54 protein-coding genes and 1 riboswitch (1 of these 55 cut by a window edge) are annotated in these 56,518 nt (G+C 72.3%); of the genes, 30 read left to right on the top strand and 24 right to left on the bottom strand.

The features are described 5' to 3' along the window. The 3 genes from J7E93_RS10195 to J7E93_RS10185 all read left to right on the top strand — a co-directional run. Nucleotides 1–825: the 3' portion of a C40 family peptidase gene (locus J7E93_RS10195; RefSeq protein ID WP_215067601.1), read on the top strand. Its footprint begins 207 nt before the window's first position; 825 of the gene's 1,032 nt are visible here — the last part of the coding sequence; its start codon lies beyond the left edge, outside the window; it ends in the stop codon at nt 823–825. A gap of 234 nt (nt 826–1,059) precedes the next feature. Next, nucleotides 1,060–2,076 (top strand): NlpC/P60 family protein, encoded by a 1,017-nt coding sequence (locus J7E93_RS10190; RefSeq protein WP_215067599.1) that lies wholly within the window; start codon nt 1,060–1,062, stop codon nt 2,074–2,076. 39 nt (nt 2,077–2,115) lie between these two features. After that, a complete protein-coding gene (locus J7E93_RS10185; protein ID WP_374105367.1) occupies nt 2,116–3,339 on the top strand; it encodes a hypothetical protein in 1,224 nt (407 codons plus the stop codon). Between the two features lie 42 nt (nt 3,340–3,381). Here the strand turns inward: J7E93_RS10185 and J7E93_RS10180 are convergent, their stop codons facing one another. Beyond that, the gene (locus J7E93_RS10180) at nt 3,382–3,927 is read right to left on the bottom strand and encodes a PadR family transcriptional regulator (protein WP_215067597.1); all 546 of its coding nucleotides are present in this window, start codon (nt 3,925–3,927) and stop codon (nt 3,382–3,384) included. A gap of 95 nt (nt 3,928–4,022) precedes the next feature. Here J7E93_RS10180 and J7E93_RS10175 point away from each other — a divergent pair, with 95 nt between their 5' ends. Then, the gene (locus J7E93_RS10175) at nt 4,023–5,342 is read left to right on the top strand and encodes an MATE family efflux transporter (protein WP_215067595.1); all 1,320 of its coding nucleotides are present in this window, start codon (nt 4,023–4,025) and stop codon (nt 5,340–5,342) included. Here J7E93_RS10175 and J7E93_RS10170 read toward each other — a convergent pair. Continuing rightward, entirely contained in the window at nt 5,306–6,568 is a 1,263-nt protein-coding gene (locus J7E93_RS10170; RefSeq protein ID WP_215067642.1) for a glycosyltransferase 87 family protein, read from the bottom strand. The genes J7E93_RS10175 and J7E93_RS10170 overlap by 37 nt on opposite strands. A 94-nt stretch (nt 6,569–6,662) precedes the next feature. Between J7E93_RS10170 and J7E93_RS10165 the strand changes: the two genes are divergently transcribed. Further along, nucleotides 6,663–7,805 carry a glycosyltransferase family 4 protein gene (locus J7E93_RS10165; RefSeq protein ID WP_215067594.1) on the top strand — a complete coding sequence of 381 codons (1,143 nt, stop codon included), beginning with the start codon at nt 6,663–6,665 and terminating at the stop codon, nt 7,803–7,805. Nucleotides 7,806–7,884: 79 nt separating this feature from the next. Here J7E93_RS10165 and J7E93_RS10160 read toward each other — a convergent pair whose 3' ends face one another. Then, complete coding sequence (locus J7E93_RS10160; protein ID WP_215067592.1) at nt 7,885–9,681, bottom strand: long-chain fatty acid--CoA ligase; 1,797 nt, start codon at nt 9,679–9,681, stop codon at nt 7,885–7,887. A gap of 268 nt (nt 9,682–9,949) precedes the next feature. On the opposite strand from J7E93_RS10160, the gene J7E93_RS10155 reads away from it, so the two are divergent. From J7E93_RS10155 to J7E93_RS10130, 6 genes are all read left to right on the top strand, one after another. Next, complete coding sequence (locus tag J7E93_RS10155) at nt 9,950–10,705, top strand: metallophosphoesterase (RefSeq protein ID WP_215067640.1); 756 nt, start codon at nt 9,950–9,952, stop codon at nt 10,703–10,705. Nucleotides 10,706–10,802: 97 nt separating this feature from the next. Continuing rightward, the gene (locus tag J7E93_RS10150; RefSeq protein ID WP_215067590.1) at nt 10,803–11,243 is read left to right on the top strand and encodes an SRPBCC family protein; all 441 of its coding nucleotides are present in this window, start codon (nt 10,803–10,805) and stop codon (nt 11,241–11,243) included. Between the two features lie 70 nt (nt 11,244–11,313). Beyond that, a complete protein-coding gene (locus J7E93_RS10145) occupies nt 11,314–12,462 on the top strand; it encodes an ArsA family ATPase (protein ID WP_215067588.1) in 1,149 nt (382 codons plus the stop codon). 41 nt (nt 12,463–12,503) lie between these two features. After that, the gene (locus J7E93_RS10140; protein WP_215067586.1) at nt 12,504–13,025 is read left to right on the top strand and encodes a DUF5304 domain-containing protein; all 522 of its coding nucleotides are present in this window, start codon (nt 12,504–12,506) and stop codon (nt 13,023–13,025) included. A gap of 66 nt (nt 13,026–13,091) precedes the next feature. Beyond that, nucleotides 13,092–14,033 carry an ROK family glucokinase gene (locus tag J7E93_RS10135; protein ID WP_215067584.1) on the top strand — a complete coding sequence of 314 codons (942 nt, stop codon included), beginning with the start codon at nt 13,092–13,094 and terminating at the stop codon, nt 14,031–14,033. A gap of 79 nt (nt 14,034–14,112) precedes the next feature. After that, nucleotides 14,113–14,856 carry an endonuclease/exonuclease/phosphatase family protein gene (locus J7E93_RS10130; RefSeq protein ID WP_215067582.1) on the top strand — a complete coding sequence of 248 codons (744 nt, stop codon included), beginning with the start codon at nt 14,113–14,115 and terminating at the stop codon, nt 14,854–14,856. A 137-nt stretch (nt 14,857–14,993) separates the two neighbouring features. Here the strand turns inward: J7E93_RS10130 and J7E93_RS10125 are convergent, their stop codons facing one another. Further along, nucleotides 14,994–15,698: a hypothetical protein gene (locus J7E93_RS10125; RefSeq protein WP_251066322.1), complete on the bottom strand. Its 705-nt coding sequence runs from the start codon at nt 15,696–15,698 to the stop codon at nt 14,994–14,996. Beyond that, the gene (locus tag J7E93_RS10120; protein WP_215067578.1) at nt 15,607–16,389 is read right to left on the bottom strand and encodes a carboxylesterase; all 783 of its coding nucleotides are present in this window, start codon (nt 16,387–16,389) and stop codon (nt 15,607–15,609) included. Before J7E93_RS10120 ends, J7E93_RS10125 begins: the two co-directional genes overlap by 92 nt. A 232-nt stretch (nt 16,390–16,621) precedes the next feature. Here J7E93_RS10120 and J7E93_RS10115 point away from each other — a divergent pair, with 232 nt between their 5' ends. The 5 genes from J7E93_RS10115 to J7E93_RS10095 all read left to right on the top strand — a co-directional run bounded on the left by J7E93_RS10115 (nt 16,622) and on the right by J7E93_RS10095 (nt 21,592). Continuing rightward, nucleotides 16,622–17,353 (top strand): 1-acyl-sn-glycerol-3-phosphate acyltransferase, encoded by a 732-nt coding sequence (locus J7E93_RS10115; RefSeq protein WP_215067638.1) that lies wholly within the window; start codon nt 16,622–16,624, stop codon nt 17,351–17,353. Between the two features lie 32 nt (nt 17,354–17,385). Continuing rightward, nucleotides 17,386–18,609, top strand: coding sequence for a MacS family sensor histidine kinase (gene macS / locus J7E93_RS10110; protein WP_215067576.1), 1,224 nt, complete (start codon nt 17,386–17,388; stop codon nt 18,607–18,609). An 8-nt stretch (nt 18,610–18,617) separates the two neighbouring features. Further along, nucleotides 18,618–19,340 carry a response regulator gene (locus J7E93_RS10105; protein ID WP_374105366.1) on the top strand — a complete coding sequence of 241 codons (723 nt, stop codon included), beginning with the start codon at nt 18,618–18,620 and terminating at the stop codon, nt 19,338–19,340. 108 nt (nt 19,341–19,448) lie between these two features. After that, nucleotides 19,449–20,477 (top strand): 6-phosphofructokinase, encoded by a 1,029-nt coding sequence (locus J7E93_RS10100; RefSeq protein WP_215067574.1) that lies wholly within the window; start codon nt 19,449–19,451, stop codon nt 20,475–20,477. A gap of 98 nt (nt 20,478–20,575) precedes the next feature. Further along, nucleotides 20,576–21,592, top strand: coding sequence for a 2-hydroxyacid dehydrogenase (locus tag J7E93_RS10095; protein WP_215067573.1), 1,017 nt, complete (start codon nt 20,576–20,578; stop codon nt 21,590–21,592). Nucleotides 21,593–21,688: 96 nt separating this feature from the next. On the opposite strand, the gene J7E93_RS10090 is transcribed toward J7E93_RS10095, so the two are convergent. From J7E93_RS10090 to J7E93_RS10080, 3 genes are all read right to left on the bottom strand, one after another. Further along, nucleotides 21,689–23,587, bottom strand: coding sequence for an anthranilate synthase family protein (locus J7E93_RS10090; RefSeq protein WP_215067572.1), 1,899 nt, complete (start codon nt 23,585–23,587; stop codon nt 21,689–21,691). Between the two features lie 96 nt (nt 23,588–23,683). Beyond that, nucleotides 23,684–23,752, bottom strand: coding sequence for a trp operon leader peptide (locus tag J7E93_RS38310; protein WP_215067634.1), 69 nt, complete (start codon nt 23,750–23,752; stop codon nt 23,684–23,686). A gap of 97 nt (nt 23,753–23,849) precedes the next feature. Beyond that, nucleotides 23,850–26,648 (bottom strand): N-acetylmuramoyl-L-alanine amidase, encoded by a 2,799-nt coding sequence (locus J7E93_RS10080; RefSeq protein WP_215067571.1) that lies wholly within the window; start codon nt 26,646–26,648, stop codon nt 23,850–23,852. 162 nt (nt 26,649–26,810) lie between these two features. Here J7E93_RS10080 and J7E93_RS10075 point away from each other — a divergent pair, with 162 nt between their 5' ends. Together J7E93_RS10075 and J7E93_RS10070 are read left to right on the top strand one after the other, a co-directional pair. Next, on the top strand, nt 26,811–28,160 hold the full coding sequence (locus J7E93_RS10075; RefSeq protein WP_158986554.1) for a class II 3-deoxy-7-phosphoheptulonate synthase: 1,350 nt from the start codon (nt 26,811–26,813) through the stop codon (nt 28,158–28,160). A 137-nt stretch (nt 28,161–28,297) separates the two neighbouring features. Then, on the top strand, nt 28,298–28,552 hold the full coding sequence (locus tag J7E93_RS10070; RefSeq protein WP_215067570.1) for a bacterioferritin-associated ferredoxin: 255 nt from the start codon (nt 28,298–28,300) through the stop codon (nt 28,550–28,552). A gap of 20 nt (nt 28,553–28,572) precedes the next feature. Here J7E93_RS10070 and bfr read toward each other — a convergent pair whose 3' ends face one another. Beyond that, nucleotides 28,573–29,049: a bacterioferritin gene (bfr, locus tag J7E93_RS10065; protein WP_215067569.1), complete on the bottom strand. Its 477-nt coding sequence runs from the start codon at nt 29,047–29,049 to the stop codon at nt 28,573–28,575. A 174-nt stretch (nt 29,050–29,223) separates the two neighbouring features. Here bfr and J7E93_RS10060 point away from each other — a divergent pair, with 174 nt between their 5' ends. Further along, on the top strand, nt 29,224–29,856 hold the full coding sequence (locus tag J7E93_RS10060) for a sulfite oxidase-like oxidoreductase (protein ID WP_215067568.1): 633 nt from the start codon (nt 29,224–29,226) through the stop codon (nt 29,854–29,856). A 47-nt stretch (nt 29,857–29,903) separates the two neighbouring features. Here the strand turns inward: J7E93_RS10060 and J7E93_RS10055 are convergent, their stop codons facing one another. The 6 genes from J7E93_RS10055 to thiO form a co-directional block, all read right to left on the bottom strand. After that, nucleotides 29,904–30,458, bottom strand: a complete 555-nt coding sequence (locus J7E93_RS10055) for a DUF4396 domain-containing protein (RefSeq protein ID WP_215067567.1) — start codon at nt 30,456–30,458, stop codon at nt 29,904–29,906. Nucleotides 30,459–30,531: 73 nt separating this feature from the next. Beyond that, on the bottom strand, nt 30,532–31,383 hold the full coding sequence (locus J7E93_RS10050; RefSeq protein WP_215067566.1) for a deoxyribonuclease IV: 852 nt from the start codon (nt 31,381–31,383) through the stop codon (nt 30,532–30,534). Nucleotides 31,384–31,388: 5 nt separating this feature from the next. Continuing rightward, on the bottom strand, nt 31,389–33,302 hold the full coding sequence (gene pknB, locus J7E93_RS10045) for a Stk1 family PASTA domain-containing Ser/Thr kinase (protein WP_215067565.1): 1,914 nt from the start codon (nt 33,300–33,302) through the stop codon (nt 31,389–31,391). 90 nt (nt 33,303–33,392) lie between these two features. After that, nucleotides 33,393–34,187, bottom strand: coding sequence for a thiazole synthase (locus J7E93_RS10040; RefSeq protein WP_215067563.1), 795 nt, complete (start codon nt 34,185–34,187; stop codon nt 33,393–33,395). Between the two features lie 5 nt (nt 34,188–34,192). Continuing rightward, complete coding sequence (gene thiS, locus J7E93_RS10035) at nt 34,193–34,393, bottom strand: sulfur carrier protein ThiS (RefSeq protein ID WP_215067561.1); 201 nt, start codon at nt 34,391–34,393, stop codon at nt 34,193–34,195. Further along, a complete protein-coding gene (gene thiO / locus J7E93_RS10030; protein WP_215067559.1) occupies nt 34,390–35,562 on the bottom strand; it encodes a glycine oxidase ThiO in 1,173 nt (390 codons plus the stop codon). The genes thiS and thiO overlap by 4 nt, the downstream gene beginning before the upstream one ends. Further along, nucleotides 35,560–35,672: riboswitch (TPP riboswitch) on the bottom strand. It overlaps the preceding gene by 3 nt. Nucleotides 35,673–35,726: 54 nt before the next feature. Between thiO and J7E93_RS10025 the strand changes: the two genes are divergently transcribed. From J7E93_RS10025 to J7E93_RS10000, 6 genes are all read left to right on the top strand, one after another. Beyond that, nucleotides 35,727–36,068: a hypothetical protein gene (locus J7E93_RS10025; protein WP_215067557.1), complete on the top strand. Its 342-nt coding sequence runs from the start codon at nt 35,727–35,729 to the stop codon at nt 36,066–36,068. Nucleotides 36,069–36,096: 28 nt separating this feature from the next. After that, on the top strand, nt 36,097–37,311 hold the full coding sequence (locus J7E93_RS10020; RefSeq protein ID WP_215067555.1) for an FAD-dependent oxidoreductase: 1,215 nt from the start codon (nt 36,097–36,099) through the stop codon (nt 37,309–37,311). A gap of 44 nt (nt 37,312–37,355) precedes the next feature. Beyond that, the gene (locus J7E93_RS10015; protein WP_137989908.1) at nt 37,356–37,721 is read left to right on the top strand and encodes an Rv2175c family DNA-binding protein; all 366 of its coding nucleotides are present in this window, start codon (nt 37,356–37,358) and stop codon (nt 37,719–37,721) included. A gap of 93 nt (nt 37,722–37,814) precedes the next feature. Then, entirely contained in the window at nt 37,815–38,477 is a 663-nt protein-coding gene (gene thiE / locus J7E93_RS10010) for a thiamine phosphate synthase (RefSeq protein ID WP_215067553.1), read from the top strand. A 126-nt stretch (nt 38,478–38,603) separates the two neighbouring features. Then, nucleotides 38,604–39,521 (top strand): methylenetetrahydrofolate reductase [NAD(P)H], encoded by a 918-nt coding sequence (gene metF / locus J7E93_RS10005; protein ID WP_215067551.1) that lies wholly within the window; start codon nt 38,604–38,606, stop codon nt 39,519–39,521. Nucleotides 39,522–39,572: 51 nt separating this feature from the next. After that, nucleotides 39,573–40,373, top strand: a complete 801-nt coding sequence (locus tag J7E93_RS10000; RefSeq protein WP_215067549.1) for a hypothetical protein — start codon at nt 39,573–39,575, stop codon at nt 40,371–40,373. A gap of 7 nt (nt 40,374–40,380) precedes the next feature. On the opposite strand, the gene J7E93_RS09995 is transcribed toward J7E93_RS10000, so the two are convergent. The 5 genes from J7E93_RS09995 to J7E93_RS09975 all read right to left on the bottom strand — a co-directional run bounded on the left by J7E93_RS09995 (nt 40,381) and on the right by J7E93_RS09975 (nt 46,381). Continuing rightward, the gene (locus J7E93_RS09995) at nt 40,381–41,793 is read right to left on the bottom strand and encodes an NAD(P)/FAD-dependent oxidoreductase (RefSeq protein WP_215067547.1); all 1,413 of its coding nucleotides are present in this window, start codon (nt 41,791–41,793) and stop codon (nt 40,381–40,383) included. A 10-nt stretch (nt 41,794–41,803) separates the two neighbouring features. Continuing rightward, on the bottom strand, nt 41,804–42,433 hold the full coding sequence (locus J7E93_RS09990) for a DUF4126 domain-containing protein (protein ID WP_215067545.1): 630 nt from the start codon (nt 42,431–42,433) through the stop codon (nt 41,804–41,806). A 336-nt stretch (nt 42,434–42,769) separates the two neighbouring features. Continuing rightward, entirely contained in the window at nt 42,770–43,378 is a 609-nt protein-coding gene (locus J7E93_RS09985; RefSeq protein ID WP_215067543.1) for a TetR/AcrR family transcriptional regulator, read from the bottom strand. 68 nt (nt 43,379–43,446) lie between these two features. Beyond that, nucleotides 43,447–45,534, bottom strand: coding sequence for a YhgE/Pip domain-containing protein (locus J7E93_RS09980; RefSeq protein ID WP_215067541.1), 2,088 nt, complete (start codon nt 45,532–45,534; stop codon nt 43,447–43,449). Beyond that, nucleotides 45,506–46,381, bottom strand: coding sequence for an ATP-binding cassette domain-containing protein (locus tag J7E93_RS09975; RefSeq protein ID WP_215067539.1), 876 nt, complete (start codon nt 46,379–46,381; stop codon nt 45,506–45,508). The genes J7E93_RS09980 and J7E93_RS09975 overlap by 29 nt, the downstream gene beginning before the upstream one ends. Nucleotides 46,382–46,548: 167 nt before the next feature. On the opposite strand from J7E93_RS09975, the gene J7E93_RS09970 reads away from it, so the two are divergent. The 3 genes from J7E93_RS09970 to J7E93_RS09960 all read left to right on the top strand — a co-directional run bounded on the left by J7E93_RS09970 (nt 46,549) and on the right by J7E93_RS09960 (nt 48,678). Continuing rightward, nucleotides 46,549–47,103: an SAV_6107 family HEPN domain-containing protein gene (locus tag J7E93_RS09970; RefSeq protein WP_215067537.1), complete on the top strand. Its 555-nt coding sequence runs from the start codon at nt 46,549–46,551 to the stop codon at nt 47,101–47,103. 76 nt (nt 47,104–47,179) lie between these two features. Next, nucleotides 47,180–47,968 carry a methyltransferase gene (locus J7E93_RS09965; RefSeq protein ID WP_215067535.1) on the top strand — a complete coding sequence of 263 codons (789 nt, stop codon included), beginning with the start codon at nt 47,180–47,182 and terminating at the stop codon, nt 47,966–47,968. A 305-nt stretch (nt 47,969–48,273) separates the two neighbouring features. Then, nucleotides 48,274–48,678: a DUF3040 domain-containing protein gene (locus J7E93_RS09960; protein ID WP_215067533.1), complete on the top strand. Its 405-nt coding sequence runs from the start codon at nt 48,274–48,276 to the stop codon at nt 48,676–48,678. 199 nt (nt 48,679–48,877) lie between these two features. Here the strand turns inward: J7E93_RS09960 and J7E93_RS09955 are convergent, their stop codons facing one another. The 4 genes from J7E93_RS09955 to J7E93_RS09940 form a co-directional block, all read right to left on the bottom strand. Next, the gene (locus J7E93_RS09955) at nt 48,878–51,301 is read right to left on the bottom strand and encodes a DUF3488 and transglutaminase-like domain-containing protein (RefSeq protein WP_215067531.1); all 2,424 of its coding nucleotides are present in this window, start codon (nt 51,299–51,301) and stop codon (nt 48,878–48,880) included. Continuing rightward, nucleotides 51,298–52,674, bottom strand: a complete 1,377-nt coding sequence (locus J7E93_RS09950) for a DUF58 domain-containing protein (RefSeq protein WP_215067529.1) — start codon at nt 52,672–52,674, stop codon at nt 51,298–51,300. Before J7E93_RS09950 ends, J7E93_RS09955 begins: the two co-directional genes overlap by 4 nt. Beyond that, on the bottom strand, nt 52,674–53,693 hold the full coding sequence (locus J7E93_RS09945; RefSeq protein ID WP_215067527.1) for a MoxR family ATPase: 1,020 nt from the start codon (nt 53,691–53,693) through the stop codon (nt 52,674–52,676). Before J7E93_RS09945 ends, J7E93_RS09950 begins: the two co-directional genes overlap by 1 nt. A 145-nt stretch (nt 53,694–53,838) precedes the next feature. After that, nucleotides 53,839–54,387: a carbonic anhydrase gene (locus tag J7E93_RS09940; RefSeq protein ID WP_215067525.1), complete on the bottom strand. Its 549-nt coding sequence runs from the start codon at nt 54,385–54,387 to the stop codon at nt 53,839–53,841. 401 nt (nt 54,388–54,788) lie between these two features. Here J7E93_RS09940 and rsmH point away from each other — a divergent pair, with 401 nt between their 5' ends. Both rsmH and J7E93_RS09930 read left to right on the top strand, forming a co-directional pair. Next, nucleotides 54,789–55,748: a 16S rRNA (cytosine(1402)-N(4))-methyltransferase RsmH gene (gene rsmH / locus J7E93_RS09935; RefSeq protein ID WP_215067523.1), complete on the top strand. Its 960-nt coding sequence runs from the start codon at nt 54,789–54,791 to the stop codon at nt 55,746–55,748. 151 nt (nt 55,749–55,899) lie between these two features. Beyond that, nucleotides 55,900–56,424 carry a septum formation initiator family protein gene (locus J7E93_RS09930; protein WP_215067632.1) on the top strand — a complete coding sequence of 175 codons (525 nt, stop codon included), beginning with the start codon at nt 55,900–55,902 and terminating at the stop codon, nt 56,422–56,424. Nucleotides 56,425–56,518 lie beyond the last annotated feature (94 nt).

Raw genomic sequence — 56,518 nt, 5'->3', positions numbered from 1 at the left:
CGCGGCAAGCTGCAGAAGGAGATCGGCGCCCTTCAGGACAAGGTCGCCCGCGGTCAGCAGGAGCTCAACACCCTGCGGGACAACATCGGTTCGGTCGCCAGCGCGCAGTACCGCTCCGGTGGCATCGACCCGGCGATCCAGCTCTTCCTCTCCTCCGACCCGGACACCTACCTCGACAAGGCGTCCGCGATCGACCAGCTCGGCGCCAAGCAGGCCGACGTGCTCCAGTCGATCCAGTCCAAGCAGCGCACCCTCGCCCAGCAGCGCGCCGAGGCGACGACGAAGCTCGCCGACCTCGAGGACGTCCGCAGGACCCTCGGCGAGAAGAAGAAGAAGTTCCAGGGCAAGCTCGCCGAGGCGCAGAAGCTGCTCAACACCCTCACCGCCGCCGAGCGCGCCAAGATGCAGCAGGAAGAGGCGCAGCGCGCCAGCCGGGCCGCGGGCGAACGCTTCGACCTCGGCAACGAGGTCCCGGCCTCGCAGCGTGGCGGCGCCGCCCTCAGCGCCGCCGCCACCCAGATCGGCAAGCCGTACGTCTCCGGCGCCGAGGGCCCCAACTCCTACGACTGCTCCGGCCTCACGCAGTGGGCCTACCGCCAGGCCGGCGTCGGCATCTCGCGCACCACGTACACCCAGCAGAACGACGGCGTGAAGATCGGCCGCAGCCAGCTCAAGCCGGGCGACCTGGTCTTCTTCAACGGCCTGTCCCACGTGGGTCTGTACGCGGGCAACGGCACGATCCTGCACGCCCCCAAGCCGGGCGCCTCGGTCCGCTACGAGTCCATGAGCTACATGGGCACCTTCCAGTTCGGTGTGCGCATCTGACGCCTCCGACGCCCGGGGAGCCTCGGACGCCCCCCGCGGTCTGACGCCCAATCGGGTGGTTTGTCGCATCCTTCGCTGACGTGACGCCCCGCCGGTGACCTGTGGTCTCCGGCGGGGCGTCACTTTGTGTGCCCGGCGCCCTCGTTGGTCGGCGGGTGATCACCGGCTACTGTCTGCCGCTGTCCGCCGAGCCAGTCCGCGGAGAGCCGAGCAGAGCTGAACGGAGCGCGATACGTGGCGTCCCACCGTCGACCCGCGAGGGTCACCGTCCTGACCGCCGCCGCGGCCACCGCGGCCACGGCCTTCGGTGCCGTCCCCGCGAGCGCCGACCCGGCCGGCACGCCCGCCGTCACCCGGGCCACGGTCGACCGGCTCTTCGAGGAGGCCGAACGGGCCACCGAGGGCTACAACAAGGCCGACGAGCGGGCGGACGTACTGCGCAGGTCGGTTTCCCAGGCGCAGGACAGCGTGGCGCGCGGCCAGGAGCGCATCAACCGCATGAGGGGCGCGCTCGGTTCGGTGGCCGGGGCCCAGTACCGCTCCGGGGGCATCGACCCGGCCCTCGCCCTGCTGCTCTCCTCCGACCCCGACTCCTACCTCGACCGGGCCTCGGTCCTCGACCGGGTCGCCACCCGGCAGGGCGTGGAGCTGAGCCGACTCCGGCAGGAGCAGCGGCGGTTGAGCCAGGAGCGGAGCGAGGCCGGCGAACTCCTCGCCGAACTGGAGCGCAGCCGCACGCAGGTCGCCCGGCACAAGCGGACGGTCGAGCGGAAGCTCGCCGAGGCCCGCCGGCTGCTGCAGTCCCTGACCGAGGAGGAGCGGGCGGGCTTCGACCGGGACGCCCGGGCCTCCCGGTCGGGCCGCGACGAGGCCCTGCCGCCGCTCGCCGACCTCGGCCCGGCCTCCTCCCGGGCGGCCGCCGCGGTGATCGCGGCCCGCAGCGCGGTCGGCCGGCCCTACGTCTGGGGCGCGACGGGCCCCTCCGCCTTCGACTGCTCGGGCCTGATGGTCTGGTCGTACCGGCAGGCCGGGGTCAGCCTGCCGCGGACCTCCTCGGCGCAGCGGTACGCGGGACGCCGGGTGCCGCTCTCCCAGGCGCAGCCCGGTGATCTCGTGACGTACCGCAGCGACGCCAGCCATGTCGGGATCTACGCGGGCAACGGGCAGGTGATCCACGCCCCCTACCCCGGGGCGCGGGTGCGCTACGACCCGGTCGGGATGATGTCCCACGTGACGGTGACGCGGGTCTGACCGTAGGGCCGCCCGCACACCTGCCCGTACGATCGGAGCGTGGCGGGTCAGGGGCGGGAAGCGGCGGGGATGCTCCCCAGGGCGGCGGTCTGCCTGCTCACCGGCCTGCTGCTCCTCGTCGGATGCGCGTCCCCCGAGCCCTCGGATCCGGCTCCTCGGCAGATCCAGACGCTGCTCGACCGGCACGCGAGGGCGGTCCTGGCCCGGGACCCGGCGGCGTACGCGGTCGACCTCGACCCCGCGCTCGCCCCGGCCGCGCTGCGGGAGTTCGAGCATCTGGCCGAGGTGCCGCTCGGTGCGTGGGGCTACCGGCTGAAGGACGTCGACCGGTCCGGCGAGGGCCGGGCCACGGCCCGCGCGGAGCTGAGCTACGAGATCCGCGGCTACGACTCCGCTCCCGTCACGACGGAGCGCGTCCTGGAGCTGACCGAGCGGGACGGCCGGTGGTACGTGACCGCCGACCGGCCCGCCGAGGGCGCCGCACAGCAGCTGTGGCAGCAGGGCGACGTGGAAGCGGTACGGGGGGAGCGCAGCCTCGTCCTCGGCGTCGGGCAGTCGCCGGAGCGGCTCAAGGGGATCGCGGCGGCGGCCGACCGGGCGGTGCCCGCGGTCTCGGCCGCCTGGCCGGAGAAGTGGACGGGCCGGGTGGTGGTGCTGGTGCCCGCGTCGCTGGACGCCATGGGCGGACTGCTGGGGGCGCCCGCGGCCTCGTACCGGGGCATCGCCGCCGTCACGACCGGCGAGGTGCGCGGCGGGCCGGACGCGCCCGCGGACCGCGTGATCGTCAACCCCGAGGCCTACGGGGTGCTCGGCGACTTCGGTCAGCAGGTCGTCCTCACCCATGAGACGACCCATGTGGCCACCCGCGCCGACACCTCCCCGGCCACTCCGGTCTGGCTCTCCGAGGGCTTCGCCGACTGGGTCGCGTACCGGGGCAGCGGCCGCACGGCCGCTCAGGCGGCCCCGGAACTGCGCCGGGCGGTGCGCGCGGGCGACCTGCCGGCCGGGCTCCCCGGCGACGAGGCCTTCGCCTTCGGCGGGGACGCGGACGCCCTGGCGCGGGCGTACGAGGGCGGCTGGCTGGCCTGCGAGCTGATCGCGCAGCGCTGGGGCGAGGCGAAGCTGATCGCCTTCTACCGCGCGGTGGGGGCCCACCCGGGGCGGGCGGGCGCGGTGGAGAAGGCCCTGCACGAGGTGCTCGACACGACGCCGGAGGACTTCACCACGCGATGGCGCGCCTACCTCGGCGAGCGCCTGACCTGAGCCGCCGCCGCCGAGCCGCAGCCGCCGCCCCGGGGGTGACGCTCAGGCGGGGCCCGGGGGTGCGTCGCTCTCCAGCTCGCGCAGGGCCTCCGTCAGCCACTGCTTCTCCGCCGTGCCCGTCGCCCGGGCGATCCGGAGCATGCCCCGGCGGAAGAGGTCCGGTTCGTCCTCCGCGCGGACCGGAGCGCCGTTCTCGTAGAAGAAGCTGGCCGGCGTGTTCAGGAAGGCCTGCCGTCGGCGCAGGACCGCCGCCTGCTCCGCGCGGTCCGGGAGGAGCCCCAGGAAGGCGAGCAGGACGAAGAAGCGCTGGCCGTCGGTGATCTCCGCGTCCTTCGGGTCGCGGAGGCGGGCGAGCAGCTCCGCGCGGCCGTCGGCGGTCAGCGAGAGCGTCCGCCGGGGAGCCGCGCTGGTCCCCGGTTCGGTACGGCGTTCCAGCAGGCCCGCCTTCACCATGCGGGTGATCGCCGGGTAGAGCGCCCCGTCGCTGACCGGGCGGACATGGCCGCTCAGCCCCTGGATGCGGTCCTTCAACTCGTAGCCGTGCAGCGGCCTTTCGTGGAGAAAGCCGAGGATCGTCAGCTCCAGCACGCTGCCCCCTCTCTCTCGCTTGTCCCGGACCCGCTCGACATGCTACCTCTTTTCGAGGTGCCTCGAATCGAGGTATCTCGTTCGAGGGGGCTGCCATGACACACCGACGACCACTGATCCGGCTCGCGTACCCGGTCTACTGCGAACTGCTCGCCTCGGTCGCCGCCGGGATCATCAACATGATCTGGGTCGGGCGCCTCGGCGGGGCCGCCGTCGCCGCCGTCGCCGTCGCCACCAACGTCGAGAACCTGCTCCTCGGCATCGTCCTCATGGCCGCCTCCGGAACCACCGTCCTCGTCGCCCGCGCCCGCGGCGCCGAGGACCCCGGCGCCGTACGCGCGGCCGTCCGCGGCGGCCGGGCGCTCTGCGCCCTGCTCGTCCCGCCCGTCGCGATCGGCGGCTACCTGCTGCGCGAACCCCTCGCCCGGCTCGTGCTCGGCGCCGCGGACACCCCCGCCGTCGCCCTCGCCACCGCCTACTTCGCGATCTCGCTCCCGGGCACGGCCGTCTTCTTCGCCACCACCGTCGTCGACGGCGTCCTCAAGGGGGCGGGCGACACCCGCACCCCCATGCGCCTCGCCTTCCTCGCCAACGGCCTGATCCTGGTCCTGGACCCGCTGCTCATCCACGCCCGGGGGGTGGAGGGCGCCGCCCTCGCCACCGTCGTCGGCCGTACCGTCGCCCTCGCCGCCGGACTGCTCGCGCTGCGCCGCGATCCGCTGCTCCGGGCCGCCCGCACCGCGCGTCCCGCCGAGGGGACGCTCACCGCCCTGCGCCGCACCGCGGCCACCGGACTGCCCATGTCCGTCGACTTCGTCGTCCGGATGGCCGGGGCCCTCGCCCTCGTCGCCGTGGTGGCCCGGCTCGGCGTGACCCAGGTCGCCGCCTACGGCATCGCCACCAAGGCCATGTACGTCGCGACCATGGCGTTCTACGCCGTGCGCCAGGCCGCCGCCATCCACACCGCCCATCTGCTCGGGGCGGGCCACGACGAACGCCGGGCCGTCGGCCGGCAGGCGCTGCTCCTCGGGGGAGCCCTCGGCGCGGTCGCCGCCGGCCTGCTGCTGTGCACCGCCGACCTCGTCATGCGCGGCTTCGGCGCGGCCCCGGACGTGGCCGCCGCCGGAGCCCTCTACCTGCGCTGCCTGGGGCCCTATCTGGTGCTGATGGCCGGATTCATCGCCCTCGCCGGGGTGTTCGAGGGCAGCGGCGGCAGCCCGCGGCTCGCCAGGATCACCGTCGTCGGCGTCCTGGCCCAGCTCCCGCTCGCCCACGCCTTCTCCGGCCTGGGACTGCCCGGGATCTGCCTGGCCATGGGCCTCGCCATGGCGGGGCAGTGCGCGGCCCTGGGCCTGCTGCACCGCCGCACGCCCGGCGCTCAGACGACCGGCAGACTCCTCGCACGCTCCGGCTGAACCGGCACCACCGCGGCCGCCGCCGACCGCGGCTCCGTCACCGTCCGCTGCCACAGGGCACGGCAGGCGGAGATCGAAGCGGCCACCAGCAGACCGTTCCTGACGAGCAGCAGCGCGATGCCGAGCGGATCGCTGTCCGTCACATGCGAGAACCACACCGGGAACTCGAACTGCGTCACCGCCGTCGCCCACACCACGAGGTGGGCCGGCCGGCGCATCGGGCTCGCCCGGTAGGCGAGACACACGGCGGCCAGACCGACCAGCCAGATCATGTACTGGGGGCTGATCACCCGGCTCGTGGTGGTGAACAGCAGCACCGCCACGAACGCCGCGTCCGCCGGCGTCGTCTTCGAGAAGACGCGGGCCCGGATCCGCCACAGCAGCAGCCAGCCGAAGGCGGCCAGGGTCAGAGCCATCGCCGCGGTGGACACGGTGGAGACGTACGGGCCGAGGAACTCGATCGACCCGTAGTTCATCCGCACCTCGCCCTGCCAGCCGAAGTGCCGGGCCACATGGAAGACCAGCGCGCCCAGCGACTCGACCTCGGTGCCCCGGTCGCGCTGGAAGCCGAGGAAGGCCAGTGCCCCCGGCGCCGCGATCGTGCACAGCAGGAGCAGCCCGGCGGCCGCGCCGGCCGCCGTCGACCAGGAGCGGAAGGTGGCGCGCCCGCGCGCCGTGCCCGCGAGCAGCAGCACCGGCCAGACCTTCAGCATCGCGCCGAACCCGGCCAGGGCGCCGAGCGCGCGCGGGCGGCTCAGACCGGCCAGCAGGGCGGCCACGGCGACCGCGGTGACCATCAGGTCGTACCGGGCGTACGCGGTCGGCCCCAGCAGCGGCACACCCGCGATCCAGATCCAGGCACCGCGAGACGAACGCCCCGGGCGCTTGCCCGCGTACCGCAGCAGCCCGAAGACGAGCGCGTCGCACAGGAAGGAGAGGACGAAGAAGGCCGCGGAGTAACCGAGGAACGGCAGCAGGGCCGGGGCGAGGACCGCCAGCGCGGCGACCGGCGGGTACTGCCAGGTCACGTCGTCCAGCGGATACGTGCCGGTCTTCAGGACCTCGAACCAGCCCTGGTAGATCTGCTCGATGTCACTCGTGACATCGGGGCCGGGGATGGTGACGACCTTGAAGACACACAGCAGGAGCACGATCCGGGTGAGGCCCCACAGAAGGAGCGGATTTCGCCTCGCGTGCTCGGCAGCCGTACCCAGTACGCCCGTCATTCCTACCTCGTCCATCTCTGTCGGTCCGTCGGCCCGTCGTCCGCGGAGGGTGGTGTTGCCGGGCGGGGGGTGCGGTCACGTAGATTCGGCGACGATGCACAAGACCCTGATCGTAACCAACGACTTCCCGCCACGTCCCGGCGGAATCCAGGCGTTCCTGCACAACATGGCGCTGCGCCTGGACCCCGACCGGATCGTCGTCTACGCCTCCACCTGGAAGCGCGGCCGGGAGGGGATCGAGGCGACCGCCGCGTTCGACGCGGAGCAGCCCTTCGCGGTCGTGCGCGACCGCACGACCATGCTGCTGCCGACTCCTCGGGTCACCGCGCGGGCGGCCGGGCTGCTCCGCGAGCACGGCTGCGAGTCGGTCTGGTTCGGGGCGGCGGCGCCACTCGGCCTGATGGCGCCCGCACTGCGCGCGGCCGGGGCGCGGCGCCTGGTGGCGACCACGCACGGCCATGAGGCGGGCTGGGCGCAACTGCCCGCCTCCCGGCAGCTGTTGCGGCGGATCGGCGAGGGTACGGACACCCTCACGTACCTCGGCGAGTACACGCGCTCGCGGATCGCGGCCGCGCTGACACCGGCCGCGGCGGGGCGGATGACACAGCTCCCGCCGGGCGTGGACGAGAAGACCTTCCACCCGGGATCGGGCGGCGAGGCGGTACGCGAACGGCTCGGGCTGAGCGACCGGCCCGTGGTCGTGTGCGTCTCCCGGCTCGTCCCCCGCAAGGGCCAGGACACCCTGATCCGCGCCATGCCGGCGATCCTGCGGCGGGTCCCGGACGCGGTGCTGCTGATCGTCGGGGGCGGCCCCTACGAGAAGGACCTGCGGCGCCTGGCGGCGACGACCGGAGTGGCCGAATCCGTACGTTTCACGGGCGCGGTGCCGTGGGAGGAACTGCCGGCCCACTACGGCGCCGGAGACGTCTTCGCCATGCCCTGCCGCACGCGCCGGGGCGGCCTCGACGTCGAGGGCCTCGGCATCGTCTACCTGGAGGCCTCGGCCACCGGGCTCCCGGTCGTCGCCGGCGACTCGGGCGGCGCACCGGACGCGGTCCTGGACGGCGAGACGGGCTGGGTCGTGCGCGGCGGAGTCCCCGAGGACTCGGCGGACCGGATCGCGACCCTGCTCCTCGACCCCGAGCTCCGCCGACGCATGGGCGAGCGGGGCCGGGCCTGGGTCGAGGAGCGCTGGCGCTGGGACCTGCTCGCCGAGCGCCTCAGGGAACTCCTGTAGCCCGCATGGAGCCCGCACGCAGGACGCCCCCCGGTCCCACCCCGTCATGGGGTGGGCCGGGGGGCGTCCCGCGTTCGGGTCAGCCCCGGTAGATCGCCTCGATCTCGTCCGCGAAGTCCTTCGCCACCACATTGCGCTTGAGCTTCAGCGAGGGCGTGATGTGGCCGGCCTCCTCGGTGAACTGGGAGTTCAGGATCCGGAACTTCCGTACCGACTCCGCCTTGGACACCGCCGCGTTGCCGTCGTCCACCGCCCGCTGCACCTCGGCGAGCAGCTCCGAGTCCTCGCGCAGCGACGCCGCCGTCGAGCCCGCCGGCTTGCCGTGCTCCGCGGCCCAGCGGCCCAGGAACTCCTCGTCCAGGGTGACCAGCGCGCCGACGAACGGCCGACCGTCGCCCACCACCATGCACTCCGCGACCAGCGCGTGCGCCCGGATCCGGTCCTCGATGACCGCCGGGGCGACGTTCTTGCCGCCGGCCGTCACCAGGATCTCCTTCTTCCGGCCGGTGATCGCGAGGTAGCCGTCCTCGTCCAGCGTGCCGATGTCACCGGTGTGGAACCAGCCGTCGGCCAGCGCCTCCGCCGTCGCGGTCTCGTTCTTCCAGTAACCGGTGAAGATGTGCTCGCCGTGCAGCAGTACCTCGCCGTCGTCGGCGATCCGCACCACCGAGCCCGGCAGCGGCTGCCCGACCGTGCCGATCTTCTGCCGGTCCCACGGGTTGAACGCCGTCGCCGCGCAGGACTCCGTCAGGCCGTACCCCTCGAGCACCGTGAAGCCGATGCCGCGGAAGAAGTGGCCCAGTCGCTCGCCCAGCGGCGCGCCGCCCGAGATCGCGTACTCGCCGCGCCCGCCCAGGACCGCGCGCAGCTTGGAGAAGACCAGCTTGTCGAAGACCTTGTGCTTGATCCTCAGCCCCAGGGACGGGCCCTGCGGGCTGCCGATCGCCCGGCTGTACGCGATCGCCGTGTGCGCCGCCTTGTCGAAGATCTTGCCCTTGCCGTCCGCCTGCGCCTTCGCCCGCGCCGAGTTGTAGACCTTCTCGAAGACGCGCGGCACACCGAGGATCAGCGTCGGCCGGAAAGAGGCCAGCTCATCGGTGAGGTTCTTGATGTCCGGCACACAGCCGAGCTTGATCGGCGCCATCACGGAGGCGACCTCGACCAGCCGGCCGAAGACATGGGCGGCGGGCAGGAAGAGCAGGACCGAGCACTCGCCCGTACGGAACAGCGGCTTGAGGCGTTCCACGACGTTGCCGCACTCGGCGAAGAACGCCCGGTGCGTCAGCACACAGCCCTTGGGGCGGCCGGTGGTGCCGGAGGTGTAGACGATCGTCGCCGGGTCGTCCGCGTGCGCCGACGACATCCGCTCGTCCAGCAGCTCGTCGGAGACGTCCGCGCCGGTCGCGGTCAGCCGGGCGACCGCGTCGGCCTCGATCTGCCAGACGCCCTTGAGCTCCGGCAGGTTCGCCCGGACCGACTCCACCGACTCCTGGTGCGCCGCCGACTCGACGAGGACGAGCGAGGCGCCCGAGTCGCCGAGGATCCACTGGATCTGCTCCGGCGAGCTCGTCTCGTACACCGGCACGGTGACCGCGCCCGCGCTCCAGATCGCGAAGTCGAGGAGCACCCACTCGTAACGGGTCCGCGACAGCAGCGCCACCCGGTCTCCCGGCTCGACACCGGCGGCGATCAGCCCCTTCGCGACCCCGCGGACCTCGGCGAGGAACTGCTGGGCGGTGACGTCCGTCCAGACGCCGGCCACCTTGCGCCCCATCACGGCGACATCTGGGTGCTGAGACGCGTTACGGCGGATGAGATCCGTCAGATTGCCGTCCGTGGGGACCTCGTACAGGGCCGGAAGGCTGAACTCGCGCAAGACTGCTGCTCCTCATCGGGCGCCGGCGCCACGGCTCTGTGTGATGCACCGGTGCGGTCCAAGATCGGGCAGGTGCTCAGTGGGGGTGAGCACGACTGGACTGCCCGGACGTTACCCACCAGTACTCGGTTCCCGATAGGGGGTCCTGGTCAGATGTTCGGTGCGTCACACACGCATGGCGGTGCTTCGCGCACAGTAATCCACAGCTTCACGGACTCGGAAGTAACCGCAGGTCCGACGCCCTAGGCTGAGCCGCATGAGGATCAACGTGGTCAGCGACGTGCACGGCAACACCGGCGCCCTCGCCAAGGCGGGGCAAGGTGCGGACGCCCTCATCTGCCTGGGTGACCTGGTGCTCTTCCTCGACTACGCCGACCACAGCCGAGGCATCTTCCCCGACCTCTTCGGCGTCGAGAACGCCGACCTCATCGTCGAACTGCGCACCGCCCGCCGCTTCGACGACGCCCGCGAGCTGGGCCGACGGCTCTGGTCCGAGCTGGAGGTCGACCGGGACACGGCCATCGAGTCCGCCGTACGGCGCCAGTACCAGGAGCTCTTCGCGGCCTTCCCGACCCCCACCTACGCCACCTACGGGAACGTCGACATCCCCAGCCTCTGGCCGGAGTACGCCGGGCCGGGCACCACCGTCCTCGACGGGGAGCGGATCGAGATCGGGGGCCGCGTCTTCGGCTTCGTGGGCGGCGGCCTGCGCACGCCCATGCGGACTCCGTACGAGATCTCCGACGAGGAGTACGCCGCGAAGGTCGAGGCGCTCGGCGAGGTCGACGTGCTGTGCAGCCACATCCCGCCCGACGTGCCGGAGCTGACCTACGACACGGTGGCACGGCGCTTCGAGCGCGGCAGCCGGGCCCTGCTCGACGCGATCCGGCGCACCCGGCCGCGGTACGCGCTCTTCGGCCATGTCCACCAGCCCCTGGCGCGGCGGATGCGCGTCGCCGCGACCGAGTGCGTCAACGTGGGGCACTTCGCGTCGACGGGGCGGCCCTGGGCGCTGGAGTGGTGAGCGGTGCGGGGCGGCCCCCGGGGGCGCGATAGCCTTCGGGTCGGCACGTTCGTGCCCTTCGACTTCCGCCGGACCGCACAGTGGAGGAGCCACCGCGATGGCCGAACACACCAGCTCGAGCATCACCATCGAGGCGGCGCCGGCCGACGTCATGGGTGTGATCGCCGACTTCGCCCGCTACCCGGAGTGGACGGGCGAGGTGAAGGAGGCCGAGGTCCTGGCGACGGACGCGGCCGGCCGCGCGGAGAAGGTCCGGCTGCTGCTCGACGCGGGCGCCATCAAGGACGACCACACCCTCGCGTACACCTGGACCGGCGACAACGAGGTCTCCTGGACGCTGGTCAAGTCCCAGATGCTGCGCGCGCTGGACGGCTCCTACCGTCTGACCCCGGCGGGCGGCGACCGCACCGAGGTGACGTACCAGCTGACGGTCGACGTCAAGATCCCCATGCTGGGCATGATCAAGCGCAAGGCCGAGAAGGTCATCATCGACCGCGCGCTGGCGGGCCTGAAGAAGCGCGTGGAGTCGGGGGCGTAGGTCCTCGCGGCGTGCGGGGCGGGCAGGGCTCCAGGGCCCGGCCCGTACGGCACCGGTAACGTTCCCCGACATGAGGATCATCCTGGTGACCGGCCCCGGCGGCGCCGGACGCACCACCGTCGCCGCGGCCACCGCCCTCGCCGAGGCGCGGGCCGGGCGCCAGGTGCTTCTGGTCTCGGCCGAGGCCGACACGGCCCTCGGGGCGGACGGGGACAAGGGTCTCCGGATCCTCCGCCCCGACCCCGGCGCCGACTTCCGCCGCGAGTTCCTCGCCCTCCAGGCCCGCTCCGGCGCCGCCCTCGACCTCCTGGGCGCCGCCCCGCTGGAGGACGCCGAACTGACCGAGCTCCCCGGCAGCAGACAGTTCGCCCTGCTCCGCGCCCTGCGCGACGCCGCCGCCGGCGACCGGGACCTGGTCGTCGTCGACATGCCGCCGCTCGACGAGGCCCTCGCCGTCCTCGCCCTGCCCGCCCAGCTCCGCCGCTACCTGCGCCGCCTCCTGCCGCCCGAACGGCAGGCCGCCCGCGCCCTGCGCCCGATGCTCGCCCAGCTGGCCGGGGTCCCCATGCCCGCGCAGTGGCTGTACGGGACGACCGGCCGATGGGAGGCCGAGCTCGCCGCCGTCCAGGCCGTCGTCGACGCCCCGGCCACCACCGTCCGGCTCGTCGTCGAACCCGGCCCGGCGGCCGTCGACGCCCTGTGCACCGCCCGGCTCGGCCTCGCCCTCCACGGCCTCGCCCTCGACCTGGTCATCGCCAACCGGCTGCTCCCCGCCGACTCTCCGGACCCCTGGTTCGCCGGACTGACCGCCGAGCAGCACAAGCACCTGGAGCGGCTCCGTACCGAGCACACCGGGACCGTCCACGCGCTGCCGCACCTCGGCCGCGCCCCCCGGGGCCCGGAGGACCTCGACCTGCTCGCCGTCGAGGTGGGCCCGCCGGCCGCCGTGCCCGACCGGAGCGTCGAGGACCGCCGTGCCGAGGAGGGCATCCTCGTCTGGCACCTGCCCCTCCCCGGCGCCGTCAAGGGCGAGCTCTCCCTCGTACGCCGGGGGGACGAACTCCTCCTGGAGGCCGGCCCGTTCCGGCGGGCCGTGCCGCTGCCGCCCGCCCTGCGCCGCTGCACCGTCTCCGGCGCCGGGCTGGTCGACGGCGATCTGAGGGTGCGCTTCACCCCCGTTCCCGGACTCTGGCCGAAGACATCGCAACGGACCCCGTGACGGCGTGTACCGTCGACGGTATAAGCCGTAAGGAGTACGCCATGAGCGATTCGGATGCCTGGGCCAAGGCGTGCGCCGAGGACCTGGAGGCAGAGAGGGCCCGCCGCCGCGCCCGCGCCGGCGCGGAGCCCGGGTCGGCCGCCGAGGAGTTCCGCAAACTCTTCGACGCCGTCGCCGACAAGGTCTCCTCGCTGCGGAACCCGCTGATGGGCATGGCCGCCCAGGGCGCCGTGCAGCAGACCGTCCAGCAGCTCGTCAATCAGGCGAAGGCCGCCGTCGAGCCGGTCGTCGAGCGCAACCCGCAGGTCTTCGACCACCTCGCGGCAGCGGGCAACGAGCTGCTCGCCGCCTACCGGTCCGCGGTCGAGGCCCATGAGACCCGCTGGACGCGCGAGGACGACCTCCAGAAGGAAGACCTCCAGAAGGAAGACCTGGACAAGGAAGACCCGCGCAAGGAGCACCCGCGCGAGGAGCACCCGCGCAAGGGCGACGGCCCGACCGACGCCGGCCCCGGCGGGGACGACGAAGGCACCGGAACCGGGCAGCACATCGACCTGGACTGACCAGGTGGGCCGGCGCCCTCGGGTACGGTGGGCCTTAGCGGGGCTCGACCGAAAACTGAGGGACACATGGGACTCACCATCGGCGTCGACATCGGCGGCACGAAGATCGCGGCCGGCGTGGTCGACGAGGAGGGCAACATCCTCGACACGCACAAGGTGCCCACCCCGCCGACGCCCGAAGGCATCGTGGACGCGATCTGCGCCGCGGTCTCGGAGGCCGGCAAGGGTCATCAGATCGAGGCTGTCGGCATCGGTGCCGCGGGCTATGTCGACGACAAGCGCGCCACCGTCCTCTTCGCGCCGAACATCGACTGGCGGCACGAGCCGCTGAAGGACAAGGTCGAGCAGCGGGTCGGCCTGCCCGTCGTCGTCGAGAACGACGCGAACGCGGCCGCCTGGGGCGAGTACAAGTTCGGTGCGGGGCAGGGACACGAGGACGTCATCTGCATCACGCTCGGCACCGGGCTCGGCGGCGGCATCATCATCGGCAACAAGCTGCGCCGCGGACGCTTCGGCGTCGCGGCGGAGTTCGGCCACATCCGGGTCGTCCCGGACGGCCTGCTGTGCGGCTGCGGCAGCCAGGGCTGCTGGGAGCAGTACGCCTCCGGCCGCGCGCTCGTCCGGTACGCGAAGCAGCGCGCCAACGCGACACCGGAGAACGCGGAGATCCTGCTCCGCCTCGGCGACGGCACGCCCGACGGCATCGAGGGCAAGCACGTCAGCGCCGCGGCACGCCAGGGCGACCCGGTGGCCGTGGACTCCTTCCGCGAGCTGGCCCGCTGGGCGGGCGCCGGCCTCGCCGACCTGGCGTCCCTCTTCGACCCGTCGGCGTTCATCGTCGGCGGCGGTGTGTCGGACGAGGGCGAGCTGGTCCTCGACCCGATCCGGAAGTCCTTCCGCCGCTGGCTGATCGGCGGACAGTGGCGGCCGCACGCCCAGGTTCTCGCGGCCCAGCTCGGCGGGAAGGCCGGACTGGTGGGCGCGGCGGACCTGGCACGCCAGGGCTGAGCACCCGTACGAACGCAGAGCGGCCACCGCCCGCCGTGCCCCTCGGGGTACGGCGGGCGGTTGTCGTATGTTGCTCGGCATGGCGATCAGTGACCTGCCCAACTCCCGCACCGAAGAGGACGGTTCGGCCGTCCTGCGGGTGCTGAGCTACAACGTCCGGTCCCTGCGGGACGACGAGGACGCGCTCGCCCGGGTCATCCGGGCCTGCGCGCCCGACCTCGTGTTCGTCCAGGAGGCGCCGCGCTTCTTCCGCTGGCGCAAGCACGCCGCCCGGCTCGCCGCCAAGAGCGAACTCCTCGTCCTGAGCGGCGGGGCCACGGCCGCCGGGCCGCTGCTGCTGTGCTCCCTGCGGGCCACCGTCGAGCGCACCGAGGACGTCCTGCTGCCGCTCACCCCCGGACTGCACCGCCGCGGCCTCGCGACCGCCGTCGTGCGGTTCGCCGGCGCCCGGGTGGGGCTGATCAGCTGCCACCTCAGCCTGCGGGCGGACGAGAGGTACGCCCAGGCCGGCATGGTCCTCGACCGGGTCGCCGCCATGGGCGCCCCGCACACGATCGTCGCCGGTGACCTCAACGAGCGCCCGGACGGCCGGAGCTTCACCCGGCTGGCGAAGGAGCTCCAGGACGGCTGGGCGGTCAGTCCTTGGGGCGGCGAGTACACCTCCACGCCCACGGACCCGCACCAGCGCATCGACGCGATCCTGGCCACCCCGGGCGTTCAGTTCCTCGGCTGCGGTGTCCCCACGGACCTCCCGGAGGCGGACCTCAGGGCGGCGACGGACCACCTGCCGGTCCTCGCGGCGGTCAGGATCCCGGCGAGCTGAGCACGGCGTACGCCGAAGGAAGCGGCGCGAGCACGGCGTACGCCGAAGGAAGCGGCGCGAGCACGGCGTACGCCGAAGGAAGCGGCCTGAGCAGGACGTGCACCGAACGAAGCGGTGCCGGGCCGAAGCGTGCGGCCCTACACCACCGCGCCGCGGCCCGGGTCGTCGTAGCCGTCATCGTCGTCGTCGTGCTTCATCCGGGCCACCAGCGTCGCGAAGCCGCCCAGGAAGCCGCCCACGCACAGCGTCGTCAGCCACCACGTCATGTCCCAGCCGAACAGCACCGCCACCAGCATGAGCACCGGGCCGCCCGCCACGCCCAGCCAGGCGAACTTCGTCGTCGCGTCCGCCTCCGGCAGCGGTGGCGGCTCCGGCGGCACGAAGTGCCCCTCGTCGCCGTCGTCCTTGCCGCTCCGGCCGCTCTTGCGGCCCTCCGCCGGCTCCTCGTCGGGATCGGTGAGCCGATAGTCGCGCGGGCCTGGGCCCACGCCCACCCCCGGTGCGAAGACGACCGAGCTGCCGAGCGCCGGTCTCTCCGGCTCCTCGTCCTCGTCCCCGTCGTCGCCCGCCGCCGGCTCGTCGCCGTCGTCGTCCTCCTCCGGCGGCTCCGGGAGCGCCAGATCCTCCACCGGACGGACGCGCTCGCCCCCCGGCGAAGGGTCCGCCGGCTCCTCGCCGTACCCGGCGACGATCGCCGCCCAGGCGGCCTCCTCGTCGATGGGCTGCGGCTCGCGCTCACCGTCCTGCTGCTCAGCCACTGCTGGTGCTCCCCTTCTCCCCGACCACGTCCGGAGCGAGCCGGCCGATGAACGCCCAGCTCTCCTCGAAGATCCGCTCCGCATCGTGGTCCAACGTCGCCACGTGGTAGCTCTGTTCCAGCAGGATCTCCGTCACGTCCGTCGAGGAGACCCGGCTCAGGATGCGGGCCGAGTCGGCCGGCGGCACCACATGGTCCTGGGGGCTGTGCAGCAGCACGATCGGCTGCGTGACCTGCGGCAGCTCGGCGTCCACCACCTGGAAGAACCGCCGCAGCGAGTACGCGGCGTGCAGCGGCACCCGGTCGTAGCCGATCTCCGCCACGCCCTCCTTGGCGATGTCGCTGGCGATGCCGTTCGTCGAGGGCACGAAGTGGCGGACCACCGGCAGCGCGTGCGCCGCCACACCGTGCACCTTGTTGCCCGGGTTCACCAGCACGAGGCCGCGGACCGCGTCCCCGTGCCTGGCCGCCAGGCGCAGCGACAGCGCCCCGCCCATCGACAGACCGAAGACGAAGACCTGGGAGCAGCGCGCGAGCAGCTCCTGAAGCGCCCGGTCCACCTCCGCGTACCAGTCCTGCCAGGTGGTGAGCTGCATGTCCTGCCAGCGGGTGCCGTGCCCCGGCAGCAGCGGCAGCGACACCGTCACGCCCCGCGCGGCCAGATACTCGGCCCAGGGCCGCATCGACTGCGGAGAACCGGTGAATCCGTGACAGAGAAGGACGCCGACCTCTCCGCCTTCGTGGCGGTACGGCTCGGCTCCAGGAAGGACCGGCACCGGGGTCTCCTGTTCGGGGTTCGGCTTCGGGGATCCGACGAAGCTTCAGGGTCCGACGAAGCGACGACAAAAGGGGAAGGACCTTCACCGTACGCGACCGGACCGACACCGACCAGGGCCGTTCGCACCAAGGTACGCCGTCGTCGGCCGCTCCCGCCGAGGGATGGGCGACAAGGCGGGATAAGGTCTGTTCGACAGCACACGGAAGGTACTCGAGTTGATCTACGGCGCAATGAAGTTCTCCATCGGAGGGTCACTGAAGCTCGCCTTCAGGCCGTGGGTGGAGGGCCTCGAGAACATTCCCGCCGAGGGGCCGGCGATCCTCGCGAGCAACCACCTGTCCTTCTCGGACTCCTTCTTCCTGCCCGCCGTCCTCGACCGCAAGGTCACCTTCATCGCCAAGGCCGAGTACTTCACCTCGCCCGGTGTGAAGGGCAAGCTCACCGCCGCCTTCTTCAAGGGCGTCGGCCAGCTCCCGGTCGACCGCTCGGGCGCTCGCGGCGCCGGTGAGGCGGCCATCAAGGCCGGTATCGAGGTCATCGAGAAGGGCGGGCTCTTCGGGATCTACCCCGAGGGCACGCGTTCGCCGGACGGCCGCCTCTACCGCGGCAAGCCCGGCGGCCTCGCCCGCGTGGCCCTCGCCACCGGCGCGCCCGTCATCCCGGTCGCCATGATCGACACCGAGAAGATCCAGCCACCCGGCAAGGTCGTCCCCAAGCTGATGCGTCCGGGGATCCGGATCGGCAAGCCGCTGGACTTCAGCCGCTACCACGGCATGGAGGGGGACCGCTTCATCCTCCGCTCGGTGACCGACGAGGTCATGTACGAGATCATGAAGCTGTCCGGCCAGGAGTACGTGGACATCTACGCGACGGCCGCCAAGCGGCAGCTCGCGGAGGCCGAGAAGGCCGCCAAGGAGGCCGTGAAGGAAGAGATCGCGGCGCGGGAAGAGTCCGGCGCCTGATCCCCGCTGGGGAGCGCCCGGGGGTGGGGGAGATGGCCAAGCGCGAGCGTGTCGTGCGGATGTCGGTCGAGCAGCCGCTGTGGCGCGCGCTCACCGCGTACCGCGTCCTGACGATGATCTACGCGGTCCTGATCTTCGGCTTCGGCCGTGACCGGTACGAACGGCCCTGGGTGGCCGTCGCCTTCCTCGCCGTCATGTGCCTCTGGACGCTGGCCACGCTGCCGAAGGTCGCGAACGCGGCCAGCTGCACCAAGCGCTTCCTCGTCGCCGACCTGGCCGTCGCCCTGACGGGCATCCTGCTCACCCCGCTCGCCGACGAGCAGGCCCGGAGCGTCGACGGCCCGACCCTGCCGTCGATATGGACCGCGGGCGCCGTCCTGGCGTACGCGATCAAGGGCGGCTGGCGCTGGGCCGGTTTCGCCTCCTCGCTGGTCGCCGTCGCCAATATTGTCGAGCGCGGCACCCCAAGCCGGGACACCCTCCACAACGTCCTGCTGGTGTGGGTGGCGTCCATCGCCATCGGGTACGTCGTCGAGGTCGCCCGCGCCTCCGAGCGCACCCTCGCCCGGGCCCTGGAGATCGAGGCGGCGACCCGGGAGCGCGAGCGCCTCGCCCGGGACATCCACGACAGCGTGCTCCAGGTCCTCGCGATGGTGCAGCGGCGCGGCACGGCCCTGGGCGGCGAGGCCGCCGAACTGGGCCGGATGGCCGGGGAGCAGGAGGTCGCCCTCCGTACCCTGGTCGCCGGCGGACTCACCCGCCCGTCGCTGGTCTCCGAGGACGAGTCCGAGGGAGCCGTGGTCCGCTTCGTCGACGATCCCGACGAGGACGCGGCCGGTGCCGGCTGCCCGGTCGATCTGCGCACCCTGCTCGCCCCGCGGGCCGGCGCGAAGGTCACGCTCTCGGACCCGGGCGCCCCGGTCCTGCTCCCGCCGGCCCCCGCCCGTGAGCTGGCGGCCGCTGTCGGCGCCGCCCTGGACAATGTCCGGGTGCACGCGGGCGAGAGCGCGCGGGCGTGGATCCTGGTCGAGGACTGGCCGGACGAGGTGATCGTGACGGTACGGGACGACGGCCCGGGCATCCCGGAGGGCCGGCTCGCACAGGCGGAGGGCGAGGGCCGGATGGGCGTCGCCCTCTCCATCCGGGGGAGACTGCGGGATCTGGGCGGCACGGCCGAGCTGATCTCGGTCCCGGGCCAGGGCACGGAAGTCGAGTTGAAGGTGCCGCGGGATCGCGGGACCCACGGGGGAAGGTGAACGGACAGATGAGCGAAGAGCAGGCGGAACCGCGGGTGGATCAGCAGGTGGACGAGGAGCGGACGGCCGGACCGATCCGGGTGATGGTCGTCGACGACCACCCGATGTGGCGGGACGCGGTCGCCCGCGACCTCGCCGAGGCGGGCTTCGACGTGGTCGCCACGGCCGGCGACGGTGAGCAGGCCGTACGCCGGGCCGGGGCCGTCGGCCCGGACGTCCTGGTCCTGGACCTCAACCTGCCCGCCAAGCCGGGCGTCCAGGTCTGCAAGGAGCTGGTCGGCGCCAACCCCAGGCTGCGGGTCCTGGTGCTCTCCGCGAGCGGTGAGCACGCCGACGTCCTGGAGGCGGTCAAGTCCGGTGCCACCGGCTATCTCCTCAAGTCCGCCAGTACGGCCGAGCTGATCGACGCGGTGCGCCGCACCGCCGTCGGCGACCCCGTCTTCACGCCCGGCCTCGCGGGACTCGTCCTCGGCGAGTACCGCCGCCTCGCGTCCGAACCCGCCCCGGCGGCCGGCGCCGACGAGCCCAAGGCCCCGCAGCTCACCGAGCGCGAGACCGAGGTCCTGCGGCTCGTCGCCAAGGGCCTGAGCTACAAGCAGATCGCCGAGCGCCTGGTCATCTCCCACCGGACCGTGCAGAACCACGTCCAGAACACGCTCGGCAAGCTCCAGCTGCACAACCGCGTCGAACTCGTCCGGTACGCCATCGAGCGCGGCCTCGACGACGCCTGAGCGTGTCGGCCCCGCGCCGACAATTCACTCTCCATGCCGTGTCGGAGTGACCCACGTCACTACTAGCGTGGGTCGTCCGCACCGTCGGCCACGGCGAAGGAGATCTCCATGCACGTCGGCGTACTGACCGGGGGAGGCGACTGCCCCGGTCTCAACGCGGTCATCCGCGGCATCGTCCGCAAGGGCGTCCAAGAGTACGGTTACGCGTTCACCGGGTTCCGCGACGGCTGGCGCGGCCCCCTGGAGGGCCGCACGGTACGGCTCGACATCCCCGCCGTGCGGGGCATCCTGCCGCGCGGCGGCACGATCCTCGGCTCCTCCCGCACCAACCCGCTCGCGGTGGACGGCGGCATCCGCCGGATCAAGGAGAACCTCGCCAAGAGCGAGATCGACGCCCTGATCGCGATCGGCGGCGAGGACACCCTCGGCGTCGCCGCCCGGCTGGTCGACGAGTACGGCGTTCCCTGCGTCGGTGTCCCGAAGACCATCGACAACGACCTCTCCGGCACCGACTACACCTTCGGCTTCGACACCGCCGTCGGTATCGCCACCGAGGCCATCGACCGCCTCCACACCACGGCCGAGTCCCATATGCGCGTCCTGGTGGTCGAGGTGATGGGGCGCCACGCGGGGTGGATCGCGCTCCACTCCGGGCTCGCCGGCGGCGCCAACGTCATCCTCATCCCCGAGCAGCGCTTCGACCTCGACCAGGTCTGCGCCTGGGTCACCTCGCGCTTCCAGGCCACGTACGCGCCGATCGTGGTCGTCGCCGAGGGGGCGATGCCCCGGGACGGTGAGGCGGTGCTCAAGGACGGCACGCTCGACTCGTACGGGCACGTCCGGCTCTCCGGGGTGGGGGAGTGGCTCGCCAAGGAGATCGAGCGGCGGACCGGCAAGGAGGCCCGCACCACCGTCCTCGGTCATGTCCAGCGGGGCGGCACGCCGAGCGCCTTCGACCGCTGGCTCGCCACCCGCTTCGGTCTGCACGCCATCGACGCGGTCCGCGACGGCGACTTCGGGAAGATGGTCGCCCTGCGCGGCACCGACATCGTCCGCGTCCCCATCTCCGAGGCGACCGCGCGGCTCAAGACCGTCGATCCGGCGCTCTACGCGGAGGTCGGGGTCTTCTTCGGCTGAGGTCCATCGGTCGAGGACAGGACGGCACGCGAACCGCCTCCGGGGGCCGTATATTCGCCGGGTACCAGACAATTCCGGCAAACCCCCGGAGGGGCTCCGTGGAGATCCTGGCGTTCGGTGTGCAGGCGGACGAGAAGCCGCTGATCGAGAAGGCCTTCCACGGCCACCACGACGTCCGCTGCCTGGACGTCTTCCTCACCGAGGACACGGCCCCCATCGCCGCCGGATACGAGGCCGTGTCCACCAGCGTCAACGCCGACCTCGGCGGCCAGGTCCTGCGCACACTGGCCGCGGGCGGTACGAAGCTGATCGCCCAGCGCTCCACGGGCTTCAACAACATCGACCTCGACACCGCCGCCCGGCTGGGCCTCACCGTCGCCCGGGTCTCGTACTACTCCCCGTACTCCGTCGCCGAATTCGCCTGGACCCTGGCGATGGCCGTGAACCGGCGGATCGTCCGCGCCTCGAACCGGACCCGCGACTTCGACTTCCGGCTCGACGGACTGATGGGCCGCGACCTGCGCGGCCGCACCGTCGGCGTCCTCGGCACCGGGAAGATCGGCGAGGCGTTCACCCGCATCGCGCACGGCTTCGGCATGAACCTTCTCGGCTGGGACGTCGCCGAGAACCCCGCCTGTGTGGAACTCGGCATGGAGTACGTCGACAAGAAGCGGCTCTTCGCCGAGTCCGACCTGATCAGCCTGCATGTACCACTGCTCCCGGCCACCCGCCGTCTCATCGACGCCACCGCCCTGAAGACCATGAAGGACGACGTCATCCTGGTGAACTCCAGCCGCGGCGGCCTCGTCGACACCGAGGCCCTGGTCCGCGAACTCCGCGCCGGCCGGTTCTCCGGAGTCGGACTCGACGTGTACGAGGCGGAGGCCGGGCTCTTCTTCCTCGACAAGTCCCTGGAGGTCGTCGAGGACGACACCCTGGCCCGCCTGGTGACCTTCCCGAACGTCGTGGTCACCTCCCACCAGGCGTACTACACCGTCGACGCGGTCGGCCAGATCGTCGCGACGACCGTCCAGAACGTCCTCGACTACACCGCGGGGCGGCGCAGCGAGAACGTCCTGGTCCCGGCCGCCGTTGCCGGGGGCCGGGAGGACTGAGCCCCGCTGAGGCGGGGAGCAGGCGCAGCGCGGGCCAGGCTTGGCAGGTGTCCAAGGACCATCCCCGGAGGCGGGGAACCGACGTGCAGCACGGGCTCAACGAGCGGGATCGCCTCCGGTCACACGAGTCGCGGGCATCGCGGCAAGTAGACCGGCGATCATCTCCGCGCCTGCCATTGTCAGCACCGACTCCGGGTGGAACTGCAGCGAGGCCCACCCCGGTCCGCGCAGCGCGTGCACCTCGTCCGTCTCCGGGTCCCGGCTCACCTCGATCCGGTGCAGCGCCAGTTCGGTGGCTGCCCGGTCGTCGCAGCGGGCCGTGAAACTGTTGTAGAAGCCGACCGTCTGCGCCTGCCCGAAGAGATCGATCCGCACCTGCGCCCCCTGGAACGGGGTCCGCTTGCGGACGATCTCCATGCCGAGTTCGGCCGCGATCAGCTCATGGCCCAGGCACACGCCCAGCAGCCCGTGGCGGTGCCCCCTGACCAGATCGGCGGTGAGCCCCCGCAGGAAGCGCATCTTCAGGTCGGCCGCGTCCGCCGGATCGCCCGGCCCCGGCCCGAGCACCACCGGGCCGTCGTGGCCGAGCGCGAGCTCCCGAAGCCCCGGCTCGTCGTAACGGACGACCGACACCTCCAGACCCGAGGAGCGCAGCAGATGGGCCAGCATCGCCGTGAAGGTGTCCTCGGCGTCGACCACCAGCGCGTGGCCCGTCAGCTCCGCGGACCGCGCCTGCATCTTCAGCCAGAACGGCGCCAGGTCCGCCCGACGGGCGTCCAGCGCCGCCCGCACCCGAGGGTCGTCGGCGAGCCGCGGCGCCAGGGGCGACTCGTCGCGCGGACGCCCGGGGCGTACGCCGAGAGCGGCGAGCACCCCCGCCGCCTTGGCATGCGTCTCGGCGACCTCGCCCGCCGGGTCGGAGTGGCGGACGAGGGTCGCGCCGACCGGCACCCGCAGGTGCCCCTCCGCCGAGATGTCGGCGGTCCGGATCAGGATGGGGGAGTCCAGGGTCTGGACACCGTTCTCGTCCTGTCCGAGCAGCGCGAGCGCCCCCGCGTAGTAGCCCCGTCCGCCGGCCTCATGGCGCTCGATGACCCGGCACGCGTTCTGCACCGGTGAGCCGGTGACCGTCGCCGCGAACATCGTCTCCCGCAGCACCTCCCGTACGTCCAGGGACGAACGGCCGCGCAGCTCGTACTCCGTGTGCGCGAGGTGCGCCATCTCCTTGAGCCGCGGGCCGATCACCACCCCGCCCATGTCGCCGACCGTGCACATCATCTTCAGCTCCTCGTCGACCACCATGGAGAGCTCCTCGGTCTCCTTGCGGTCGGCGAGGAAGGCCAGCAGGTCCTCGGGGGTGGGGGCGGCGCCGGCCGGGTAGCGGAAGGTGCCGCTGATGGGGTTCATCACGACCGTCCCGCCGGACATCCGTACGTGCACCTCGGGGCTCGCCCCCACCAGCGTGCGCTCCCCGGTGTGGACGACGAACGTCCAGTACGCGCCCCGCTCACCGCTGAGCAGCCGCCTGAACAGTGCCAGGGCGTCGGCGCGCCCGAAGCCCGGGATCTCGCCGGTGAAGGTGCGGCGGATGACGAAGTTGGCTCCTTCGCCGGAGCCGATCTCCTCGTCGATGACCCTTCGGACGGTCTCGGCGTACGACGCGTCGGACACGTCGAACCCGCCGCCCTCCACCCGTACCTCATGGGTCGGCAGCTGCTCCATGGCGGCGGCGAGCGGCAGCTCGTGCGCCTCCTCGGCGACCAGGACGGAGAGCGGGGTGCCGTCGTCGCGGACGTCGAAGCCGCGCTCGCGGATCTGCCGGAAGGGCACGAGGGCGAGCGTCGGCAGCGCGCCGACGGGCAGGTCGGCCAGCCGCTCGGCCTGGTGGACCGAGCCGATCAGCACCTCGACGGTGTCGTGGTCACGGCCCGGTGTTCGCCTGCGGAGCAGGGCGAAGGGCGGGCAGGAGTCGTCCAGGAGACGGGAGAGTTCCATGCGGATGCGTCGTTCCTTCCGGGAGGGAGAGGAACGGCCCCGGGTACGAAAAAGGCCGCCCCTCGGGCGGCCTTCGCGTGTTCGGTGTACGCGCAGTCAGTGGGCCGCCGGATGAGCGGTCCACCACCAGTTCTGGGTCGAGAGACGGGTCGAGTGCGCGAACATGCCCGCACTCTAACCCAGCGGGACACGCGAACGGGGCCCGGTTCACACCGTGGACGGTGCGAGCCGGGCCCCGAGAGCACTGCGACGGGTCAGCGGATCAGAAGATCATGTTGTAGATCTGCCAGCCGCTGCCGACCTTGATGCGCGGCGGGAACGGCGCGGAGGCGTTGCCGCTGCCCGTGTACAGCCAGAGCGCACCGGAGCCGTCGCGCGCGATCACGTCCGTACGACCGTCACGGTTGAGGTCGCTCGGGCCGACGATCGTGTTGTACGTCTGCCAGCCCGTACCGATCTTCACCCGCGGACCGAACGGCGCGCTCGCTGTGCCGGTGCCGTTGTACAGCCAGAGCGCGCCGGCCGAGTCGCGGGCCATGACGTCGGGCTTGCCGTCACCGGTGAGGTCACCGGTGCTGACGATCATGTTGTAGGTCTGCCAGCCGGTGCCGACCTTCAGGCGCGGCCCGAGCGGGGCGCTCGGGTTGCCGGTGCCGGGGTACAGCCAGAGCACACCGGAGCTCTCCCGGCCGATCACGTCGGGCTTGCCGTCGCCGGTCTGGTCCCGCACGCCGATCACCTGGTTGAAGACGCCCCACCCGGTGCCGGCCTTCACGCGCGGCTTGAAGGGACCGGAGGGGTTGCCGCTGCCCGGGTAGTACCAGAGCGCACCGGAGGGCTCCCGGGCGATGACGTCACCGGTGCCGTCGGCCCGGAGCGCGGTCAGCGGGGTGACGAGGTTGTAGGCCTGCCAGCCGCTGCCGACGCGGTAGCGGGCGTAGAACGGGGCGGACGCGGTGCCGGTGCCCTGGTACTGCCAGAGGGCGCCGGAGGAGTCACGGGCGATGAGGTTGTAGCGGTCGGTACCGGCGTCGGGAGCGGTGGTGCCTATCTCCTTGACGTCGCTCGCCTTCACCCACACCAGCCGGTGGTTGAAGCGGATGGGGATGAAGATGTTGGTCTTGCCCTCGACCCGGGTGCCGTTGGTGTTGTACGCGCTGTAGTAGTAGTCACCGGGCGCCGCGGGGCCGGCCTTGGCGTACGCCTGCCCGGCGGGGAGCTTGTACTTCGTCAGGTACGCGTTGTTCTCCGACTGCACGGGGACACCGGTTCCCGCGTAGGCCGCGTCCTCGGGGTAGGCGCGCCCGTAGACCGGAACCGACGTGGCGCCGTCCTTGGCCGTGAGCACGGTCTGGGTCGTGCCGACCGGCGAGGTGAACTGTCCGCCCGGGTTCCGGAACCAGGCCTTCTGGCCGCCGTACCAGATCGCGGTCCAGTCGGTACGCGCCTCGGCGACGACGTACTCGCCGCCCGCGACGACCTTGTTCGCCCAGTTCGGGCCCTCGGACCAGGTCTGCGTGCCGAGGTAGGCGTCCTGCAGCGCGTAGGCCGGGTCGGCGACGGGGGTCGTGTACAGGTAGCCGAAGTTCGCCGGCTGCGTCGCCACGGCGTTGCCGCCGTAGGTCAGCGTGGGCTGGTTCGCCGTGGTGAACGGCGGCACGACACGGACCAGCTGACCGGCCTTGAGCGGGCCGCCGGCGCCGCCGGCGCCCGTGGGGGCGCCCATCAGCGACATGTAGTGGTTCCAGTCCCAGAACGGGCCCGGGTCCCAGTGCATCCCGCGCACCTTCGCGTCCAGCACGCCCGGGATCTCGTCGTGGGCGATGATGTGCTGCCGGTCGAGCGGGATGCCGTACTTGTTCGCCAGGAACTTCACGACCGCGGCCGAGGACTCGTACTGCGGCTCGGTGTACCAGCTGCCCGCCTTGATGGCGTAGCCCTCGTGCTCGATGCCGATCGAGTGCATGTTCGCGGTCTTGTTGCCCGCGTGCCAGGCCTCGTTCTTGGTCTCCACCATCTGGGTGACCAGACCGTCCGAGGCCCGGATCAGGTAGTGGGCGCTCGCGTACGACGCGGGGTTCTGGAAGACCGCCAGCGACCCCTCGTAGCCGCCCTCGGTGTCGTGGATGATGATCTGGCGGATGTCGAAGCCGTTGGCGGGGCGGCTCGCGATGTTGTAGTTGCCGTCGTTCTGCGAGTAGGCCGCGGGCCTGAAGTCGCACTGGAGGCCGGTCGGGCACTCGGTCGCCGGAGCCCGCGTCGTGCTGGCGAACGTCGCGGCGAGCGGGACGTTCGAGGGCTTGACCGGCTCGACCGACGGGTCGGCCGGCAGCGCGATGTGCTGGCCGTCGGTGGTGAGCGCCTGCTCGCCCGTCTTGATCGACTCGAAGACGCGGTTGGCGAAGAGGGCGGCGCCCTTCTTGTCCGGTGCCTGGCTGAAACGGGCCACGGCCGGGTACCACTGGCCCGGCTCGTCCGGCAGCTCGCCGGTCGCCTGCTTCTGGTACTCGGCGAGCAGCGCCGCGCCGGCGCGGATGGACTCGGCGGTGTCGTCCTTCAGGGACTCGGCGGAGCTGTCGATCAGCTCGGCGGCCTTGTCCAGCGTGTGCAGCCGCGGGTCGTCGGTGTCGACGGTCTCCTTCGGCAGCGTGCTCAGTGCCTTGGCTGCGTTGAACTTCTTCTCGACCGCAGGGTCGCCACTGCGGTTCATGTGCTCGAGGCGGTGCTCGTCGGCCTCGGCCTCGATGTCCTCCGGGTCGACGTCCGTCAGACCCATGACGTTGTACGCGCCGGTGACGCTCGGCTCGCCGTCGTGCGACTCCCACCGCGTCTGCCGGTACGAGACCGCCATCAGCACGCTCTGCGGTACGTCGAACTCCCGCGCCGCCTCCGCGAACTGCGACTGAAGAGAAGCGTTTCCGCTGTTCTTGCCGTCCTCGGACCCCAGCACGCCGGGCGACGCCACCGCGATGGTGCCGATCGTGGCGGTGGCGACGACGGCCGCCGCCGCCCCGTAAAGCAGCCGTCGTTTCTTGCGATCCCTGCGGTGCCCTTGGCTCACGCCCACCCCTGCTGATTCGATTTTTCGAACTGTTGATGTTTAAACGCGCGTGAGGGTAACACCACCTGATGATGAGATCATCGTCAGCGGACATTTCGGGCGCGCGTCTCAGCCATTGGGCGCCGCGCTGGACTGGTCGCCCGACCCCGTAATGTGGTGGTTGTGACCGTGAACGCTAAGACCACCGCTACCGGTGGCAACACCTGGCGAGACCTTCCCGCGGCGCAGCAGCCCGAGTACCCCGATGCCGAGGCTCTGCGCGATGTGATCGCGGACCTCGAGTCGTATCCGCCGCTCGTCTTCGCGGGCGAGTGCGATCAGCTGCGCGCCCGCATGGGAGCCGTCGCCCGGGGCGAGGCGTTCCTGCTCCAGGGCGGCGACTGCGCCGAGGCCTTCGACGCCGTGTCCGCCGACCACATCCGTGCCAAGCTCAAGACGCTGCTCCAGATGAGCGCCGTCCTGACGTACGCGGCCTCCGTGCCCGTCGTCAAGGTCGGCCGCATCGCCGGGCAGTACTCCAAGCCCCGCTCCAAGGGGACCGAGACCCGCGACGGCGTGACCCTGCCCACCTACCGCGGTGACTCGGTCAACGGCTTCGACTTCAACGAGAAGGCCCGCATCCCGGACCCCGAGCGCCTGAAGCGGATGTACAACGCGTCCGCCTCCACGCTCAACCTGGTGCGCGCCTTCACCACCGGCGGCTACGCCGACCTGCGCCAGGTGCACGCCTGGAACCAGGACTTCGTGAAGTCGTCCCCGTCGGGTCAGCGCTATGAGCAGCTGGCGCGCGAGATCGACAACGCGCTCAACTTCATGAAGGCCTGTGGCACCGACCCGGCCGAGTTCCGCGCGGTCGAGTTCTACGCCTCCCACGAGGCGCTGCTGCTCGACTACGAGGGCGCCCTGACCCGTACCGACTCGCGCACCGGCGAGCTGTACGACACCTCCGGCCACATGGTCTGGATCGGTGAGCGCACCCGGCAGCTCGACGGCGCGCACATCGAGTTCGCCTCGAAGATCCGCAACCCGATCGGCATCAAGCTCGGCCCGACGACCACGGTCGACGAGGCGCTGACGTACGTCGACCGCCTGGACCCGGACCGCGAGCCCGGCCGGCTGACCTTCATCGTCCGGATGGGCGCCGACAAGGTCCGGGACAAGCTCCCGGAGCTGGTCGAGAAGGTCACCGCCTCCGGCGCGACCGTCGCCTGGGTGACGGACCCTATGCACGGCAACACCTTCGAGGCGGCCTCCGGCCACAAGACCCGCCGCTTCGACGACGTGCTCGACGAGGTCAAGGGCTTCTTCGAGGTCCACAAGGCTCTGGGCACGCACCCGGGCGGTATCCACGTCGAGCTCACCGGTGACGACGTCACCGAGTGCGTGGGCGGCGGCGACGAGATCTTCGTCGACGACCTGCACCAGCGCTACGAGACGGCCTGCGACCCGCGGCTCAACCGCAGTCAGTCGCTGGACCTCGCGTTCCTGGTCGCGGAGCTCTACCGCGACTAGCGGCGTGATCAGTACGTGGCTTCGTACGACGGTGGGGCGCGGATCGATGTGATCCGCGCCCCACCGTCGTATTCAGGGCTTTTACGCGCCAGGGTCGCCGGGTAAGGTTAGGTTAGCCTTATCGATCTCGGCGGGAGGTGAACCGCGTGTACGTCTGCTCATGCTTCGGTGTCACGGAGAAGCAGGTCAAGGACCACGCGGACGCGGGCGCCTGCACACCTCGCCAGATCGCCTCGGCCTGCAAGGCCGGCACGGACTGCGGTTCCTGCGTGCGGCGCATCCAGAGCATCCTCGGGCGCGGCAACTGCCCTCGACGGGAGCTTCTGGACCAGGGCATGCCTGCCCTGGCGACCGACCTCTCCGCCCCCGATGAGCTCTCCGAGGCCGCCTAGCCGCTGTCCGGCGGCCGGCCCTAGCTCGGCTGCTCGATCAGCGTCGAGAGGTAGAGCGCCTCGCCCAGGTTCTCGATCAGCTCCAGCTGGGTGTCCAGGTAGTCGATGTGGTGCTCCTCGTCGGCCAGGATCTCCTCGAAGAGGTTCGCCGAGGTGATGTCACCCTTGGCCCGCATGACCTCGATCCCCCGCTTGAGGCGGTCGATCGCCTCCACCTCCACCTGGCGGTCCGCCTGGAACATCTCGGTGACCGTCTGGCCCACCCGTACGTGGAAGAGCCGCTGGTAGTTGGGCAGCCCGTCCAGCATCAGGATGCGTTCGGTGAGCTTGTCCGCGTGCTTCATCTCATCGATGGACTCTTCGCGGGTGTACTTGGCGAGCTTGGACCAGCCCTTGTTGTCCTGGATGCGGTAGTGCAGCCAGTACTGGTTGATGGCCGTGAGCTCGCCGGTCAGCTGCTCGTTGAGGAACTCGAGGACCTCGGGGTCGCCCTGCATCGCAGAGGCTCCTTCCACACATGTCTACGCCGTGACTGGGCAGGATGGCCGCATCCTTGCACCACGGATGGGGGGCGTCCAGTAAGTGCAGGCTTAGTGGGAGTTGCCCGGATAGGGGCGGGTGGGTGGTTGCCTGGTCATGACCACCCCTCGCCGTCTGTCACCATGGATGACATGGGTCAGCCGGAGAGCGGGGTACACCGGGAAGCAGGACAGTCGGATCTTCCGCCGGGGCAGCGGCTGCAGCGCGGCTGGCCGGTCACCCATTACGGTCCCGTCCCCAAGTTCAAGCCCGACCGCTGGGAGTTCAGGGTCTTCGGGGCGACGGCGGACGGCGACAAGCGGTGCTGGAACCACGAGGAGTTCTCCGCCCTGCCGTTCTCCACGGTCGTGGCCGATCTGCACTGCGTCACGAAATTCAGCATGCTCGGGGCCGAATGGGGTGGGGTGCCCGCCCGGACCATCCTGGAACTGGCCCCGCCGGCCGCCAACGTCACGCATGTGATGGTCTGGGCCGAGTACGGCTTCAGTGCCAATATGCGGCTCTCCGACTTCGCCTCCGACCGCACGATCTTCGCCACGCACAAGGACGGTGAGCTGCTCACCGCCGAGCACGGCTTCCCGCTCCGGCTCGTCGTGCCCCATCTGTACGCCTGGAAGGGGCCCAAATGGGTCCGGGGCGTGGAGTACATGACCGCCGATCGCCGCGGCTTCTGGGAGGAGCGCGGCTATCACAACATCGGCGATCCGTGGACGGAGCAGCGGTACTCGTACCAGGAGGGACCGGGCGACGGCCCGGAGCTGTAGTCGCTCCGGACCGCCGTTCTCGTGTGGGGTCTCCTCCGCGCGCGGCCTCAGTGGTGGTACTGGTGCACCACCGCGTGGCCCTTGCCGCGGCCGATCATCCACTTGTTGACGGGGGTGGTGATGACGAACGCCGCCGCGAGGGCGATGGCGAGGACGATCCAGAAGAGCGGGTCACCGAGGTGGGCGTCCATGGCGCCGGGCCACAGGGCGATCACGCCGTTGTCGATGAGCTCCATGACGGCTATGGAGAGGGTGTCGGCGGCCAGCGCGACCTTGAAGGCGGTCGTGAAGTCCACCCCGGCCTTCAGGATGCCGCGCAGGGTGAGCGCGTAGCCGAAGAAGAAGGCCAGGACGATCGCGAGGATCATCGTCGGTACGTTGCCCCAGCCGAGCGCGGTACCGATGACCATGCCGAGCACCTCGCCGATGGCGCAGCCGGTGAGGCAGTGGAGCGTCGCCTGGGCGGCCATGGACCAGGAGACCTTGCCGAGGCCGTGCCCGTGGTGCTGGTGGGCGTGTTCGCCGTGGCCCTCGTGGCCCTCGTGGCCCTCGTGGCCCTCGTGGCCTGTGTGGTCGTGGTGTGCGTGCGCTTCGTGCTGCATGAGAACCCCCAGGTAGCGGTGCCTGCCTCCCTGAGAACGCTATACCCCCTGGGGGTATTCCTCAACGGGAAAATCATCCCCGGAGTTTCTTCAGCCGCTCCACGTCCGCGACATGCCCGTCCTTCCCGCCCGGCGTCTCGATGATCAGCGGAACCCCGTCCGTCGCCGGGTGGCGCATCAGCTCCCGGAACGGCTCCTCGCCGATGTGACCGGCCCCGATGTTCGCGTGCCGGTCCTTGTGCGCACCGACGACGTCCTTGGAGTCGTTGGCGTGGATCAGCTTCAGCCGTCCCTCGCCGACGGTCGCCACCAGCTCGTCGAGCGTCCCCGCCATGCCCCGCGGCCCGGCCAGGTCGTGGCCCGCGGCGAAGATGTGGCAGGTGTCGAGGCAGATGCCGAGCTTCGGATGGCGGTCGAGGGCGTCGAAGTACGGGCCGAAGTCCTCGGCCCGCGAGCAGAGCGAGAACCCCTGTCCGGCCGTCGACTCGAGCAGCAGGAACGGGTCGTCCGGGTGGGTCAGCTCGTCGAGCAGCGGCAGCATCCGCTCCCGTACCTGCGCCAGCGCCTCCTCCCGCGGACGCCCGCCGGTCGCCGAGCCGGTGTGCACCACCACGCCCTTCGCGCCGATCTCCCGGCCGCGCCGCAGCGAGTGGCGCAGCGACTCCACCGACCGCTCGACGGTGGCCTCGGTGTGGGAGCCGAAGTTGATCAGGTACGGGGCGTGGACCCAGGCCGACAGGGGCTCGCCCTCGCAGGCGGCCCGGAACAGTTCGTCCTGTGCCGGATTGCCGAGCGGGGTGGCCCAGCCGCGGGGATTGGCGACGAAGACCTGTACGGCCTCCGCGCCCAGGTCACGGGCGTAGGCGAGACCGGTCGTGGCGAGGCCGCCGGCCACGGGGACATGGCCGCCGACGGGGTTGCGCATGAGTCTTACAGTCCCTTGATCGTGAGGGTGATGGTGGATCCCTCGGGAGCGGTGGAGCCGCCGTCGACGGACTGGCCCGCGACCGTGTCGCCGAGGAAGGGGAAGGTCTTCTCGATCTTCACGTCGAAGCCCGCGTCCTCCAGCGCTGAGCGCGCGTCGTCGGCCTTCTCGCCCACGACGTCGGGCACCTCGACCATCCGCGGGCCCTTGGAGACGGTCAGGGTGATCGTGTCGCCCGCGGCCGCGCGGCTCCCCTCCGCGAGGGACTGGGCGGCGACCGTGCCCGCCTCCTCGGGAGAGTTGATCTGCTCGGTGGCGATCCGGACGGTGAGCCCGGCGTCCTGGAGCGTGCTGGTGGCGTCGGCCACCGACGCGCCCGTCACGTCCGGGACGTCGATCGGGACACCCTTGCTGACGACCAGGGCGACGGCCGAGTCCGGGCTGCGCTCCGTGCCGGGCTCGGGGTCGGAACCGATGACGGCGCCCTGGGCGATGTCCTCGCTGAAGGCGTAGGTGATCACACCGGCCGCCAGACCCTCCCGCTCCAGGAGCTTCCTGGCCTGCGCGAGCGGCTTCCCCTTGAGGTTCGGGACCTTCACGATCTCCGGGCCGCGGGAGAGAGTGAGCGTGACCGTGCCGTTGCCCCGGATCCGCTCACCGGAGGCGGGGTCGGTGGCCATGACCGTGCCGCGCTCGTACACGTCGCTGAAGGCGCGCTTCGTCGCGCCGACTTCCAGACCGGCGTCGGTCAGCCGCTTCGTGGCCTGGGCCTCGCTCTGGCCGAGCACGGCCGGCACGCGCGTGAACTGGCCGGAGTTGATGTACCAGACACCGGCGCCGACCCCGAGGGCGAGCAGCACCGCGGCGAGCACGAGCAGCGGACCGCGCGGGCGGGACACCGCGCGGCGCGCGGGGCGCGGCTCGGGCGGGGGCATGGTCAGCCGGCTGGTGTGCTCCACCCGCTGCTGCCCGACGGGCGGCACCGCCCGCGGGATGACGCTGGTCCGGTCCTCGGACGCGTCGCGCTCCTCGGTCGGGGCGAGCGCCTGCGGCGGTACGGCGTCCAGCTGCTCGTCCGTGAGCGCGGCGCGGGCCTCCCGGGCCCGCGCGAGCAGCGCGACGGCGTCGTGCGGCCGGACGTCGGGGTGGCGGGCGGTGGCGCCGGCCACCAGCTCGTCCAGCTCCGGGGCGAGCCCGGGGACGGCGGCGGAGGGGGCCGGAACGTCGGTGTTCAGGTGCTGGTAGAGGACCTGCGCGGGCGTGTCCCCGCCGTGCGGCTTGCCGCCGGTGAGCATCTCGTACAGGACGACACCACACGCGTACACATCGGCGCGGGTGTCCGCGGTGCCGTGCTCGATCTGCTCGGGGGCGAGGTACGAGACCGTGCCGAGGACGGAGCCGGTGGTGTTCGTCGCCGACCCCACGGCCCGTACGAGACCGAAGTCGGCGACCTTGACCCGGCCGTCGTCCCCTATCAGGACGTTCTCCGGCTTCATGTCCCGATGCACGAACCCGGCCCGGTGGGCGGCGCCCAGCGCGGCGAGGACCGGCTCCAGGATGTCCAGCGCGGCCCGGGGCTGCAGGGCGCCCCGCTCGCGCAGGACGTCACGCAGGGTGCACCCGGCGACGTACTCCATGGCGAGATAGACGTACGCGCCGTCGGCGCCCTGGTCGAAGACGCCGACCACATTCGGGTGGGAGAGCCGGGCGACGGACTTCGCCTCGCGGATGAACCGCTCGACGAAGGCGGCGTCGGTGGCGAGCGCCGGGTGCATCACCTTGAGCGCGAGCACCCGGTCGAGGCGGGTGTCGACGGCCCGGTAGACCGTGGCCATCCCGCCGACGGCGACGCGCGCGTCGACGCGGTAGCGGCCGTCGAGCAGCTGCCCGACAAGGGGGTCCTGGAGGGTCGTGTCCACGGCGTCGAGTCTACGAGCCGGTGAGGACACCCCGGTCCCCACCGGCCTGTACCGCAGCACACCTGTGACGCGCGGAACGGTCGCGCGGGCTCAGAACGCCGGCCGTTCCGGGTCCAGTGCGGCCCGGCCCCCGACCGGGGATGAGGCCTGCGCGAAGTGGCGGCGCGGGATCCTGCCCGCCCGCCACGCCAGCCGGCCGGCCTCCACCGCGTGCCGCATCCCCTGCGCCATGAGCACCGGCTCCTGCGCCCGCGTCACCGCCGACGCCAGCATCACCGCCGCGCATCCCAGCTCCATCGCCAGCGCCGCGTCGGACGCCGTCCCGGCCCCCGCGTCGAGGATCACCGGCACCCCCGCCCGCTCCACGATCAGCTGGAAGTTGTGCGGGTTGCGGATCCCGAGCCCGGAGCCGATCGGGGAGCCCAGCGGCATGATCGCCGCACACCCGACGTCCTCGAGCTTCCGCGCCAGCACCGGGTCGTCGTTGGTGTACGGCAGGACCGTGAAGCCGTCGTCCACCAGCGTCTCCGCCGCGTCGAGCAGCTCTACCGCGTCCGGCAGCAGGGTCCGCTCGTCGGCGACGACCTCCAGCTTGATCCACTCCGTGCCAAGCGCCTCGCGCGCGAGGCGCGCCGTCAGCACCGCCTCGCCCGCCGTGAAGCACCCCGCCGTGTTCGGCAGGACCCGGATGCCGAGCCGGTCCAGGACGGAGAGGACCGAGCCCTGCACGGTCGGGTCCAGGCGCCGCATCGCGACGGTCGTCAGCTCCGTGCCGCTGGCGATCAGCGAACGCTCCAGCACGTCCAGGCTGGGCGCCCCGCCGGTGCCCATGATCAGGCGTGAGGAGAACTCCGTACCACCGAGGACGAACGTGTCGTCGGACATCGCGCTCAGCCCCCCTGCACGGCGGTGAGGACTTCGATCCGGTCGCCCTCGCCGAGGACGGTCGCTGACCACTGGCTGCGCGGTACGACGGTCTCGTTGACGGCCGCGGCGACGCCCGAGGGCGCGGCGGAGAGGGTGGCGACGAGGGCGTCGAGGGTCGTGGGGGCGGCGAGGACGCGCGCCTCGCCGTTGACGGAGACGTTCATGCGGGCTGCTCCTGAGGTGCGCGGGCGGGGGAGAAGCGGCGGGGGGTGAAGGGGCGGGCCTCGTCCGGCAGCACACCGGTGAGAAGGAGTTCCGCCATCACATCGCCGGTGACGGGGGTGAGCAGGACCCCGTTGCGGTAGTGGCCGGTGGCCAGCAGGAGGCCCGGCAGCGCCGTCGGACCCAGCAGGGGCGCGTTGTCCGGCGAGGCGGGACGCAGACCCGCCCGGGTCTCGGTCAGCGGCAGCTCGGTGATGCCCGGGACCAGCTCGTGGGCGTCGCGCAGCAGCTCGTACACCCCGCCCGCCGTGACGGTGGTGTCCCAGCCCAGCTCCTCGCTGGTCGCTCCCACGACCAGCTCGCCGTTCTCGCGCGGCACCAGATAGACCTGGCTGCCGCGCACGACCGCCCGGACCGTCCGGGAGAGGAACGGCGCGTACGCGGGCGGCACCGTCAGGCGCAGCACCTGTCCCTTGACGGGCCGTACCGGTGGCAGGACCTCCTCCGGTACGCCCCCGAGCCGGCCGCTGAGGCTGCCGGCGGCCAGCACGACCTGGTCCGCGGTGAGTTCGGTGGAGTCCGCGAGCACCACGCCCGCGGCCCGTTCGCGCACGACCGACAGCCGGTCGGCGACGTTCCGGTGGAAGACCACCCCGGCCCGCTCGCAGGCGGTGACCAGCGCGGCGGCGAGCCGGCGCGGATCGACCTGGTGGTCGCCGTCGACCCGCAGCCCGCCCCGGACGCCCGGGGCCAGCATCGGCTCCAGACGGCGGCACTCGCGTCCGCTGAGCCACTCGGACTCCAGGCCGCAGCGGGTCTGCAGGGCGTGCAGCTCGCGCAGATGCGCCCGGTCGTCGGCGTCGAGCGCGACGGCGAGGGTGCCGCAGGCGCGGTAGCCCACGTCGTGACCGGTGGCGTCCCGGAGTTCGGCGACGAAGCCGGGATAGCGGCGCGCGGAGACGAGGTTGAGACCGAGCAGGGTCTCCTCGCCGTAGTGGAGCTCGGTGACGGCGGCGAGCATGCCCGCCGCCACCCGGGCGGCCCCGCCCCCGGGCTCCGGATCGACGACGGCGGTCCGCAGCCCGCGCTGCGCCGCGCGCCAGGCCGTGACCAGACCGATGATTCCGCCCCCGATGACGAGAACGTCGGATGTACTGCATGTACGCGACATGGGCGTCCAGCCCCTCCCTTCGCCGGCATGACCCGGATCAGGTTCGTACGGTCGGAGGCCGGCCAGCCTCCCTCTCAGCCCGGTGCGTCCGGGCTCCCGCGAGTGCTCTACGTTGACGGTCAGACTATCCCCCGTCACCGACGCCCAGTAAGGGAGCCTCCGCAGTGGCCCGATCTCTCGACGGTCTCGTCCTCTCCCCGGTGGCCGACCAGGCCCCCGGCCAGGTCGGGACCCGGACCCGGTTCACGTACCACGAGGAGGACGGCCGGATCTGGGCCGAGTACGCGGGCGGGGACGTGGTCCGGGGCCATCTCGTCGGCACGCGCGCGGGGGACCGGCTCGACTTCCGGTACGTCCAGTTGAAGCACGACGGTTCCACCTCTTGCGGGCATTGCGTCTCCACGGTGGTGGACCTTCCGGACGGCCGCGTTCGCCTGGAGGAGACCTGGGCATGGGAGTCCCAGGAAGGCTCCGGGACCAGCGTGGTCGAGCAGCTACTTTCCTGACGTTCCGTCAGATGCGTAAGGTGATCGGGTGAGCGAGCAGAAGCAGGCACAGCAGCGGGTCGTGATCGTGGGCGCCGGGATGGCAGGGGTGCAGACCGCGGTCGCCCTGCGCGAGCAGGGGTTCACCGGCCCGGTCACCCTCGTCGGAGCCGAACCCCATCAGCCCTACGACCGGCCGCCGCTCTCCAAGGCGGTGCTCCTCGGCAAGGCCGAGGACTCGGCCTTCGACGTCGACTTCGAGGCGCTCTCCATCGAACTGCGCCTCGGCGTCGAGGTGACCGGACTGCGCGCCGACGCCCACGAGGTCGACACGGAGGCCGGACCCGTCCCGTACGACGTCCTGGTCGTGGCCACCGGCGCCGAGCCGGTCACCCTGCCCGGCACCGAGGGCGTACCCGGGGTCCACCTGCTGCGCACCCTCGACGACGCCGCCCGGCTCAAGCCCGTCCTGGAGCAGCGCCACGACATCGTGGTGGTCGGCGCGGGCTGGATCGGCGCCGAGTTCGCCACCGCCGCGCGCGAGGCGGGGTGCGCGGTCACCGTCGTCGAGGCCGCCGACCGGCCGCTCGCCGGCGCGCTGCCCGCCGAGGTCGCCGCCCCGATGTCCCTCTGGTACGAGGAGAGCGGTGCCGCACTCCTCACCCACGCGCGCGTGGCGCACGTCGAACCCGGCCGGGTCGTCCTGGCCGACGGCCGGGGGCTGCCCGCCGACGCCGTCGTCGTCGGCATCGGAGCCCGGCCCGCCACCGGCTGGCTCGCCGGCTCGGGCATCGCCCTCGACGCGGGCGGCTCCGTCACCGCCGACGATCGGCTGCGCACCTCCCTGCCCGACGTGTACGCCGTCGGCGACTGCGCCTCCTTCCCCTCCGCCCGCTACGGCGAACGGCTCCTGGTCCACCACTGGGACAACGCCCTCCAGGGCCCGCGCACCGTCGCGGCCGACATCATCGGCGAGATCCCCCAGGTCTACGACCCGGTGCCGTACTTCTGGTCCGAGCAGTTCGGCCGGTTCGTCCAGTACGCCGGCCACCACACGGGCGCCTCCGAGCTGGTCCGGCGCGGCGACCCGGCGGGCCCGTCCTGGTCGGTGCTCTGGCTGGACGAGGGCGCCCTGGTCGCCCTGCTCGCCGTCGGGCGCCCCCGCGACCTCGCCCAGGGGCGCAAGCTCATCGAGGCGGGCACCCCCCTCGACGCGGGGCGGGCCGCCGATCCCACCGTCCCCCTGAAGGCGGCAGTCCTGTAGGGCTCGACTTCCGACTGTCGGTCCGGGATGGCAGGCTTGTCCACGTGACCGAGATTGACGCAAGAATCGATGCTCTCGTCCCCGCCTGGCTCTACCTCCCCGACATCGCGGAAATGCTCGATGTCGAGGTGACGCGTGTGCGGCAGCTGGTCAAGGAGGGCCAGCTCATCGCCGTGCGCCGCGGTGAGAACAGGGCGCTTCAGGTGCCGGCCGCCTTCATCGACGGCGACAAGGTCGTCAAGGGCCTCTCCGGGACCCTGACGCTCCTGAAGGACGACGGCTTCACCGACGAAGAGATGCTGGAGTGGCTCTTCACTCCCGACCCGACCCTGCCGGGCACGCCCGCGCAGGCCCTCAGCGAGAATCGCGGCACGGAGGTGAAGCGCCGCGCCCAGGCGCTCGCCGTCTGACGCACACGCACCGAAGACACCACAGAGGAGGTTTCCGTGGGGCCGGGTCCGCCCGGCCCCACGGGACCGCCCCACCGACGGGGGGAACCACCCATGCCCACGCCTCGCGAGCGGCTCACCGACGCCCGGCTCTACCTCTGCACGGACGCCCGCAAGCGCCAGGGTGACCTGCCCGCGTTCCTCGACGCCGTGCTCTCCTCCGGCGTCGACATCGTGCAGCTGCGCGACAAGGGCATGGAAGCCGGTGAGGAGCTGGAGCACCTCGCCGTCCTCGCCGACGCCTGCCGCCGGCACGGCACGCTGCTCGCGGTGAACGACCGGGCCGACGTCGCCCACGCGATCGGCTCCGACGTGCTGCACCTGGGCCAGGGCGACCTGCCCGTGCCCGCCGCCCGCGCCATCCTCGGTGACCAGGTGCTGATCGGCCGTTCCTGCCACGCCGAGTCCGAGGTCGACGCGGCCACCGCCGAGCCGGGCGTGGACTACTTCTGCACCGGCCCCTGCTGGCCCACCCCCACCAAGCCCGGTCGGTACGCGCCCGGGCTCGGTCTCGTGCGGTACGCGGCCTCCCTGGAGGCCTCCCAGGGACAGCAGCGGCCCTGGTTCGCCATCGGCGGGATCGACGAGACCACCCTCGACGAGGTCCTGGACGCGGGCGCGCGCCGGATCGTCGTCGTCCGGGCGATCACCGAGGCCGACGACCCGGCGGCGGCGACGGCCCGGCTGGCCAAGCGGGTCCGCGAGCGCTCGGCGTAGACACGCCGGGAGGCCGGCGGGGGCGCCGAGGCGAGCCCACCGGGGGCCGCCGCGGAGGTGTCCAAAAAGTTGTCCACTCCTCGGACGTCGCTTCATCCGTCGAGGGACCCCGTCTAACCTGCCCGTATGGCTCTCGGCACCGCTTCCACCCGCTCGGACCGTGCACGCACGGTCCGCGACATTCTCGCGTCCGGCAAGCCCTCGTACTCCTTCGAGTTCTTCGCGCCCCGGACCGAGAAGGGCGAGCGGAGCCTCTGGAACGCCCTGCGCAGGGTCGAGGCGGTCGGTCCGAGCTTCGTCTCGGTGACCTACGGAGCCGGCGGATCCACCCGCGGCGGCACGGTCAAGGCCACCCAGAAGATCGCCGGAGACACCACGCTCACCCCGGTGGCGCACCTCACCGCGGTCGACCACTCCGTCGCCGAGCTGCGCAACGTCCTGGGCCAGTACGCCGACGCCGGCATCCGCAACATGCTCGCGCTGCGCGGCGACCCGCCGGGCGACCCGCTGGGGGAGTGGATCGAGCACCCCGAGGGCGTTCGGTACGCCGCCGACCTGGTCAGGCTGATCAAGGAGTCCGGCGACTTCTGCGTGGGCGTCGCGGCCTTCCCCGAGATGCACCCGCGCTCCACCGACTGGGAAGCGGACATCCGCCACTTCGTGGACAAGTGCCGCGCCGGCGCCGACTACGCCATCACCCAGATGTTCTTCGATCCGGACAACTACCTCCGGATGCGGGACAGCGTGGCGAAGGCCGGCTGCGACACGCCGATCATCCCCGAAGTCATGCCTGTCGTGAACGTGAAGACCCTCGACCGGCTGCCCCAGCTCAGCAACGCGCTCTTCCCGGCGGACGTGAAAGAACGCATCCTCGCCGTCAAGGACGATCCGGCCGCTGTACGCTCCATTGGCATCGAGTTCGCGACGGAGTTCTGCGCGCGTCTGCTCTCCGAGGGTGTCCCCGGACTGCACTTCATCACGCTGAACAACTCCACCGCGACGCTGGAGATCTACGAGAATCTCGGACTGCACGTGCAGTCGTGACCGGCGTACCCGCCCCAGACCCGCGGCGGTGGCCGTAGGAGAGGGGCGGGCATGGGGTGGACGGTCCTCTACATCGCGTTCGGTGTCGTGGCGTTGTGGCTGCTGGGAGAGGTGCTCCTGCAGTACAAAGCGAGGCTGCGCTGGCGCGTGCTCGCCTTCTGCGGCTTCCTGGGGGTGGTCCTCGGCGTTCTGCTGCCCTCGGTCGCCGTGATCATCGCGGGGGCGCTCGCCTTCGCCGTCGGACAGACCTATGTGACCCTGTCCTTCCGCCGTGGCTTCTCCACCGGCTGGGCGATCGGCGGTAACCCGGGCGCGAGCCGCCGCCGCAGGTCGGCCCCGCCGGCCGAGACCGGCCCCACCCTGGAGGTCACGGACCTCTCCTACGAGCCGGTGGAGCCCTCGCCCGCCGAGACCACGGCTATCTACGAGCCGCAGCCGTTGCCGGACGAGACCGGCCAGTACGGCGTCTACGACCCCTCGTACGCGCACGCCGAGGCCCAGCCCGAGGCGCAGCCCGCCTATGACGCCGCCTATGCCTCCGGATACGACGCCTACGCGCCCGGATACGAGCAGCCTGCCTATGACTACGGCAACGGTCAGCAGCAGTACGCGGCCTACTCCGACCCGTACATCGGCCCGGGCACCGACGGCCAGCAGTACACCTCGTACGACTACGGCACCGGCGGCCAGCAGCCCTACGCCGACCCCTACGCGGCCTCGTACACCTACGACACGCCGCCCGGCGGGGTGTGGGTGCCCCAGCAGCGGGACGCCGAGCAGCCCGCCGAACAGCCCCAGCAGCCGGGCCAGGAGTACTACGGCTACGGCAACGACCAGCAGTACCGGTACTGATCCCGGCCTACTGCGAACCCCGGAAGCCGGCGCCCTCCACGATCAGCCCGGCCACGAGGGCGCCGGACATGCCGGCGTGCGCGAGCCCGCCGCCGGGGTGGGACCAGCCGCCGGCGAAGTGCAGGCCGGGCAGCGGGGAGCGGTTGGCGGCGGGGAGGTACGCACCTGAGCCACCGGCGAGCGCCGGGCCGGGGACCTCGGCGGTACCCGTCTCCCGCAGGGTGTCCTCCGGGGTGCGGACCTCCTGCCGGAGCAGCCGCTCCCGGAGTCCCGGAACGACGGGCTCCGCCGCGGCGACCATCTCCTCGGCGATCTCGGTCCAGTCGTACTCGGGGTACAGGTGCACCGTCGCGGAGACCGTCACCGACTCGTGCGCGTCGTCCGGGCGCAGCGCGGGGTCGTCCGGCCGCAACACGGTCACGGTCGGCCGGCTCGCGGTCGCGTGGACGACGGTGCGGTGCACCGCGTCCGCCTCGCGGGCTCCGCGCAGGGCCAGACAGACCGTCATACGGCCCGTCAGGTCCAACCGGTCTCCCTGGGCCACCACATGGTCCCGGTAGAGCGCGGGCACGGGCGCACCCGCCACGACGTGGTCCGCCTCCACGACCTCGCCGCCCTCCAGCCGGACTCCCGTCGCCCGGCCGTCCTTCTCCACCACCTCGGCGACGGGGGCGTCGAAGACGAACTCGACCCGGCGCTCTCGGCACCGCTCGTACACCGCGTCCGCGAGGGCCCGCATGCCGCCCTTCACGTACCAGGTGCCGAAGGTCTGCTCCATGTACGGCAGGACGGCGGCCGACGCCGGGGCGGCGGACGGGTCGAAGCCGTAGGACCACGCGTAGGAGTCGAGAAGCGCGGCGAGGCGGGGGTCGCGCAGCTCGCGCGCCCCGACCTGGGCCAAGGTGGTCGTCGGACGCCGCAGGAACCCCGCCTTCAGGGCCGGGTACGGCTCCCGGGCGAGCGCCGAGGTGTCCTCCGGCTGCGGCTCCTCCAGGAGCGGGCGCCGGGTGCGGTCCCAGGCCTCGCGGGCCCGGACCATGAAGTCGCCCCAGCGTTCGCCCGCGCCCGCGCCGAGAGCCGCGTCCAGGGCGGAGATCGTGCCGGCGCGCGAGGCGTTCGGCAGATCGACGGTGGTCCCGTCCGCGAACACATGACGGCTCGCCGGATCCACCTGCGTCAGCTCGACGCGGTCCTCCAGCGGCTCCCTGCCGGTCTTGACGAACAGATCGCGGTACACGGCGGGCAGGTGCAGCAGACCGGGGCCGGTGTCGAAGGCGAACCCGTCGCGCTCCAACCGTCGCACCGCGCCGCCGTACGTCCCCGTGCGTTCGTACACCACCACCCGGTGGCCCGCCACGGCCAGCCGTGCGGCCGCCGCCATGGCGCCCATCCCGGCGCCGATCACCACGATCCGTCCCATGTCAGGGACTTTATCCGCCGGGGCTCCGGGGCCGGCCGGGCGCCTCGGCGACGGCCATCCGCCGCTCCTCGCGCCGCTGGGCCCTGCGGCGCCGGAAGCGGCGGATGCGGTGGGCGAGGAAGCCCAGTATCAGCAGGCCGAGCACGAGCAGCACGGCCGCGATGATCGCCGCCACCTCCGGGTTGAAGATCGCGAAGGTGACGATTCCGGCGACCCCGAGGTCCTCGGCCGTGCTCATGGCGACGTTGGAGAACGGCTCCGGCGAGGTGTTGATCGCCATCCGCGTCCCGGCCTTGACGAAGTGGCTCATCAGGGCGGTCGAGCCGCCGACCGCGCCGGCGGCGAGCTCCGGCAGGGAACCGGACTGCCCTGCGAGGAGGGCGCCGACCACGGCCCCCGAGACCGGCCGGATCACGGTGTGGACGGAGTCCCAGACGGAGTCGACGTAGGGGATCTTGTCCGCCACCGCCTCGCAGAGGAACAGCACCCCTGCGGCGATCAGGACGTCCGTGCGCTGCAGCGACTCGGGCACCTCGTCGGTGAGCCCGGTCGCGCCGAAGATGCCGAACAGCAGGACCACCGCGTACGCGTTGATCCCGCTCGCCCAGCCGCTGGTGAAGACCAGGGGGAGTACGGACACGGACGCGATCGTAACCAGCCGGCGCCGCGCCCGGGTGGGCATTGGCACGGACCCCTGAGTATCCGTACTCATGCCCACAGATGAGTAGGTACGCGGATGGGCCGTGACCTGCGCAGACGGCAGAGTGGGGACCACGGAAGGGGCACGGCTCCGCACCCGCCGACACGGGGCGGCGGAACGGGGTCGTGCACCTGCCGGCACGGGGGTGCACGGGGGACCCGCACGGGGACACGGGGGATGTGTCACGGGGTGCGGGAGAAGAATCGCCGGTCCGGCGAGGCTCGGGGGGATCGAGCCTCGCCGGACCGGCGTCTTCCGTTTTTGGAGCGGCGGCTGCTAGCGGCCGCTCACGCGGCCGTGCAGCAGGCGGGACAGCGCGCTGTGCACATCGTCGATGGAGCGCTCGCGCTGGAAGGCCTGCCAGTCGAGGGCGGCCACCAGGACCATCCCGACCAGCGCCGCCGCCGTGAGGGGGATGTCGATCTCCTCGCTCAGCTCGCCGGCCTCCACGCCCTGGCGCAGTACGTCCTCGACCACGGCCACCGCCTGCTGACGGACCACCAGGAGGGTCTCGTTCCAGGCCCGGTTCGTACGCCACAGCTCGGCGACGTACAGCTGCGTGAAGGCGGGATACCGGTCGATGAAGAGCAGACCGGCCCGGATCATCGCGTCCAGCGCGTCGACCCGGCTGCCGCCCCGCTCCGCCGTCTCCTCGGCCGCCTCCCGGAGCGAGGCGGTGAGCAGTCCGACGCCGTGCCGCAGCAGCTCCTCGAAGAGCTCGGTCTTGCTCTTGAAGTTGTAGTAGACCGTGCCCTTGGCGACACCCGCGCGCTCCGCGATCTCGTCCACCGTCGTCGCCGAGAAGCCCTGCTCGGCGATGAGGGTGACGGCGGCCTCGTAGAGCTTCGCGCGCGTGGCCCGGCGTCTGGTGCTGCTGCTGTCCATGGGCTCGATTCTCACAGGTCTCGCAGGCCCGACCGCCGGTCCGGCACGTGTCACGGGTCTCGGAGATGTCACAGCGACAGTTCCGGATGCAGCCGGTCCAGCGTCCACACTTGCTTGCGCCGGGCGGAGACCGCCGTCAGCGCCAGCGCCCCCACCGTGAACGCCGCCAGCACGGCGACCGCCTGCCAGACCGGCCCGATCCCGCCGCCCGTGATCAGCCGGCGCAGCGACTCGACGACGTAGCTCATCGGCAGGAAGGGATGGATCGCGTTGAAGAAGCCCGGGCTGGTCTGCACGGGGTAGGTGCCGCCCGCCGAGGTCAGCTGGAGCATCAGGACGGCGAGCACCAGGATCCGTCCCGCCGCGCCGAAGCGGGCGTTGAGCCACTGGATGATCGCGGCGAAGCAGCAGGTCACCAGCGCGAGGAAGCCGATCGTCCCGGCGGCCCTGGCCATCTGCAGGCCGAGCCCCCAGTGCAGGACGGACATCAGCGCCGCGACCTGGAGCAGTCCGATCGCCGCGACGGGCAGCCAGCCGGCGAGCGCGATCCGCCAGGCGGAGGCGCCGGCGGCGAGGGCGCGCCGGTTGAGCGGCTGGATGAGCATGTACGCCACCATCGCGCCGACCCACAGGGAGAGCGGGATGAAGTACGGGGCGAAGCCGGTGCCGTAGTTGGGCGCCTTGTGGAGCGACTGGGAGGCCAGCTCGACCGGGTCGGCCATGACTTCCGTACGGCGGTCGCGGTCCTGCTTGTCGTAGTCGGGGATCTTGGTGACGCCGTCGCTCAGTCCGGTGGCCAGCTCGCCCGATCCGTCGGCCAGCTTGAACAGGCCGCCGTCGAGGTCGCCCGCGCCCTTCTTGAGTTTGCCGATGCCGGTGTCGAGGTTCGTGGAGCCGGTCTTGGCGCTGGTGAGACCGGTGTGGAGCTCGTCGGCGCCCTTGGCCACCTTCTGGGCCCCGGTGTTGAGCTTGTTGATCTTCTTGACGGCGCCGTCGAGGTCCTCCTCCAGGTTCGGCGCCGCCTTGTGCAGGTCCTCGGCCTGCTTCTGCAGGGTGGCGAGCCGGCCGTCGAGCTCCTTGAGGTCGCCGTTGCTGTCCTTGGTCAGCTCGTGCAGGTCGTCGGCGATCTTCGCCACGTCGTCGGCCGTGACCTTGGCCTCCTTGAGGGCCGGGCAGGTCGTGGGGTCCGGCAGCGGGTTGTCCACGCACTGCTTGCGGTGGAGCGCCTCCAGCTTGTCGTCGGCCACGTGGGCGGCGCTGCGGGCGACCGGGGCGCGCCTGACCAGGTCGTCGAGGTTGTGCCGGACCGCGGCGGCGGAGTCGGCGACCAGCCGGGCGGTGTCGCCGATCGTCTTGCCGTTGTTCTTCAGATACGGACGGATCTTCGCGGCCTTGCCGTTGACCTTGTCGGCGAGCGCCTGGGTGCCGTTCGCGACCTGCCGGGAGCCGGTCTCCAGCTCCCCCGCGCCCTTGTCGAGCTTCTTCAGCCCGGTGGCCAGGTCGCCGCTGCCCTTCTTGGCGTCCTTCAGGCCGTCGGCCAGGCTCTTGGAGCCCCTCTTGGCCTTGTCCACGCCTTCCTTGAGCTCGCCGGCGCCCTTGGCGGCCTTGGCGGTGGCGTCGTGGATGTCGGAGAAGGAGATGAAGATCTTGTCGAGGAACGAACGGGAGGACTTGGTGGAGGCGGCGGTGCGCACCTCGGAGAAGACCGTGCGGGAGATCTGGCCGACGATGTAGTTGTTGGCGTCGTTCGTACGGACCTGCAGGGCGCCCGTCTCGGGGGCGTCGCCGGAGCTGGAGGCGATGCGCGTGCTGAAGTCGCCCGGCATGGTCAGGGAGAGGTAGTACGTCCCGTCCTCGACGCCCGCGCGCGCCTCGGCGTCGCTCACCTCGTGCCACTCGAAGACCTTGCTCTCCAGCAGGCCGTCGGTGATGTCGTCACCGGCGTTGATCTTCTTGCCGTCGGCGGTGGCGCCCCGGTCGTCGTTGACGAGCGCGACGGGTATCCGGTCCAGCCTGCTGTACGGGTCCCAGAAGGACCAGAGGTACAGCGCGCCGTACAGCAGCGGCAGCAGCAGGATCGCGACGAGCGCGGCGCGCGGCAGCTTCCCCCTGCCGAACCGCTTCAGCTCAAGCGCGGCCAGTTTCGGCGAGCGCATCGGCCGCCCCCTCCTCGTTGGTGTCTTCCTGGGTGGTGTCGTCGTCGTGGGTCGTGTCGCCCTCGGCGGTGGCCTCCGGGGTGGTGGCCTCCGGGGTGGTGTCGTCCTGCGCCGTGTCGTCCTGCGCGGTCTCTCCCCCGGCCGGGCCGGTGGTGATCCACAGGGCGTGTTCCGGCGCCTCGCTGCAGACGGCGAGCACGGTCGTGCCGGCGTCGGCGATCGACCGCAGCAGCCTCCACGCCTCGGCCCGGTCGCCGTCGGAGAGCTTGAGGTCGGTGTCGTCCAGGGCGAGCAGCCTCGGCCGGCCGATCAGGGCGAGGGCGATGGACAGGCGCAGGGCCTCGAGCCGTTCCAGATCCCGTACGGAGGTCCGCTCGGCCTTCGGCAGGGCGGCCGGGTCGAGCCCGGCCGCCTCCAGGGCCTCCTCGATCCGGGCCCGCGTCGTCGCCGCCCGCTCGGCGGGGGGACGCATCAGGGCTCGGACGGATCCGTCGTAGCGGCGCTGGAGCAGGGCGCGCTCGCGCAGGTGCTCGGCGACGGTGAAGGCCGGGTCGAGATCGCTGACCCCGGGCACCGGGCCGAGCGCGCTGATCCGCCGCACCGCCGCCATCTTGCGGGGCAGACGCAGCCCGGCGACCTCGGCGTGGCCCTCGTGGGGCTTCATCCGGCCGGTGAGCGCGAGCAGCAGACAGGTACGGCCCGAGCCGGACGGTCCCTCGATCGCGACGAGCGAGCCCGGTTCCGCCCGGAAGCCGACCTCGCGGAAGACCCAGCCGCGCGGCCCCTTCAGCCCGAATCCGTCCGCGACGACGGCGGCGCCGTGCGGCTCCTCCGAGTGCGCTTCCACGGACCCACCCCCACTTTCCCCAGTTTTTGAACTGACCAGTCAGTGCAAAAACTTACCCCCGAACCGGCGATCGAGGCAAAAGGCCAGGTCAGCCGGATTGTCAGTGGTGCCCTCCACGATGGACACATACGGACACAGCGCCGTCACACGACGACAGGAGGCTCGTCATGGCCAGCTCCTCCGCAGCAGCCCGACGCCGCACCGGGGGCTCCTCCCACACCGCAGGCCATGGGGGAGGCCGCCCCGCCCCCGCACTGCCCGGACCCGCGTCCGACGTCCACCCCGTGCTGCGCCGCTCCTCCGCACCGCCCGCCGCGCTCGATCTGCTCGCCCAGGCCCGCAGCGGCCTCGACGAGGCCGCCACGCTCGACGTGGCCAACGAGCGGTACGCCACCGCCCACCTCGCCGCGCTGCGCACCGCCGCGGCCGTGCTCGCGGCCCGGGGCAGGCCCGAGAACAACCCGCGTAAGCGGGCGCGGATCAGGAGCGCCTGGGAGGTGCTCCCCGAGATAGCGCCCGAGCTGACCGAGTGGAGCGCCCTGTTCGCCTCCGGAGCCGGACGCCGGGCCCGGGCCGAGGCGGGCATACCCGGCGCGGCGACCCACCGGGACGCCGACGACCTCCTCCGGGACGCCGCGATGTTCCTGCGCCTGGTCGAGCGGCTCCTCGTCCTGCAGCCCGTGCTGCCCCGGCAGAGCGGTGCGGCCGAGGCCACGGGGTGAGGACGTGAGCTGGGCAGGGCGCCCGAGGCCATAGGGTGGGAGGCGTTCGTGCACCGTCACCGAGGAGTCAACAGCCGTGTCGGACCCTTCCCCCGTCTTCGGTCGGGAGACGTCGTCGCGCCCGTCGCGCGCCTCCCTTCGTACCGCCGTCGTCTGGGACGTCCTGAAGGACGCCCTGGACCGCCGGGTCGAGGCCACCGGGAAAGAGACCCTCGATGTCCTCGACACGGGCGGCGGCTCCGGCAACTTCGCGGTGCCGGTGGCCCGCCTCGGCCACCGGGTCACCGTCGTCGACCCCAGCCCGAACGCCCTCTTCGCGCTGGAGCGCCGGGCCGCAGAGGCCGGCGTCGCCGACCGGGTCAGCGGGGTCCAGGGGGACATCCGCGGCCTGTTCGAGGTGGTCGGCCGCGAGGGCTACGACGCGGTGCTCTGCCACGGCGTCCTGGAGTACGTCGACGACCCGGCCGAGGGCGTACGGAACGCGGTCGCCGCGCTGCGCACCGGAGGCGCGCTGAGCCTGCTGGCCGCGGGCGTCGGCGGCGCCGTCCTCGCCCGCGCGCTGGCCGGTCACTTCACCGAGGCGCGGACCGCGCTCGGCGACCCCGCGGGGCGCTGGGGCGACGGCGACCCGGTGCCGCGGCGCTTCACCGCCGACCAGCTCGCGGAGCTGGCGGGCGAGGCCGGCCTGGAGGTCGGCGCCGTGCACGGCGTCCGGGTCTTCGCCGACCTGGTCCCCGGCGTCCTGGTGGACACCGAGCCCGGCGCCGCGGAGGCGCTGCTCAAGCTGGAGGCCGCCGCCGCCGAGCTGCCCTCCTTCCACGCGATCGCCACCCAGCTGCACGTCCTGGGCGAGAAGCGCGCCTGACACCCGCCCGGCGGCACCGTACGGGCGAGGGGCGGGACGGGGCGTCCACCGTGCTGAGCAGCGGCGCAGCCGCACATGGAGTACGCCACAGGCCCCCCGATCGAGGACTTCGCCCCGTATGATCGGGGGACACCATCCGGCATGACCGGCAAGGCGCTGGGGAATCAACGCCTCAGCAACCGAACCGCATGGCGGCCCGGATTGGCGATTTGGCGTTGAGGGCGGGTTTCACGGGGGCGATTCCCTGCCTATCCTGAAAGGGCCGCATCCCGGTCGCCCCCGCGACCGACGACTAGGAGGACTCCGTGCCGCTCTCGGAGCACGAGCAGCGAATGCTCGAGCAGATGGAGCGAGCGCTGTACGCCGAAGATCCCAAGTTCGCGACAGCGCTCGAGGGAAGCGGACTGCGTACGTACACCCGGCGACGGGTCTACCAGGCAGTCGCCGGCTTCCTGGTGGGTATCGCGCTCCTCATGGCTGGAATGGTCGCTCAGCAGATCTGGATCAGCGTGGTGGGGTTCCTCGTCATGCTGGGCTGCGCGGTCCTGGCGGTCACCGGATGGCGCAAGGCGCCCAAGCCGGGCGAGCAGCAGCAGGCGAGAGGCGGAGCGGCGGCCGGTGGCCGACAGGCCCGCCAGCGCCGCTCGATGATGAACCGCATAGAGGAACGGTGGCAGCGCCGCCGGGACGAGCAGGGCGGCGGCCGCTGACGGCGCCCTGAACAGGGGCCCGACCCCTGTACACGACCCCGAGCCCCGCGGGCCCGCGTCATGACGCGCGGCCGGCGGGGCTCGTCGTGTGCCGCGAAGTCTTGCCCAGGCGAAGGGCGCTCCCACGCAACCCCGTCGGTGGTCACCCGTCCCGCCCGGCGGGACGGGTGACCACCGACGGACGGGACGGGCGGGCCGGTCAGACCCGCTCGCGGGACGGGCGGCGCACAGCCGCCGTCACTCGGGCGGTCACCTCATGGCGGGTCGCCGCCCAACGGGCGGTCAGGGCCGTCCAGCGGGCCGACGCCGCCCACACCACCCGGACGGACGAGCGCGGCGCGAGCAGCGCGCGCAGCCGGGCCCAGCGGCCCGCGGCCCGGTCGAAGCCCGCCCTGATCAGGGCGACCTCCTCCACCAGGCCGCCGCCCGGGCGGGGCTGCGGCGCGTAGAGGACCTGCTCGACCGACCGGGCCACCCGGTGCACCGCGTTGGCCGCCTCGCCGTCCAGGGCGCCCAGGCGGACGATCCGGGCCGCCGTCTTCCGAGGCGTCCGCGACTCGTCCGGCAGGACCCCGTGGTCCCAGGCGGTGTCGTTGATCTCCTGCCAGGCCGCCAGGGTCCTGGCCACCGCGTCCTCGACGGTACGGCCCGGGGAACCGAGCCGCCGCGCCCGTACCCGTGTCCGCCAGAGCAGCGGGAGCAGAGGCAGCACAAGCACCACCGCCACACCCAGACAGATCAGGACCACCATCAGCGGATTCGGCCCGTCGTCGCCGGACGAGGCGCCACCGGCTGCCTCGTCGGGGCCGCACTCGCCCAGGCGGCGCAGCTGCGGAGGGCAGCTGTCCGAGGCGCTCGGCGCGGCCGACGGCGCCGCCGAGGCGCTGGTCTCCGGCTGGGCGGAGCCGGACGCCGTACCCGAGGGGGTCTGCGGCTGGGTGTAGTCCGGTGTGGAGCCCCGCGTCGGCGTCGGCTCGAACCGCATCCAGCCCGCGCCCTCGAAGTACAGCTCGGGCCAGGCGTGCGCGTCCCGGATGCCGACCGACATCGTGCCGTCCGACTGCGGGGTGCCGGGCATGAAGCCGACCGCCACCCGGGCCGGTATGCCCAGCGATCGTGCCATCGCCGCCATCGAGAACGAGAAGTGGACGCAGAAGCCCTCCTTCTGCTGAAGGAAGCGGGAGATCGCCTGGACGCCCGTACCCGACTCGACCTCCACGTCGTAGCGGAACCCGCCGTCCCGGGCGAACCAGTCCTGGAGCCTCACGGCCCGCTCGTAGTCGTTGCGCGCGCCCCTCGTGACCGCCAGCGCCGTCGACCTCACATCGGGGGGAAGCGAGTCGGGAACCCGGGTGTACTCGGCGAACACCTTGGGCGGCGCGGGCGGCGCCGCCGCCAGCTGAGGGCCCGTCGGCCGTACGTCCAGGCTGGTCACCGTGTAGCGGGCGCCCCGGGTGTTCTGCTTGTTGTCGCCGACGAGCATCCGCCCGGCCGGCTCGTAGCGCCAGCGGCCGTCGATCTCCACCTTGACGGCCGGGTAGGGCATCGGCAGCCACTTCTGCTCGTACGTCGTGGAGGCGAGGAAATTGCCGGTCACCTCCGTCGTACGGACCTGCCGGTCGAGGCCGTCCGGCGACGGCAGCCGTTCCGGAACGTCCTGGATCGGGCGGACCGACGACTTCCACGAGGTGCCGTCGAACTGGTCGAGCGCCACCAGCCGCAGATACATCCCGCTGGTGTCGGTGGCGTTGGTCCGGTACCGGAGCACCTCGCGGTCCTCGGGCTGGCGCAGGTTCTCCTGGAGAGAGACGAGCGGGTTCACGGCCGAGATCGTGCCGCCCTTGCCGCTCTCACCCGGCCCGTCGCCCGGACCGCCGAAGAGACCGCCGCTCAGCGCGGGCAGCGCCGCGGGGACCACCAGCGCCACACCCATGGCGACCACACCGATCCGCCGGCCGGTCCGCACCGGGGCGAGCGCCTGCCCACCGCCGGCCGCGCCCGAAGCCGTGCTCCCGCCCGCCCGCGGCGCACCGCCGAAGACCCGCCCCCACTGCGAGAGCCGGTCCCGGCTCTCCGCCAGCAGAAGCAGCAGGTAGCCGGAGGCGGCGAGCAGGAACCAGAGCCAGCTCGCGCCGCCGTCGGAGAGACCTGCGGCCACCGAGTACAGCGCGAGGAGCGGCAGGCCCGCGGGGGCGGCGCTGCGGAAGGTCACCGCGAGCGTGTCCACCAGGAGACCGATCACCAGCACGCCGCCGACCACCATCAGCCGGATGCCCTCGGTGTCGGGGGCGGGGATCGCGTACTTCCCGATGTCGTCGGCGCCCGCCTGGAAGAGCGCGCCGAAGTGCCCGAAGGCCTGCGGCCCCGGCAGGAACCACAGCACCGCCTGTTCCCGGGCGAAGACGAAGGTCAGCGCGAGCAGCGTCACGACGGCCTGCGCCGCGATCGTCAGCGCTCGGGCCAGCGGCACCCGCCGGGTCAGCACACCGGCCCCGCTCTGCACCGCCAGCAGGATCGCGGCGGTGAAGATCCACGTCGCCGGCTTCACCAGCGGAAGGAGCGCACCCGCCGCCAGCAGCGTGGCGGCGAAGGCGCCCAGCGTCAGCCGCGCGCGGCCGCTCATGACCAACCTCCGTATGTCTCGCCCGCGGTGGTCTCCGCGCGCACTCCGCCGGCCTGCTGCCACAGCTCCGCGAGCCGTGCCCCCGGGGGCACGGCCAGCGCCGTCCATCCGGCCTCCCGCAGCTGTCGCAGCCGCTTCTCGACCGCACCGGCGACCGCACTCCCCGTCAGCCAGGTGCTGCTGTCCAGGACGAAGGCCACGGCCGCGCCGCTGCGCTGCCGCATCCGGGCGGCCACCGCCGCCTGCTCCTCGTCGATGTCGCCGACGAAGGCGATCAGAAGGCCTTCGTTGCCGCCGCGCAGCACGTCGTAGGCGCGCGAGAGGCCGGCCCCGTCGGAGTGGTCGACCACGGCGAGGGTGTCCATCATCATCCCGGCCGCCTCGGCCGCGTCCTGGGACGAACCGGCGAAGCCCTCGGCGCCCTCGCCGGGCACCGCGCTGCCGGTGTCGGTGAGCAGCCGGACGGAGTAGCCCCGCTCCAGCATGTGCACCAGGGCGGAGGCCGCGCCCGAGACCGCCCACTCGAAGGCGGAGTCGGGGCCGGCGCCCTGGAAGGCGATGCGGCGGGTGTCGAGCAGCACCGTGCAGCGAGCCCGCTGGGGCTGCTCCTCGCGGCGGACCATCAGCTCGCCGTAGCGGGCGGTGGAGCGCCAGTGGACCCGGCGCAGATCGTCACCGTGGCGGTAGGTGCGCGGGATCACGTCGTCCTCCCCGGCCAGCGCGAGCGAGCGCTGCCGGCCGTCGCCGTACCCCGCCGCCTCACCGGCGAGCTTCACCGGCGGCAGCGGTTCGGTCCGGGGGACGACGGTGAGCATGTCGTACGCGCTGAAGGAGCGGGTCAGCTCGCACATGCCGAACGGGTCGTTCAGCCGCAGTTGGAGCGGGCCCAGCGGGAAGCGTCCGCGCAGATCGGAGCGGACCCGGTACGACACCTCGCGGCGCCCGCCCGCCTCGACCCGGTCCAGGACGAACCGGGGCCGCGGCCCGAGCATGTACGGGACGTGGTCCTGGAGCATCAGCAGCCCGGTGGGCAGCCGCGAGACGTTGTCCATCCGCAGATGGACCCGGGCCTCGGAGCCCACCGGCACCCGGTGCGGGGAGAGCCGGCGGCTGCCGGCGACCCGGTAGCGGGTGCGGTACAGCACCCCGACGCAGATCAGCGGCAGCACGGCGAGCAGCAGCCCGACGCGCAGCAGATCGCCCTGGCCGAGGACGTAGGCGCAGACCGCGGCGGCGACACCGGCGGCCAGGAAGGACCGGCCGCGGGTGGTGAGCCCGCCCAGGGCGGCCCGCAGGCCGCCCCCGTCGTCACCGGTCCGGGCGTCCCGGTCGTCGTCGCCCCGCTGCCCCGGCGCGGCGGCGGCGGTCGTCATCACAGCTGCCGGATGCCGGGCTGCTGCTGGCCGTAGAGCGGGCCGGCGGGCGGCGCCGCGGCGGGGACGGGCGTGCGCTGCAGGATGTCCAGGACGACCTGCTCGGCGGTGCGCCGGTTCAGCTGGGCCTGCGCCGTCGGCAGCAGCCGGTGGGCGAGGATCGGCACGGCCAGGGCCTGGAGATCGTCCGGCAGGACGTACTCGCGGCCGCTGAGCGCGGCGGAGGCCTTCGCGGCGCGCAGCAGATGCAGGGTGGCGCGCGGCGAGGCGCCGAGTCTCAGATCCGCGTGGTGACGGGTCGCGGCGACGATGTCCACTGCGTACCGGCGCACGGGGTCGGCGACGTGCACGGCGCGCACCGCGTCGATCAGCTTGACGATGTCATGGGCGTGCGCGACCGGCTGCAGGTCGTCGAGCGGGTTGACCGCGCCGTGGATGTCGAGCATCTGCAGCTCGGCCTCGGGGCTGGGGTAGCCGATCGAGACGCGGGCCATGAAGCGGTCGCGCTGGGCCTCGGGGAGCGGGTACGTGCCCTCCATCTCCACGGGGTTCTGCGTGGCCACCACCATGAACGGGCTCGGCAGCTCGTAGGTGTTCCCGTCGACGGTGACCTGCCGCTCCTCCATGGACTCCAGGAGCGCCGACTGCGTCTTCGGCGAGGCCCGGTTGATCTCGTCGCCGATCACGATCTGGGCGAAGATCGCGCCCGGCTTGAACTCGAAGTCCCGCCGCTGCTGGTCGAAGATCGACACGCCCGTGATGTCCGACGGCAGCAGGTCGGGCGTGAACTGGATCCGGCGCACCGAACAGTCGATGGACCGCGCCAGCGTCTTGGCCAGCATCGTCTTGCCGACGCCGGGGACATCCTCGATCAGAAGATGTCCCTCGGCGAGCAGCACGGTCAGCGAAAGCCGTACGACCTCAGGCTTGCCCTCGATCACACCCTCCACCGACCTGCGGACACGCTCCGCTGTGGTGGTCAGATCTGTGAGGCTCGCTCGATCGTCATAGGTCGTCACCCGGCCCTCCTCGGCCCTTCCGAAAACACCGACACCTGCCCCCGCGCACGCTCCGGGGGGTGTCACCCGAGCATTCTTGTTGCCGTGGCCGGGTCGTGTCACTTGGCTGTGGACAAGTGCGGGTGTTATGCCGGGTTTTGCCGGATCAGGCGGGGTCGATCTCGCGGAGAAGACCCGTGGTCACGTCGAAGACGAAGCCCCGGACGTCGTCGGTGTGCAGCAGGAACGGCGAGGTCCGCACCCGCTGCATCGACTGCCGGACGTCCTGGTCGACGTCCCGGAAGGCCTCGACGGCCCACGCGGGACGCTGGCCGACCTCCATCTCCAGGTCGTGCCGGAATTCCTCGGTGAGCGATTCCAGGCCACAGCCGGTGTGGTGGATGAGCACGACGCTGCGCGTCCCCAGAGCCCGCTGGCTGATGGTGAGGGAGCGGATCACGTCGTCGGTGACCACACCGCCGGCGTTACGGATGGTGTGACAGTCGCCAAGCTCGAGGCCGAGGGCGGCGTGCAGGTCGAGACGGGCGTCCATGCAGGCGACCACGGCGACGTTCAGGACGGGCTTCGCGTCCATCCCCGGGTCGGTGAAGCGCTCGGCATAGCGCTCATTGGCCTCGACGAGCCGGTCGGTGACCGTCCCGCGGGTACGTATGGCGTTGGCGGTGTCGGCAGAGGGGTGCGCAGAGGTCGACATGTCTATGAAGGTAATGGGCACAAGGCGTCGGGGCCCGCTGTGAGAGTGGACAAAGAACGTCAATGAGCCTTGTTGTGAGGTAACCCACAGGCAGGAGAAAGCCAGGCCCATACGGGCGAGGTGCCCGGTTCGCCCCACTCTCTCCGGTGGCCCGCGCGACGCGCCAGCCGGTTGATTGACCGCCGGGTCCGGTGGACTAAAGTGACGCGAAGTTCACGGAGACATTGAGCGGTTTCCCCAGTTTCTCCCCCGCGTGTGCGGCGGTACGTACGGCTCGGCCTCCTCCCGCTCGCCGGCCGGCCGATGCGCCCCCTTGGCGGCGCCGGCCGGTCGCTTCCCCTTCAGCGAGCGGGCGGGGACCCGGTGGTACGTACCGGCCGCGCCGAATCTGAGAGGGCGCATTGAGCAACGACCGACACGTCCCGGTGATGCTCCAGCGGTGCCTGGACATGTTGGCCCCGGCCCTGGAGCGCCCCGGAGCGGTCGTCGTCGACTGCACCCTGGGTCTGGGCGGCCACAGCGAGGCCCTCCTCACGCGGTTCCCCGAGGTGCGTCTCGTCGCCCTCGACCGGGACAAGGAGGCGCTGCGCCTCTCCGGTGAGCGGCTCGCCCCCTACGGGGAGCGCGCCACCCTCGTCCACGCCGTCTACGACGAGCTGCCCGAGGTCCTCGACCGGCTCTCCCTTTCCAAGGTGGACGGCATCCTCTTCGACCTGGGCGTCTCCTCCATGCAGCTCGACGAGGCCGACCGCGGCTTCGCGTACGCGCAGGACGCCCCGCTCGACATGCGCATGGACCAGACGACCGGGGTCAGCGCCGCGGAGGTCCTCAACACGTACCCGCCCGGCGAACTCGTCCGCATCCTCAGGGCGTACGGCGAGGAGAAGCAGGCCAAGCGGATCGTCTCCGCGATCGTGCGCGAGCGCGAGAAGGAGCCGTTCACCAACAGCGCCCGCCTGGTCGAGCTGATCCGCGACTCCCTCCCGCAGGCGGCCAAGCGCACCGGCGGCAACCCCGCCAAGCGCACGTTCCAGGCCCTGCGCATCGAGGTCAACGGCGAGCTGACCGTCCTGGAGCGAGCGATCCCGGCGGCCGTGAAGGCGCTCGCGGTGGGGGGCCGGATCGCCGTCCTGTCGTACCACTCCCTGGAGGACCGGCTGGTCAAGCAGGTCTTCGCGGCCGGCGCGGCGACCACCGCCCCGCCCGGCCTGCCGGTGGTCCCCGAGCGCTACCAGCCGCGGCTGAAGCTGCTCACCCGCGGTGCCGAGCTCCCCACGGAGGAGGAGGTCGCGGAGAACCGCCGCGCCGCGCCCGCCCGTCTCCGAGGAGCGCAGCGCATCCGGGAGGACGAGCCCTCGTGAGCGAGGCGCGGAGGGTGACGCACGAGGCCGCCGAGCCGCGGACGGTGACGGTGCCCGCGCCTCGGTGCCTCGCGGGCGGAGAAGGGATCGGGGGCGAACGGTGACGACGAACGGGCCGCTCAAAGGAAGGGCCGCGCGGCTCGGGCGGTTCATGCCGTCGGGGCCCAGCACCGCCGCCCGGACCCCCTTCGTGCTGCTCGTCGTGGTGCTGCTCGGCGGCGGTCTCATCACCCTCCTGCTGCTGAACTCCGCCCTCAACCAGGGCTCGTTCAAGCTGCGGGACCTCAAGAACCGGACCACCGAGCTGACCGACCAGGAGCAGGCCCTCCAGCGGGACGTGGACGACCACTCCGCGCCCGACGCGCTGGAGCGGCGGGCCCGCGAGCTGGGCATGGTCCCCGGCGGCAGCCCCGCCTTCCTCGACCCCGACGGCACGGTTCGCGGCGAGCCCTCCAAGGCCGCCGTGTTCGAGCCCGACCCGGCGCCGACCGAGCCGCCGATCCCACCGGCAGCACCACCGGTGGCACCGCCCGCGGTCCCGCCCGTCTCCTCGTCCGCGCCGCCGCCCCTGGACCCCCCGATCGACGAGACGGCCGGCGGCACCCTCCAGGACACGCCCGAGACGCCGGCGGCGACCGCCACGACCGCGCCCGCCCCGACGACCTCCGGCAGGTGACCGAAGTGCCTCCCAAGGAGCCCCCGCGCCGCCAGGTGCCCGGCCCCGCCCGGCCCGCGCGTCCCCGGCCCGCCGCCGGCCGCCCCACCCAGCC

This window comes from Streptomyces sp. ISL-36 (assembly GCF_018614205.1).
Lineage (GTDB): Bacteria > Actinomycetota > Actinomycetes > Streptomycetales > Streptomycetaceae > Streptomyces.
The sequence above is the reverse complement of the archived record's forward strand: the minus strand, read 5'-3'. Positions and strand labels throughout refer to the sequence as shown.

Coding starts and splice junctions, on each gene's coding strand:
- J7E93_RS10050 (WP_215067566.1), bottom strand. CDS start 31,383: ATGCGCAACCCCGTCGGCGGCCATGTCCCCGTGGCCGGCGGCCTCGCC.
- J7E93_RS10090 (WP_215067572.1), bottom strand. CDS start 23,587: ATGGAACTCTCCCGTCTCCTGGACGACTCCTGCCCGCCCTTCGCCCTG.
- J7E93_RS09930 (WP_215067632.1), top strand. CDS start 55,900: ATGCCGTCGGGGCCCAGCACCGCCGCCCGGACCCCCTTCGTGCTGCTC.
- J7E93_RS10170 (WP_215067642.1), bottom strand. CDS start 6,568: ATGACGGGCGTACTGGGTACGGCTGCCGAGCACGCGAGGCGAAATCCG.
- J7E93_RS10125 (WP_251066322.1), bottom strand. CDS start 15,698: ATGCGGAGCGGATCTTCGAGGAGAGCTGGGCGTTCATCGGCCGGCTCG.
- J7E93_RS10055 (WP_215067567.1), bottom strand. CDS start 30,458: ATGCAGCACGAAGCGCACGCACACCACGACCACACAGGCCACGAGGGC.
- J7E93_RS09950 (WP_215067529.1), bottom strand. CDS start 52,674: ATGACGACCGCCGCCGCCGCGCCGGGGCAGCGGGGCGACGACGACCGG.
- thiO (WP_215067559.1), bottom strand. CDS start 35,562: ATGTCGCGTACATGCAGTACATCCGACGTTCTCGTCATCGGGGGCGGA.
- J7E93_RS10140 (WP_215067586.1), top strand. CDS start 12,504: ATGAGCGATTCGGATGCCTGGGCCAAGGCGTGCGCCGAGGACCTGGAG.
- J7E93_RS10165 (WP_215067594.1), top strand. CDS start 6,663: ATGCACAAGACCCTGATCGTAACCAACGACTTCCCGCCACGTCCCGGC.
- J7E93_RS10175 (WP_215067595.1), top strand. CDS start 4,023: ATGACACACCGACGACCACTGATCCGGCTCGCGTACCCGGTCTACTGC.
- J7E93_RS09980 (WP_215067541.1), bottom strand. CDS start 45,534: ATGCGCTCGCCGAAACTGGCCGCGCTTGAGCTGAAGCGGTTCGGCAGG.
- J7E93_RS10135 (WP_215067584.1), top strand. CDS start 13,092: ATGGGACTCACCATCGGCGTCGACATCGGCGGCACGAAGATCGCGGCC.
- J7E93_RS10060 (WP_215067568.1), top strand. CDS start 29,224: ATGGGTCAGCCGGAGAGCGGGGTACACCGGGAAGCAGGACAGTCGGAT.
- J7E93_RS10100 (WP_215067574.1), top strand. CDS start 19,449: ATGCACGTCGGCGTACTGACCGGGGGAGGCGACTGCCCCGGTCTCAAC.
- J7E93_RS09955 (WP_215067531.1), bottom strand. CDS start 51,301: ATGAGCGGCCGCGCGCGGCTGACGCTGGGCGCCTTCGCCGCCACGCTG.
- J7E93_RS10000 (WP_215067549.1), top strand. CDS start 39,573: ATGGGGTGGACGGTCCTCTACATCGCGTTCGGTGTCGTGGCGTTGTGG.
- J7E93_RS10130 (WP_215067582.1), top strand. CDS start 14,113: ATGGCGATCAGTGACCTGCCCAACTCCCGCACCGAAGAGGACGGTTCG.
- J7E93_RS09970 (WP_215067537.1), top strand. CDS start 46,549: ATGGCCAGCTCCTCCGCAGCAGCCCGACGCCGCACCGGGGGCTCCTCC.
- J7E93_RS09985 (WP_215067543.1), bottom strand. CDS start 43,378: ATGGACAGCAGCAGCACCAGACGCCGGGCCACGCGCGCGAAGCTCTAC.
- macS (WP_215067576.1), top strand. CDS start 17,386: ATGGCCAAGCGCGAGCGTGTCGTGCGGATGTCGGTCGAGCAGCCGCTG.
- J7E93_RS09940 (WP_215067525.1), bottom strand. CDS start 54,387: ATGTCGACCTCTGCGCACCCCTCTGCCGACACCGCCAACGCCATACGT.
- thiS (WP_215067561.1), bottom strand. CDS start 34,393: ATGAACGTCTCCGTCAACGGCGAGGCGCGCGTCCTCGCCGCCCCCACG.
- J7E93_RS09995 (WP_215067547.1), bottom strand. CDS start 41,793: ATGGGACGGATCGTGGTGATCGGCGCCGGGATGGGCGCCATGGCGGCG.
- J7E93_RS10040 (WP_215067563.1), bottom strand. CDS start 34,187: ATGTCCGACGACACGTTCGTCCTCGGTGGTACGGAGTTCTCCTCACGC.
- metF (WP_215067551.1), top strand. CDS start 38,604: ATGGCTCTCGGCACCGCTTCCACCCGCTCGGACCGTGCACGCACGGTC.
- thiE (WP_215067553.1), top strand. CDS start 37,815: ATGCCCACGCCTCGCGAGCGGCTCACCGACGCCCGGCTCTACCTCTGC.
- J7E93_RS10150 (WP_215067590.1), top strand. CDS start 10,803: ATGGCCGAACACACCAGCTCGAGCATCACCATCGAGGCGGCGCCGGCC.
- J7E93_RS10145 (WP_215067588.1), top strand. CDS start 11,314: ATGAGGATCATCCTGGTGACCGGCCCCGGCGGCGCCGGACGCACCACC.
- J7E93_RS10105 (WP_374105366.1), top strand. CDS start 18,618: ATGAGCGAAGAGCAGGCGGAACCGCGGGTGGATCAGCAGGTGGACGAG.
- J7E93_RS10115 (WP_215067638.1), top strand. CDS start 16,622: ATGAAGTTCTCCATCGGAGGGTCACTGAAGCTCGCCTTCAGGCCGTGG.
- bfr (WP_215067569.1), bottom strand. CDS start 29,049: ATGCAGGGCGACCCCGAGGTCCTCGAGTTCCTCAACGAGCAGCTGACC.